We start from the raw sequence: 57,671 nt of genomic DNA, 5'->3' as shown, positions 1-57,671 counted from the left end.
TACCAGTTGATCAGACCGACCTGCTTACCCCCGCGCGAGACATGGAGGGTGACACTGCGGGTATCCACGCCGTTAGGGAGAGCTTTCTTGTCTTCTTCGGGGTTGCGATCCCACGATGTCTTAGACCTATTGACGCCCGCGTCAGCAACAGTCGACTCAGCAACCGTCACGTCTGATGGCTGAATATCCTCGTGGGCGCGTTCCACTGCGGTCACAATCCCCTCCACCGTCGCCTCGAAGGTCTTCGGGCGGAAGCCGCCGTGGGTGATGTCGACCATCAAGTGCTGGGAGGTTCCACCGGGCGCCACGTGGGTATGGGTCGCAGCCAGCACAACATTTTCCTGGGTGTACAGGTCGCCATATTTATCCTTCAGCCGGCGCAGCACCTCCAGATGAATGGACTGGAACATCAGACCGACGTCACAGGTGACGTGCACGAAGCGAGAGTCCTCGCGGTTGGCGTCAACGAAGATGAACGCCCGGGCGTACTGCCGGCGCTGAATGCCTAACGTTTTCTGCTCATCGACTGCGTATCCAAACATGCCGGCACCCCAGGGTTCGCCGGTCATATCCGCCAAACCGCGACCGACCTTAAAGCCTCCCGTGCCGGAACCTGAATCCTCCTGCGCACCAGCACCAGGGGCGCCGGCAGAAGCCCACACAACGGTGCCGGTGACGGCCGCCATCCCCCGGAAGAAGCTGCGGCGGCTGAAACTGTTCTCTAGGAAGTTGTTTGAACTGCTGGTCGTGGCCTGCTTAGTGTGCTCACACATATGTTTCTCGCTTCTGAAGAAGGACATTAATTCATAGATTGTTTTGACTATCGAAACATAAGGCTTAGATCGCGGGGAAATGTGATGGTTTTCATAAATTAAGTAAAAACTTAGCCTTCTCTTATTTCATTTGGGGGTAGAAAGTACTTGGGGTGAAAGTTCCTTCCCTGCACCCGGATTGTTAGAATCGGCCTGTTCAGCCCCCACAAACACGGGGCAAATTCAACAAGCAAGATGGGTGATTCACACAATGACGGACGAGCACGGGTCGACCTCCCCCGCACACGAAGGTCGCGCCCCGGGCACGCCACAGAGGCGTAAGCGTTCGCGCCGTCGCTCGCAGAAGCGCCGTCGCCCCCAGTTCGTCCGCACCATCCCGCCGATTTCCTACCCCGACCTGCCGGTCTCGGAGCGTCGCGAAGACATCAAGAAGGCCATCGAGAACAACCAGGTTGTCATCATTGCCGGCGAGACCGGCTCGGGTAAGACCACCCAGATCCCGAAGATGTGCCTTGAACTCGGCCGCGGTCGCACGCAGGTCATCGGCCACACCCAGCCTCGCCGTATCGCCGCCCGCAGTGTGGCAGAGCGCATCGCCGAGGAATTGGAAGAGGACAGTCCCGGCGGATCTTCCCTGGTCGGCTACAAGATCCGTTTCGATGACACGATCTCCAAGGAAACAGCCGTCAAACTGATGACCGATGGCGTGCTGCTCAACGAGATCCAGCGCGACCGCCTACTGCGCGACTACGACACGATCATCGTCGACGAGGCCCACGAGCGCAGCCTGAACATCGACTTCCTCCTCGGCTACCTCAAACAGCTCCTGCCGAAGCGCCCGGACCTGAAGGTCATCATCACCTCTGCAACGATCGATCCGGAAAGCTTTGAACAGCATTTTTGTGACGCCCACGGCTCCCCCGCCCCCATCATCGAAGTCTCTGGCCGCACTTACCCGGTGGAGATTCGCTATCGCCCGCTCGTTACGCAGCGCGAGAACCCAAAGACCGGCGAGGTCGTCGAGGTGGAAACAGACCCGCTGGACGGGCTGGTCGCTGCCTGTAAGGAGCTCATGCGCGCAGGTGACGGCGATATTCTGTGCTTCTTCTCGGGCGAACGCGAGATCCGCGACGCAGCCGAGGCACTGGAAGGCGAGTTCGCAGGCCCCGGAGGCGTGCACAAGGTCGACGTGCTGCCTTTGTTCGGTCGCCTCTCCAACGCCGAACAGCACCGCGTGTTCCGCACCGGTCCGCGCCGCCGCATTGTACTGGCCACCAACATCGCCGAAACCTCGCTGACCGTGCCCGGCATTCACTATGTCGTGGACACCGGCTACGCCCGCATTTCCCGTTACTCCCACCGCACCAAGGTGCAGCGCCTCCCGGTGGAGCCAATTAGCCAAGCCAGCGCGAAACAGCGCTCCGGCCGCTCGGGCCGTATCGCCGACGGCATCGCGATCCGCCTGTACTCCGAGGCGGACTTCGAGGCGCGCCCAGAGTTCACCGATCCGGAAATCCTGCGCACCCACCTGTCCAGCGTGATCCTGTCCATGGCCGCGTTGGGCTTGGGCGATATCCAGAAGTTCCCGTTCCTGCAAGCACCCGATAGCAAGTCGATCCGCGACGGTGTGGCATTGCTGCAGGAGCTCGGAGCGTTGGCGTCAGAAAAAGAAGCAACGCTTACCCCCATCGGCCGCGACATGGCGCGCATCCCTACCGATCCGCGACTGGCGCGCATGCTGGTGGCAGGGCACGCGAACAACCTGATTGAGCCGATCGCGGTCATCGTCTCGGCGCTGTCCATCCAGGACGTGCGCGAAAGGCCGTTGGAAAAGCAGCAGCAAGCAGATGAGATGCACGCGCGTTTCAAGGCGAACTCCGACTTCGTGAGCTTGCTGAAACTCTGGAACTACCTGCAACAACAGCGCCAGGAACTGTCGGCGAACAAGTTCAGAAAGCTGTGCCAGCGCGAGTTTATCCACTACGTCCGCGTGCGGGAATGGATGGATCTGGTGCGCCAGATGCTGTCCGTAGTGCAGGATTTGAGCTGGAAGGTCCCCAATATTCGCCACGTCCGCGAGCTCGTCTTCGAGCCCGAGTCGATCAACGAGGATCTGGTCCACAAATCCGTCCTCAGCGGCCTGTTGACGCATGTGGGTATGCGCGAGGGCAACTCCAAGCAGTTCACTGGCACCCGCGGGTCGCACTTTGTGGTGCACCCGTCCTCACACGTGTCGAAGAAGCCGCCGCAGTGGCTGATGGCCGCTGAACTGGTGGAAACGTCGCAGGTCTTTGCCCGCACCGTAGGCCCGATCGACCCCAGCTGGATCGAGGCCATTGCGCCCCACATGGTGAAGTACAACTATTCCGAGCCAGTGTGGTCTTCCTCCCGCGGTGCGGCGATGGTGCATGAAAAGGTGCTGCTGTTGGGCCTGCCGATCGTCGCGGATCGGATGGTCAATGCGTCAAAGGTGGATCGCCCCCTAGCCCGCGAGTTGTTCATCCGCCATGCGCTTGTCGAGGGTGATTGGAAGACCCGTCACCACTTCTTCGCCCACAACCAGAAACTTCTGGCCGAAGCTACGGAGCTGGAGGATAAGGCTCGCCGTCGCGATATCGTTGTCGACGACCAGGTGCTCTTCGATTTTTATGACGCCCGATTGCCAGAGAAAATCGTTTCCTCCCGACACTTTGATTCTTGGTGGAAGAAGGCTCGCCATAAGGATCCGCACCAGCTGGACTTCACCCTGGAAGCCCTGATCGATTCGCAGGAAGCCGCGCAGGCCGCCGACGACTTCCCCGATATTTGGCAGCAGGGCAGCCTGGAATTTGAGCTGAGCTACGTCTTCCTGCCGGGCGATCCGAATGACGGCATAACCATGCGCGTTCCGCTACCTTTGCTGGCCAATGTCTCTGAGCCCGAGACCCGCTGGCTGGTGGCCGGAATGCGCGAGGAGCTAGCGGTGGCGCTGATCCGTTCACTGCCAAAGCCACTGCGTACCAGTGTGGTTCCCGCCAGCCACTTCGCTTCTGCCGCGTTGCAGAAGATGGTGCCCTTTGATGGGGATTTCGACTTCGCACTGGCGGAGGCATTGCGTGAGCTGGGTGGCCAGGGCATTAGCGCCCAGGATTTCGATTGGTCTCGGGTGCCAGGGCACCTGCGGATGCAGTTCGCGGCGATCGACCGCAGGGGCAAAGTCATCGAGAAGTCGCGTGACCTGCAGTACCTGCAGAACAAGCTATCCGGGCAGGTCACCTCCGCGATCGCGCAGGCGGCGGCGCGGTCCAACCTGGCTAGCCCCAGTGACGCCGCCCAGCATTCCCCGGCCACCCGCAAGAGCAGCCAGGATAATAGGGGCAACAACGGCACGGCTCGTGCCGGGCGCGGGAAAACCGCCGGAACATCCACCGGCGTGCTGGCTACCGCGGAGGCGTGGACGGCCGATGGCATCGGTGTGCTCCCGGAGACTGTTGAGACCATTGTCGACGGGCAGACTCTGCACACGTACCCGGCCATTGTCGCAGGCACGTCGGCTGGCAAGTCAGCTAAGTCCGGAGTCACACTCAAGGCATTCCCTACCCGCCAAGCGGCTGATGCTCAGCAATTCACGACGGTACTGAACATGATGATCGACGCATGCACAGTATCCCCCAACCAGATGATCAAGGGGTTGCCACTGCGGCAACGGGTCGCCATGGAGCAGATCCCCGGAGGCGTGGACGGGCTGGTGAACGACGTGGTCGCGTTGGCCTGCCGGGACATGTTGATGAAGCTGGGCCCCATCATTCGGGATCCGGAGCGCTGCGAGGAGGTCGTGGCAGAAGCCCGCTCCCAGGGGCCTGGCCGGGTGCGCCAGTATGTGGTTGCTTTGGCGCCCGCGGTGCTGGCAGTGGCGGACATGACCGCAGAGCTGCAGGGGTGGTCCGGAGCGGCCATCGACGATATGCAGGGGCAATTGGACTTCTTCTTGGGCAAACACGCGATTGCACGCAATGGCATTGAGCACATGCGACATGTCCCCCGCTACGTGGAAGCGATGCGGGCGCGGTTGGAACTGATGAAGCTAGATCCAGATAAGGAGGAAGATCTGGACGATGAGGTTCAGGAGGCCTTCGAGCTGCTGGAGAAGACTAAGAAGCGCCTGCCGACTGCTCGCGCAGCATCACCGCAGATCAAGGAGGTGCGCTGGATGATCGAGGAATTACGTGTCAGCCTGTTCGCCCAGAACCTGGGCACCGCGCATTCTGTGTCCCTGCAGCGCATTCGCAAGAAGCTGGAAAAAATCCGCTAGCTTTCGGGATGCGAACCTTCGGAGCCGTCCTGCCGCTCTGCCAGGGCTTTGCGGTGTGCGCGTAGGGATTCGATTTCCTGCTCGAAGTCCTCGGCACAGTTGAAGGACTTGTACACGGAGGCGAAGCGCAGATACGCAACCTCGTCGAGGGTGCGCAGGGGATCCAGGATCGCCAGGCCAATTTGGTTGGCCGGCACTTGGGAGCCGTGTGCCACTCGTACTGCCTGCTCTACCTCGTGCGCTAGGCGTTTGAGCGCATCATCGGAGACATCGCGCCCTTGGCACGCTCGACGCACGCCCTTGATGACTTTCTCTCGGCTAAACTCCTCGGTCACTCCGTTGCGCTTAACCACCAACAGGACAGACCTTTCGATGGTGGTAAAACGCGTTTGGCATTGGCTACACTCCCGGCGGCGGCGAATGGACACGCCCATTTCGATGGAGCGCGAGTCAACTACGCGGGAGGAGTCCGAGCTACAAGAAGGGCACAACACGCCCCTAAGCCTAGTCTCCCCCTCCCTCGCACACAGAACCCGAACTAAAACCTACAAGCACACTCGCGTTCACCCGCGATAGCTTGGGCTAGGTTTGCGTTTTAGGGCGCAATGAGCGGGGCCAGCCCCAGTAGCATCGACGTTGCAGCCAAAGAAACAATGGTGGCTCCTGGAGAGTGCACAACTCTGTCAACACGAGCGTAGAAACGATCCATTCGTCCCTTCGGGCGATCGAACATGTATTCACTCCGGCCTGCGATACGATCCATACGATCGCGGGAAACCGGTCGAACAGTGGGCGCGTTGGAATACCCATAGGTGTTCGAATTAGGAGCACTGTCCAGCGCCCGCCAATCGGGCTTGCGAATCTGCGGGCGGCGCAGCGGAGTAGAACGATCGATGGGCAACACACGCCCAGACTTCAGCGACTGACGGGTGTTTTCTTGTCGTACAATCGAGGTGGTCACGTGGATTCTCCTTCTTAGATCCGCGCTTGCCACTAAGGGGTAACGCGCTTCGTATCTCTTACTGCGGTTCACAGTGAACCAGTCGCTCCGGACAGCGTTCGAAAATCTCTCCATCATTTCGCTCGCCTGTTCGAATTAAGAACCTGTGATGAAATTTAGCACGCATGTTCGAGACTGTCTAGTGGAATCCAAACTTTTTCGAACACATATGCTAGAACTCCGTTCGATTTCGGGTACTATTGGATTCGATCGTGAAACACCGCCGGAATGAGGTACCCCTGTGAGCACCGACGAATCCCCCACCACCCCGAGCGCAAGCGCTAACCCCCGCCGCAAACTGGGGCGCCCGCCAAAGTCGGAGGCCGACAAGCGAGCGGAGAAGCAGGCGGAGAAGGAGGGCAAGAAGCCAGCCCTCAGCACCCGTCAGCGCCGCATCCTCGAGGTCATCCGCGATTCGACGGTCATTCGTGGCTACCCACCAAGCATCCGAGAGATCGCGGACGCGGTGGGGCTGCATTCCACCTCCTCGGTTTCCTATCACCTCACGCAGCTGGAAAAGCGCGGCTATCTCCGTCGCGATGGCAAGCGCCCCCGCGCAGTGGACGTGCGCTCGTTTGATGGTGGCCAGCTGGTCAATCAGGGCAAAGCCCCTGCCGCGTCGTCTTCCCCCCGCACTCCGCAACCAACTGAGAACGAAGAGCTCATGCCGGAGGCCACCTACGTACCGGTGGTCGGGCAGATCGCCGCGGGCTCGCCGATCCTGGCCGAGCAAAACGTCGAAGCGCACTTCCCGCTCCCCCAGGAGCTCGTGGGCAACGGCGAACTCTTCCTGCTGCAGGTAGTTGGCGAGTCCATGCAGGACGCTGGCATCTTCAACGGCGACTGGGTCGTCGTACGCTCCCAGTCGGTTGCCGAGTTCGGCGATTTCGTTGCCGCGATGATCGACGGCGAAGCCACCGTCAAGGAGTTCCACAAGGACGGTGACGGCCTATGGCTGCTGCCTCATAACCCACTGTTCGAGCCCATTCCTGCGGAGGAAGCAACGATCTTGGGCAAGGTCGCGGCCGTCCTACGCAAGATCTAGGCTCCCCCCATTGGTTCTGACGCCACCGTCTACCGCCCGCAAACCACTAAAGTATCGCGTATGGAATCAGCAGAACGGCGCCGTCAGATAGCCTCCCTTACCGCCATTCATGGCAGGGTTACTGTCAATGAACTGGCGGAAAAGTTCGGCGTCACCGCAGAAACAATTCGCCGCGACCTCGCCGTCCTCGACGACGGTGGGGAGCTCTTCCGCGTGCACGGCGGCGCCGTTCCGGTACAGAACTTCCGAACGGACTTCACCACGCTCGCGGCCAGGTCGAAGGCCTCCCTCAACGCCAAAAGAGCCATCGCCAAGGCGGCGGTTTCCCTGCTGCCGGACACTGGCAGCACCGTATTCATCGACGCGGGAACCACCACCGGCATCTTCGCCGAGGTTATAGCCGAGGCGAACGCTACCAACGACCCGAAGCGCATGGCGCCGAAGCTCAACATCGTCACCAACTCGCTCTTCATCGCCACGACGCTGGCGGAATCCCCCCGCTGCGACGTGCAACTCATCGGCGGTCACGTCCGTGCGGCTTCGCAGGCGGTAGTTGGCGACTTAGCTACCCGTGACATTGGCGTGCTCCATGCGGACGTCGCCTTCATCGGCACTAACGCACTCACGATCGACCATGGGCTTTCCACCCCAGACGCGCAGGAAGGCGCTATCAAGCGCGCTATGGTGGCGAACTCCGACCGCGTAGTCGCGCTCTGCGATTCCACGAAGTTCGGCCTCGATTACCTTGTCAGCTTCGCCAGCATCCAAGACATTGGGGCGATCGTCACCGACCATGACGCGCCCGCCCCCTACGTCTCAGAGCTGCAGAATCTGGGCATCGAGGTCACCTTCCCGGCCTAACTACTCATGCCCCACCGAGCCTGCTCCGTCTACTCGGCGACGATGAACTCTTTGAGCTCTTTAGCCACCACCGTGGGCAAGCGTACGTCCAGGCGGGTGCCGGCGGCGTCGTACTCCTCGGCAATCACCGTGCCCAGCTCGTGCACCCTCGCCACCACATCGCCCCGCTCGAAAGGCACATGCAACGTCACGTGGGAGTCCAAAGAGTTCAGGAACAGTTCCAGCTGCGCCTCTAGCTCCGGGATGCCCTCGCCCGTTTTCGCCGACACAAACACAGCATCCGGCACCCGGTGGCGTAGCTCAGCCAGCACCAGCGGATCGGCCGCGTCGACCTTGTTGATCACCAAGATCTCCGGCGGCGCTGCCTGTCCGGATTCCTCCACAATCCCGCCGATGACCGTGTTGACGGCTTTGATCTGCTCCAGCGGGAATGGATCCGAACCGTCCACAACGTGCAGCACCACATCGGCGGCCAGCACCTCCTCCAGGGTGGAGCGGAAAGCCTCCACCAGCTGGGTCGGAAGGTGGCGGACGAAGCCAACCGTATCGCTGAACACCACGGCGCGACCATCGGCCAGCTGCGCGCGGCGAGAAGTCGGATCCAGGGTGGCGAAAAGTGCATCCTCCACCAGCACGCCCGCGCCAGTCAGCGCGTTAATCAGCGAGGACTTGCCCGCGTTCGTGTAACCGGCAATGGCGATCTGCGGAATGGCGGAAGCATCACGCCGCTCGCGCTTGACTTCGCGGGAGGTCTTCATTGCCGCGATCTCCTTGCGCAGCTTCGCCATATCGGAGCGCAGGCGGCGACGATCCGCCTCGATCTTCGTCTCACCCGGACCGCGCAGGCCCACGCCACCGTTAGAGCCTGCACGGCCACCAGCCTGGCGGGACAGCGCGCCACCCCAACCACGCACACGCGTAATCAGGTACTCCATCTGCGCCAGCGAAACTTGCGCCTTACCCTCCTTGGACTTCGCGTGCTGGGCGAAGATATCCAGGATCAGCATGGTGCGATCGATGACCTTGACATCCAGTGCCTTCTCCAGCGCAATCATCTGGCCGGGGCTTAGCTCACCGTCGCAGACCACCGTATCTGCCCCGGTTTCCTGCACCACTGACTTCAGCTCCTCGACCTTGCCGCGGCCGATGTAGGTGCCGGAGTCCGGCTTGTCGCGCCGCTGGTAGAGCATGTCCGCCACCTCGGAGCCCGCGGTTTCCGCCAGGGCCCGCAGTTCCTCCAGGCTCGCCTCGACCTGCGCGATCGTCCCGGTGGTCCACACGCCAACCAGCACGACCTTTTCCAGCCTCAGCTTGCGGTACTCAACGTCGTAGCCGTCGGACTGCTCGTCTGTGTAGGTATTTACTCCGCGGGACAACCGCCGGAGGCTAGAGCGCGCCTCCAAATCGAGCTCGCCGACCGTGGGCGGCGCAGGCGAATCATAAAGGTGTGTAGTGTGTTCGGTTTTATCCGTCTTTTCCGTCATTACGCTCTATTTTTACCTGTCAGAGGAGGTAAATAGGAAATTTGGTGTAGAGGACTAAAGTGGTGGGCATGATTCCTGAACTCCGCAGCATTGGTATGGATTTCCCCAAGTGGCAGGACGCCCTGGAGGCCACCTACTCTTCGGGTAGCCTCGCCGTCTCGGGCGAGGTTCGCGGCGGCCAGGTTCTGCAGTTCGACGACCCTTCCGGCGCCCGCCTGGTCGTACTCGCCGTCGAGCCCTTCGGCTCCTTCGCCAGCTTCACCGGCGGTGTGCCCGCCACGGCGCACTTGTCGATGTTGAACGACATCATCGGCGTGCTCGATGTTGTGGACGACAGCCCCATGCTGCAGATTGCCGGCCAGCAGGCACCGACAATCGCTTCCCTCACCGCCACCATCGCGCAAGGGCCTTTGCTTGTGGACGCCCCTTCGTTGGAGTACCACCAGTTCCACATTGGGGCTCTGGCCAGCTCCGTGCGTGTGTACGGGGACTCGACTGAGTTCGCCAAGGACGGCGGCCTCAAGGTCGGCGTGGTGGACTCGAGTGGCCTGCAGGACATCAACTCCCCTGCCACTACCCCGCACGCCACGGCCAACATCGCCGTGGAGGCCTCCGATTGGTCCAGCAAGGTTAACGCCCTGACCGGCCAGAAGTTCTGGACGGCAAGGGTGACCTCTCCCTTCGAGTTTACGGTAGTTCTACCCGAGGATGCGGTCGACGAGGAACTCGCACAGTCCGATGCTCCGTTGATCGTGGCCGGCACCGTGCAGTTCACCGCTAGTACCGTGGACGCCGCCGGCTGCGGCGGCGCCTGTGGCTCCGGCAGCTGCGGCTGCGGAGGCCACTAAAAAGGGTCGCTAAAGAACCGTCCGCCCCCAGGCCACGATGGCCGACGGCCCGCGCAAGACGGAACCTTGCGCGGAGATCTCCACCTGCACCTCGCCACCTGGAACGTGCACGGTGACGGTGCCTTCGGCCCGTTCGGCGTCCGCAAGAGCAGCCACAGCGGCGGCAACAGTGCCGGTGCCGCACGAGCGAGTCTCGCCCACCCCGCGCTCGTGGACGCGCATGTGCACCGCGCCCGCCTCATCCAGCGGCGTGAGAACCTCCAGGTTCACCCCCGCCGGGAAGAACTCCGGGTCGAACTGTATCTGCTGATCGATGGTCATTTCCTGGAGCTTGTCCGCGGTAAGACCCGGAATCACCGCGGCCAGGTGCGGGTTGCCCATGTCTACCCCAAGCCCTGCAACCTTCACGTCGCCGACCTGGGCGGTAGAAACTCCCAGCACCTGCGGGGCGCCCATCTCCACGCTGACTATGGCGTGCTCCTGATTCTCGCCGGTCACCTCGTGGACCTCCACCAGCTTGCGGCCTGCGCGGGTGCCGATGCCGAACTGCTCCCCTGCCTGCACTTTCCCCTGCGAACACAACACGTGTGCGAACGCGCGCACACCGTTACCGCACATCTCCGCCAGCGAGCCATCGGCGTTGCGGTAATCCATGAACCACTCGTCGCCCCGCACGCCCTCGCGCAGGTTTGGCAGCACCCCGGCGTTAACCAGAGCATCGGCAGTGGCAATGCGAATCACCCCGTCGCCGCCGATCCCGGCCCGCCTATCTGCCAGGACGCGCACGCGCTCTTCGGACAGCTGCACTTCCACGGCCTCGTCGAGCAACACCACGAAGTCGTTCTCCGTGCCGTGGGCCTTCATGAACTCGATCACTGTAGGGAACTCCTTCTAGTCGTTTAATCCCAGTGCTTCCGTCGCTACGCGCACCGGGTCGGGAGAGTCGGCGTCAATCCACACAATCCGCTTATCGCGCCGGAACCAGGAACGTTGCCGTCGAGCATAGCGACGGGTGCCGGTAATGGTGCGATCCACGGCGTCCTCGTACGTCAGCTCGCCGGCGAAATAGTCCAACACCTGCGCGTAGCCGATAGCCTGGCCAGCGGTGGATTCGCGGACCAAGCCTTCGCCGACCAGAGTCCGAACCTCGTCGACGAGTCCCTGGTCGAACATCTGGCGAACCCGCAGCTCGATGCGCGGGTTGAGCCATTCGGCGGGAGCGTTCAGCCCCAACAGGCGCATGTTCCACCGCGGTGTGGAGTCCTTCGGGGGCTGCGAGGCCGCGAAGGGTTTGCCGGTCAGTTCAATCACTTCGAGGGCGCGGACGGTGCGGCGGGGATCGTTGTCCTCGATGATCCGGGCGGCCTCGGGGTCGATCGTCGCCAGGTGCTGGTGCATGGCAGCCACGCCGCGTTCGTCGAGTTGGCGCTGCCACTTTGCGCGCACGGCCGGATCGGTCGGAGGGAAGTCCCACTCGTCGACCAACGCCTGGACGTACATCATGGAACCGCCGACGATGATGGGCACCTTGCCGCGGGAAAAAATTTTCTCCACGGTCTCGATCGCCCCATCGCGGTACTCCGCCACGCTGGCTGGCTTGGTGACCGGCCAGATATCCAGTTGGTGATGCGGGATGCCCTCCCTTTCGGATTCCGGAACCTTGGCCGTGCCGATATCCATGCCGCGGTACAGCTGCATAGAGTCGATATTGACGATTTCCCCGTCCAGCTGCTTGGCCAACGCCAAGGAGATTGCCGTCTTGCCGGACGCAGTGGGGCCGACGACGGCAATGGGGCGCGGACGGGTGGAGGAATTCATAGGAAACCAGTGTAGCCGCCCCAGTGCACCGCCCAAGATCCCCCACCAAGGTGCTGGCTGGTGTAATAATGACCTCATTGCCTGTGAAGGCGATTGGAACGTTTTGGTTTTAGGTAGGAGTATCCCCAATGACTGATCTCACGAATTCTCGTCCGGTTCCCAAGCCCGGTCCAAAGCCCGGCCCGAAGCCGGGACCGAAGGTGGTTCAGCCCGGGAGTGTCTCTATTCCCAAGAACGACCCCGCGCAGTTCGGCCGTGTAGATAACCAAGGAGTGGCCTGGGTGAGGACACCCGAGGGCGAGCGCCAGGTCGGCGAGTTTAAGGCCGGCACCCCGGAGGAGGGGCTGCAGCACTTCGGTGCGCGCTACGACGATCTGTGCACCGAGGTTCAGATGCTCGAGGCCCGCCTGACTAACAACCCGGAGCAGGCCCCGACCATTCGTCACGATGCCCAGGCACTGCTGGATTCGCTGAGCACCGCGGCGGTGATCGGCGATATCCCGGCGCTCGAGGCGCGACTGGAAAAGATTTCTCAGCGCACCCAGACCACCGAACAGGAGGTCGCGGAGGCCAAGAAACAGCGCCGGGCGTCCGCTCTGGAGAGCAAGGAGGAGCTGCTGGCGGAGGTCGAGTCGATCGCTGCGGCAGACCCCTCTACAGTGAATTGGAAGCGCTCCGGCGAGCGCATCCGCACCATCGTCGAACAGTGGCGCGCCATCAAGGGCGTGGATCGTGCAAAGGACGACGAGCTGTGGAAGCGTTTCTCCTCTGCCCGCTCCGAGTTCAACCGCAAGCGCCAGGCACACTTCGATGAACTCGACCGCAATCGCGAGCGCGCGCGACTAAGGAAGGAAGACCTTATCGCGGAGGCCGAGGCTCTGCAGGATTCCACGGATTGGGGTGCCACCAGCGCCAAGTACCGCGACCTGATGAGCCAGTGGAAGGCAGCCGGCCGCGCCCCTCGCAACGTGGACGACCAGCTGTGGGAACGCTTCCGCAAGGCACAGGACGTATTCTTCGCCGCGCGCAAGGCCACCAACGCGGAAAAGGACAAGGAGTTCGAGGCGAATGCGGAGGCCAAGCAGGCTCTGATCGACGAGTACTCCCCCAAGGTCGATCCGCAGGCCCACGGCGTGGACAAGGCCCGCAAGGTGCTTCACGAGCTACAGGAGAAGTGGGAGCAGATCGGCTTCGTCCCCCGTGGCCGAGTCCGCGAATTTGAGGACAAGATCAAGGCCATCGAGTCCCGCGTTGAGGAAGCTGCCGATGCCGAGTGGCGCCGCACCGACCCGGAGGCTCAGGCACGTGTCGCCCAGTTCCAGGCCAAGGTTGACCAGTTCACCCGCGAAGCCGAGTCGGCGGAGAAGGCCGGCAACGCCTCCAAGGCAGAGAAGCTGCGCGCACAGGCCGCCCAGTGGCAGGAATGGGCAGATGCCGCTGCGGCGGCGCTAGAAAGCTAGCTCTCGGAATCCTGCTCGGAATCCTGCTCGGCTTTCTGCTCCGCCTTGCGCTGGCGCCGAGCCTTCGCGCGGGCACGCCGGTCATCGACGATCTCGGCTACCTCGCATTCCTCAATGCCCGTGCGTAGGCGCTGCTGCGCCAGACGGGATTCCTCGTCCCGGTGCGCTTCCTCGCGCCGCGCGGCCGCCAGGGCTCGCTGCAGCGGGTTCTTCTGGAACACCACGGCCGACATGGCGATAAACAGCACCGTCAACCCAAGCAGGCTGAAGACCAGCGGGATCGCCGGCCCGTCGCCCGTGAGTGTCGGCGGGCGGGTCTGCCGCATCCACACGGCAAACACGTTGTACCACCAGGCCACGCCCGCAAAAGCCCAGGTCACCCAGGCCACCATCCAGGACTTGGAAACGATGGTGCCAATCGTCAGCAAGATGGCAGTCAGTCGGAGCCAGGAAAAGATCATCTCCGGCTTCGTCGTATCGTTGTTCTGCGCCACCGGCGTATCGAAGAGCACGTCGAAGCCGCGCACGTCGCCCGCGTGCGGCAGGAAAATAGTGATCAGCGGAACCAGCAACCCGAAGGCCAGCAGAGGCATGTAGCGCCCCAGCACCACCTGGCGCGCGACCTTGCGCTCGGCACCACCGAGGTCGTCCCGGTACTTCGCTAGCCGGTCCACCTGATCTGCACTGTTGTCTGTTTTTTCCTTACTCACAGCGTCTTCTTTACTCACAGCCACATCCTCCCGTGCTGCATCCGCCCGCCGTGGTCGGCTCGGGCTTCTTGATGCTGGGCATTCCGAGCCCGACGCCCACAGGCGCCGTCGTCGGAGTCTCCCCCAGCTCTGTCATGTCCCCAGCCCGGGTGCGCCTGTGGCTCGCAACTCCGCCGTCGGCGATGAGGAAGTGTGGCGCGGCGTCAGTAATAACGACCTCCACGACATCACCTGCGCGGATATCGCCCTCCGGTGTGAAGTGCACGAGGCGCCCGTCGCGGGCACGACCGGAGCGGCGTTGGGTGCGGTCGTTTTTGCGGCCATCCGCCTGCACCAGCAGCTCCTGGGAAGTGCCGATGAGCTTGCGGTTCTCCTCCTCGCTGATGCGCTCCTGCAGCGCCAGCAGGCGCTCGTAGCGATCCTGCACCACAGCCTTCGGCACCTGGTTTTCCATCTCCGCAGCGGGAGTACCAGGGCGCGGCGAGTATTGGAAGGTGTAGGCGCTAGAGAACCGGGCCTTCTCTACGACGTCCATGGTCGCTTGGAAGTCCTCCTCCGTCTCGCCCGGGAAGCCGACGATGATGTCCGTGGTGATCGCCGCGTGCGGGATGCGCTCGCGCACCTTGTCGAGGATCGCCAGGAACTTCTTGGAGCGGTAGGAACGCTTCATGTCCTTCAGCACCTTGTCCGAGCCGGACTGCAGTGGCATATGCAGCTGCGGGCAGACTGCGGGGGTTTCGGCCATCGCGTCGATTACGTCGTCGGTGAACTCGGCCGGGTGGGGGCTGGTGAAGCGCAGGCGTTCCAGGCCTTCGATCTCGCCGCAGGCGCCCAGCAGCTTGGAAAATGCCGTGCGGTCGCGCTCCAGGGTCTCGTCGGCGAAGTTCACGCCGTAGGCGTTGACGTTCTGCCCCAGCAGCGTCACCTCGCTCACGCCCTGTGCCACCAGCGCCTTGACCTCGGCCAGGATCTCGCCGGGGCGGCGGTCTTGTTCTTTGCCGCGCAGCGCCGGCACGATGCAGAAGGTGCACGTGTTGTTGCAGCCGACGGAGACGGACACCCAGCCGGCGTACGCGGATTCGCGCTTGGCTGGCAGCACGGAGGGGAACTCCTCCAGCGAGTCGAAGATCTCCACCTCTGCCTTGTGGTTGTGCGCGGAACGCTCCAACAGCGTTGGCAGCGACCCTAGGTTGTGCGTGCCGAACACCACGTCGACCCATGGTGCTTTGTCCACCACGGTCTGCTTGTCCTTCTGCGCCATGCAGCCACCGACAGCGATCTGCATGCCGGGGTGTTCGTCCTTGATGGCCTTCATCTGGCCGAGGGTGCCGTACAGGCGCTTATCTGCGTTTTCCCGTACCGCGCAGGTGTTGAAAACCACCACGTCCGGGGTCGCGCCCTCATCTACGGGGACGTATCCGGAGTCTTCGAGCAGCCCGGACAGTCGCTCGGAATCGTAGACGTTCATCTGGCAGCCGAAGGTGCGCACCTCGTAAGTACGCGCGGCACCGCTGGTCTCGCCCGTTTGCGTCTGAATCGTCTGTGTCACGTGGATTACCCTACCCCTTCCGTTGCTGCGTTTACGAAAGCGCGGTTGTTACCTAGTGACGCCCGCTACAGCTCCTCTAGTCGCGTGTCCAGCGCGCGGCGCGCGTGGCGCAGCGCTACGCCCTCCGGGAACCCGCGACGGGCGGCAACGCCCACCACACGTCGCAGAGCCTTGTCGTATTCTTTGCGATCGGCGGGTCGGGTCTTGATACTGGCTGCCTTCTTGGTCACAAGATCGTCGAGGATCCGTTCCTGGGACTCATCATCGACCTGCGCCAAGGCATCGTCGATCAGCGGGGAGGTGATCCCCTTCTGCTGCAGTTCGCGGCGCAATACAGCGACGGATTTCTTTTGGTTCTTTTCCCGCTGGCGCACCCATTCGTTGGCAAACTCGGCATCGTCCAACATTCCATTGGCTATGCAGCGGTTCAGAACCTCTTCCACGCCCTCCGGTTCACAGTCGGCCTCCAGCAGTCTGCGGCGCAGCTCCTCGGTGGATCGGGCACGGTGGTTGATCAGCCGCACCGCTTTGGCCTTAATCGGCGCGAGCCTCTCCTCCTGCGCCGTATCCACCAATCCCCCACCCTCACCGGGCGAGTAGTTGGCAATGGCCTGCCGGAGTGCCTCTATCGTTCCTTCGCGATCCCTATTCTTCACTGTCATCGTCGAAGTTCGGGCTCAGCTCAATGGGCTTATCCTCGTCCACTTGCCCCTCGGTGGCATCGTCAGCCTGCTCGTCCTTCATCTTGGCGTAGGGGCCGATCTTCAGCTCGCGGGCAATGCGATCCTCCAGTTCCGCGGAAAGATCCGGGTTGTTCTTGAGGAACTCGCGGGCCTTCTCCTTGCCCTGCCCCAGTTGGTCGCCGTCGTAGGTAAACCAGGAGCCGGACTTCTTAATCAGGCCGGTTTCCACACCCAGGTCGATGATGGAGCCCTCGCGCGAAATGCCCTCGCCGTAGAGGATGTCGAACTCCGCGATCTTAAACGGCGGGGAAACCTTGTTCTTCACAACCTTGATGCGCGTGCGGTTACCCACCACGTCCTGGCCGTCCTTCAGCGCCTGGATACGGCGAATATCGCAACGAACCGAAGCGTAGAACTTCAGCGCCTTACCGCCCGTCGTCGTCTCGGGCGAGCCGAACATCACGCCGATCTTCTCGCGCAGCTGGTTAATGAAGATGGCGGTGGTGCCCGTCTGGTACAGGGCACCGGTCATCTTGCGCAGCGCCTGGCTCATCAGACGCGCCTGCAGACCGACGTGGGAGTCGCCCATGTCGCCATCGATCTCCGCCTTGGGCGTCAGCGCCGCCACGGAGTCCACCACGATAATGTCGATGGCCCCAGAACGGATCAGCATGTCCGCGATCTCCAACGCCTGCTCGCCCGTATCCGGCTGAGAAACCAGTAGCGCATCCGTATCCACGCCCAGCGCGCGGGCGTACTCCGGATCCAGCGCGTGCTCGGCATCCACGAAGGCCGCAATACCGCCGTCCCGCTGCGCCTCCGCAATCGCGTGCAGCGCCACGGTGGTCTTACCGGAAGACTCCGGCCCGTAGATCTCCACCACACGACCGCGCGGAAAACCGCCGATGCCCAGCGCTGCGTTAATGGCGATATTGCCGGTGGAAATCGCCTGGATCGGCGGGCGGGTATCGTCGCCGAGGCGCATGATGGCACCCTTGCCAAAGTCCTTCTCGATCTGCGCCATAGCAAGCTCTAGAGCCTTGGAACGATCCTTCCCCGCCGCGGCGGCGGTCTGCTTCTTCTTCGGTGGCATAGAGTTGCTGCTCCTTACTTCTGCGTCGGCACCTGCTGTTTCCGTGCCCTGCTTATCTAACGTGCCTATATTCGTCATCTTTTTCGCACCCCCCGATCCCTTAGACCGAGGGCACCGCGAAAAGGTTCATTGACAGTTGTACTCGACCGCGCGGACAACCATGGCACCGACACACACCCTACACGAACCTTTGTTCGATTGTTTAACTGAATTCCTCAATCGCGCACAAGATGGGCGTCCATAAAGAAAGAACGGAGAGAACTAGATATCCTCGCCTAAGCGGCGCTCCTCCGGCACATCAAAGTCATCACACAGCGCCAGCCACACATCGCGCGGATCATACCCCTGTTCGATTAGCGCCGCGGGCGTGTCCCCCAAGGAACTCAGCACGTGGGTGTCCGCAATCCACGCGCGGAAACCATCGCCAAATTCACCTTCGGTTAGTCGATCAAACTCTGTCCTGCGCATGGTTTCCCAATCTACACCCCACCCCCGACCCAACCCCTCCTTGAACACTGTTCAAGTTCTACGGCGAATTGGTTTATCATTCTATTTATGTCAACCACAGAAACTACAGAGTTCAAAGCGGTGGACCTCGCGTACATCGCCGTTTTTGCAGCTCTCATCATCGTCCTCGGCGGCGTACAGTTCCCCGTCGGCGTTTCCGGAGTGCCCATCGTTCTCCAAAACATGGGCATCCTCCTAGCCTCCCTCATACTTGGCTTCTGGCGCGGCGGACTGGCCACTACCCTGTTCATTGCCGTAGGCTTCGTCGGCGTGCCCAACATGGCCGGTTGGAAGCCCGCCGCCGCAGCCGTAGCCGGCCCCACCGTGGGCTACATCGTCGGCTACGTCATCGCCGCCTTCGTCATCGGCCTCATCGCCCAGTACGCCCCACGCAACCTCAACGCCCGCGCCGCCGTGTTCTTCCTGGCAGGCATTGTCGGCGTGATCATCCAATACCTCTGCGGCACCGTTGGCCTGATGGTGCGCCTGGACTACAGCCTGGGCACTGCACTGGCCACCAACACGCCGTTCATCCCGGGCGACCTCATCAAGATCGTCCTCGCCGTCGCCATTGCCCTTGCCGTCACAAAGGCCGTTCCCGACCTGCTCCCCACGCTTCGCAAGCCCCAGAACGCCGACTCCCCCAAGGCCTAGAATGCCCGTCATCGAGTTCGACAATGTGGGCGTCACCTTCCCCAGCGCCGCAGGCCAACGCACCGTGCTCCACGACATCAACCTGACCTTGAGCGAACGGCGCATCGGCATCATCGGCTCCAACGGCTCCGGCAAATCCACCCTGGCGCGCCTCATCAACGGCCTTGCCGAACCAACGCGCGGCCAGGTGCGCGTCGCGGGCCTCGACGTGACCAAGCACGGTCGCCAGGTGCGCAAACAGGTGGGGTTTATCTTTAGTGACGCCGACAACCAAATCATCATGCCCACTGTCGCCGAAGACGTCGCGTTTTCCTTAAGAGGAACCACCAAGAAAGGCCCCGAGCGGCGGAAGAAGGTACAACGCGCGCTACAGAACATGGGCCTGGAACACCTGGCGGATGCCTCCCCGCATTTCCTCTCCGGCGGTGAAAAGCAGCTGCTAGCACTTGCTTCAGTCTTGGTTGCCGAGCCGGACCTAGTAATTGCCGACGAGCCGACCACCCTACTGGATCTGGGGAACCGGCGGATGATCGCCCGCACCCTGGCGGAACTGCCGCAGCAACTAATCGTGGTCTCCCACGACCTAGAACTCCTAGAGGACATGGACCGGGTGCTGTGGGTCAGCGACGGCCAGATTCACGACGACGGACCGGCGGAGTGCGTGATCAACGACTACGTTGACAGCTACCGGAGTTAGGGAGGCTCACGAATGAAGCAACCCCTGCACGTACATGTGCCGCTGTCCGTGTTTCACCCCGGGACCTCGGTATTCCACCGGGCACCAGCGGGCCTAAAAATTTTTTTACTGCTGGTTTTCCTCGTCGGAACTGCCCTGTGGACCAAGGTTCCGTGGCAGGCCGGAGTGGTCGTCGGGTTCACGGCGATCTGCTACCTGGCCGCGCGGATTCCCGTCCGCCTAACGCTGCAGCAGCTGCTGCCTCCTACCGTGTTGCTGGCCGCTTTTGCTGGATTGCTGTGGTGGCAGCGCGACCTGCCGACCGCCTTGACTTACTTCGGGGTGATCCTGTCGGCGGTCGCGATGGCCAGCCTACTCACACTGACCACGACAGTCGTGGCCTTGATGGACGCCGTAGAGGCCGGACTGCGGCCGCTCGGCAGGATCGGCTTGCCCGTGGAGACCATCAGCCTGCTCCTTGCGCTGACCATTCGCCTGATTCCACTGACCGCGCTGACGGTGAACGAGGTGCTGGACGCAAGAAAAGCACGGGGCGCATCGCGCTCCGTGCTTGCGTTCGGCGTGCCGGTTATTGTCCGCAGCCTGCTTCGCGCCCGCCACCTTGGCGAGGCGCTGAAATCCCGCGGAGTCGGAAACTAGTTCTCGTTGCGCAGCTGTCGCATGCGCTCGGCGACTGCATCCTGGCCGACATTACCGGCCTGCGGCTTCGCCTGCTCAATGGCCTCCTGCTGCTGGCTGCCGGAAAGCTGGTTGTTGCCACTGTTCATCTCCGCACGGATCTGCTCCAGTCGGGAGTGCCCCGCCATCTGAATACCGGCGCGCTCGACCTCTGCCATGCGTCCCTGGACGGAGTTCTGTGCCAGCTCAGACTGTCCGAGTGCGTTGGCGTAGCGACGCTCGATCTTCTCGCGCACCTGGTCCAGGTTCGGAGAACCGTTAGCAGTCACAGCATCCATGGACTGCAGGGATGCAGCGACCTTCTCCTGCATCTTCGCCTGCTCCAGCTGGCTCAGCAGCTTGGTGCGCTCGGCAGCCTTCTGCTGCAGCTGCATGGAATTGCGCTCCACCGCCTGCTTGGCCTGTGCTGCCTGCTGCAAGGCCTGGTCGTGCAGGCTCTTCATGTCCTCCACGGACTGCTCGGCGGTCACCAGCTGTGCGGCGAAAGCCTCCGCGGCATTCTCGTACTCCATCGCCTTCTGCTGGTCGCCCGCAGCGCGCGCCTTATCCGCCAGGTTAAGCGCCTGCTTGGTATTGGCCTGCAGCTTCTCTACGTCTTCCAGCTGGCGGTTCAGCTTCATCTCCAGCTGACGCTGGTTGCCAATCACCGCTGCGGCCTGCTGAGACAGAGCCTGGTGCTGCTTCTGCGCTTCCGCGATGGCCTGCTCGATCTGAATCTTCGGATCAGCGTTCTCTTCGATCTTGTTGTCGAAGAGCGCCATCAGGTACTTCCACGCCTTCACAAACGGATTGGCCATGCGCTAATACTCCTTTAATACGGCCCCGAGAACCGGGTTAAAAAATTTTTTCTACGCGAATGATTCTATCAATATTCAGCTGTACTGCGCCCCTTTACGGCCCCTTCACGCCCCCTCCACAGCTCCCTCCGCAACACTTATGCGCGAGCCCTGTCCCCCGCGGTCGCAGCCATGTTCGCTGCCAGCTCTGCAGCCGCCGCATCCAGAGCCATCATCGACGCAGCTTCCAGAATCACCGAGGCGACAGATACCGCCATCGCGTGACACACGCTAGCCAACAGCTCAGAGGAAACCTCCTTGCGACCCCGCTCGAGCTCCGAGAGGTACCCCGGGCTGACGTTCGCCAAAGACGCAAGCTGGCGCAGCGTAAAGCCGTTGTTTGTGCGGTATTCCTTCAGCGTGGCTCCCAGAGCCTCCCGCAGAAGTGGCTCGTCCGCCGGCATCCGCTCACTCGGACGCTCCACTGCAACCGTATCCATGACCATAGTATTGTGACTCATCAATCATCCCAACGTTCCAGGCGGCGAATTTGTTCCCGCCAGTCTACGCGCTAGCCAGTTCCAGCGCGCGCTTTACGCTGAACTGGCGAATTTCCGCCCGCAGCTGTGCGGAATCTAACCCGTCGAACTCGCCGCTGTCGCGCCTGCGGGCAAACTCCTCATAAAGGTTTTCCACTCTTATGGCACCCGTGCCGTCACACACCGCAACGAAAACCTCGCCCACCGGATGCCCGTCTTGCGGATCTGGCCCCGCCACGCCCGTCAGTGCTATGCCGACATCGGCGCCGCAGGCCTTTGCCGCCCCAGCTGCCATCTCTGCCGCTGTCTCCGCCGACACCGGCCCGTGCGCGCGCAGAGTCTCCTGACTGACCCCTGCCAGGTTGTGCTTGAGCTCTGTTGCATAGGTAATGACGCCGCCGCGGAGAACCGCCGAAGCCCCAGGCACTTCTGCAATTGTGGCCGCACACAGACCTGCGGTAAGGGATTCCGCCGTCGCCACGGTCAGACCCCGCCGGGTGAACTCCCGTACCAAGCGTTCGGCGGCGGGGTGAGCGGACACTTAGGCGTTTTCCTTGCGGGAATCCACAATGTACTGCACGCCCGTGACGACGGTCTGTACGACGGCCACGCCCATTACGATCATGGCGATGGTCTGCACGACCCCACCGAAAGGCAGTATGTAAAGGAACACCGCCAGGGTCTGCAGCACGGTCTTTAGCTTCCCGCCCTTGGATGCTGGCACCACATTACCTTGGCGCGCCAACACCATGCGCCAGACGGTGATTCCCAGCTCGCGCACAACGACGATGGCAGTGACCCACCACGGTAGCTCGCCGAGGATATTCAGGCTTACGAACGCGGAGATCATCAGCGCCTTGTCCGCGATGGGATCAGCCAACTTTCCGAAGTCGGTGATGACCTCATAGCGACGCGCCAGGTAGCCGTCCAGCTGGTCGGTGAACATCAACAGGCTAAACGCCAGCAGAGCCCACCAGCGGTGCGCACGGTCGGTATCGGACCCAGCCACGTCCCACTCCCCGGAAGTCAGGATCAGCCAGAGGAACACCGGGATCAAGGCGATGCGAATGCACGTGAGTACATTCGGCAGGCTCACGTTGTGGACGAACCTGCCAAACGACGATCGCGGTGTTGAAGTGTTCACGAGTATCTATCCTAGCGCGGAGCTCTATTCGTTTTCGGCCAGATTCTTCTTGCCCACCGTCAAGCTCAGAACTGTCGTGACAACGAGGATGCCAACGATCGTCAGCAGGGAGAATTCCACGGAAACCTCGGGCACAGACAGCCCCTGACCGCTGTTGATAAACGGCAGGTTGTTCTCATGCAGGGCGTGCAGGATCAGCTTCACACCGATAAACGCCAGGATGAGGAACAGCCCGTAAGACAGGTAGACCAGACGATCCAGCAGGCCATCCAGCAGGAAGTAGAGCTGCCGCAGTCCCAACAGTGCCAAGGCGTTGGTCGTAAACACAATGTATGGTTCGCTGGTAATGCCGTAGATGGCAGGGATGGAATCCAAGGCGAAGAGCACGTCGACGAAGCCGATGGCCACCAGGGCGATGAAAAGTGGCGTCAAAACCTTCTTGCCATTTTCCTTAAACCACAAACGGTCCGACTCGTAGTGATCCGAGACATGAATAAACTTGCGCACTGCTTTGATGACCATCATGTCCTGCGGGTCCTGCTCCTCCTGGCCGGAGATCTCGTCCCACAGAAGCTTCGCGGCGGTCCACAGCAGGAACAGGCCGAACAGGTAGAACACATCGGACCAGGCCTCAATGATGGCCGCGCCTAGGGCGATGAACACGCCACGCAGGATTAGCGCCAGCGCGATACCGATCAATAGCGCCTTTTGCTGGTACTTGCGTGGGATCTTAAAGGAGCTCAGGATCAGCGCGAAAACGAATAGATTGTCTACGCTCAAGGCCTTTTCGGTGATATAGCCGGCGAAGAACTCCATGCCGTGCTGGTGCGGGTTCCCCGGCTCACCCCAGGTCAGCCACAGGAAACCACCGAAGAGGCAGGCAAGAGCCACGTAGAACAGCGACCACAGCGCCGACTCCTTCATCGACGGCTCGTGAGGAGTCTTGACGTGGCTGTAAAAATCGAAGACAAAGAATCCGGCGACCACGACGATGGTGATCACCCAGGTTAAGGCGTTAACTTCCATGTAAACCTCCGGTCGTAGAAATGCGTCACTTGTAAGACCGGAGGTCTCCCCTGCCCGTTCCAACGACAGTCACGGGCCGACATGACCGGGAGGTTCGCCGGCTATCCGCACCTGCCGTGTTGACGATCAATGTCGAGGCGCCAAAAAATTTTCTGGCGTTAGGGTACTCCCCTCCAACTGGTGCTCACTCTACACGCCCGGGGCGTGAGCTCGGAGAGGCGGGGGCGGATAGAGGCACCTACACTGCTCCGCTCGGCGGATTGGCCGAGACTACGCGGGTGGTGTCGGAGTCTTCCTCCTTTACCTCCTTGGGCGCGTCCTCCGGGTTGGCGCCCTTGATCATCCACAGCATCGTTTCTAGCTCTTCCGGCTTGACCAGCACCTCACGCGCCTTCGACCCCTCAGACGGGCCAACCACGCCGCGGGTTTCCATGAGGTCCATCAGTCGGCCGGCCTTGGCAAAACCGATGCGCAGCTTGCGCTGCAGCATCGAGGTCGATCCGAACTGGCTAGTCACGACCAGCTCGACTGCCTGCAGCAGATCCTCCAGATCATCGCCGATGTCCGGATCGATGTCCTTCTTCGCCTCGGCAGCCTTGTCCTCGGTCACACCTTCGGTGTAGTCGGGCTCTGCCTGATCCTTCGCCGCCTCGACGACCGCACTGATCTCCTCGTCCGTCACGAAGGCACCCTGGATGCGCTGCGGCTTGCCCGCGCCCTGCGGGATGAACAGGCCGTCGCCCATGCCGATCAGCTTCTCCGCGCCGCCCTGGTCCAGGATCACGCGCGAGTCCGTCGACGAGCTGGTGGCGAAGGCCAGTCGCGAAGGCACGTTCGTCTTGATCAGGCCGGTGACCACGTCCACCGACGGGCGCTGCGTAGCCAGCACCAGGTGGATGCCGGCGGCACGGGCCTTCTGGGTGATGCGCACGATCGAGTCCTCGATCTCACGCGGGGCAGTCATCATCAGGTCGGCCAGCTCGTCGACCACGCAGACGATGTACGGGTACGGGCGGTATTCGCGCTCGGAGCCCAGCGGGGTGGTGATCTCGCCCGACTTCACCTTGCGGTTGAAGTCCTTGATGTGGCGCACGCGGCTGGCCTTCATGTCCATGTACCGCTGTTCCATCTCTTCCACCAGCCAGGTCAGCGCCGCTGCGGCCTTCTTCGGCTGCGTAATAATGGGCGTGATCAGGTGCGGGATGCCCTCGTAGGGGGTCAGCTCCACCATCTTCGGGTCGACCAGGATCAGGCGCACGTCGTCGGGGGTTGCACGGGTCAACAGGGAAACCAGCATCGAGTTGACGAATGCCGACTTACCGGAGCCCGTCGAACCTGCTACTAGCAGGTGCGGCATCTTCTGGATCGAGTGGGCCACGAAGTCGCCTTCGATATCCTTGCCCAGTCCGATAACCATGGGATCGTGGTCGGCCCGCACCTTCGGAGCCTCCAGCACATCGGCCAGACGCACCATCTCGCGGTCCGTGTTGGGCACCTCGATGCCTACGGCGGACTTGCCGGGGATCGGGGTCAGCAGACGCACGTTATCGGTAGCCACCGCGTAGGCCAGGTTGGACTGCAGGTTGGTGATCTTCGATACCTTCACGCCAGGCCCCAGTTCGACCTCGTAGCGGGTCACTGTCGGTCCGCGGCTAAAGCCCGTCACCTGTGCGTCGACGTTAAATTCCGCGAACACATCCGTGATCGCTTCGATCATCCGGTCGTTCGTCTCGCTACGGGTCTTCGGTGTGTCGCCCTTGATTAGCAATTCAGTTGACGGCAACGCGTAATCGCTGTCGCTGCCACTGTCGTTGTTGCTGTTTTTGTTCTGGACGCCCCGTCCCGCAGGCTCAGCCTCTTCCAATTCCGACTTGGGGGTCGAAGCTGGAATCTTGGCGGCATCAATTCCGGAGCGAGCGACGATGGCATTGCGTACCGAATCGCGCGAGTCGGCCACGGGATCCCGGCGGGCGGGCTTGGCCGGTGCGTCGAGATCCAACTCTGCATCCAGGTCGTCGTCTTCCAACAGATCCGCAACGTCATCGACCTGGGGCTCGGGCTTGGCTACAGGCTTAGGCGCCGGCTTTGCCTTCGGTCGGCGGCGCGGCTGGCGCTTCGGCTGCTCCAGGTCGTCCAGCACCAGAGTTTCGTTCTGGTCCGCGTCAGCGTCGGCCTCCACCGGGTAGTTATCCATCGGCGTGCGGTAGTTCGCGCGAGCCGCGCGGGTGATCTCGCGGTCTACGTGGCCATACCGGTCGTCGTCGATGTCCTCAGCATCGTCGTCATAGTCGTCATAAGCGGCGCCACCACGGCCACCTCCCACGCCGAGGAAGTCCACGGCGAGGTTGTAGATCTGCTTGACCGTCAGCCCCGTCAGCTGCAGGGCTCCATAGACGATCGCCAGCAGCAGGAGTGGTACAGCCAGGTAGGAGCTAAAGCCCACGGCCATCGGCGTGCCGATCGCCTGGCCGACGAGTCCGCCAGCGCTAGATTTACCGCCACTGGTCGTCGGCTGTCCGGCAAATATGTGGATCAACCCCAGCATGGAAAGCACGATCAACGCAGAGCCGAGCCACAGGCGGAGCGTGGAGCGCTGGGTGCGCTCGATGCCCACCATCAGCACCCAGGCGGCAAACGCCATAGCAACCGGTACCACGTAGCCGCCGGCGCCGATGATCCAGGTGAGAATGCCGGCGATCGCGTTGCCCACTGCTCCGCCCACGCCGAACCACAACGTTCCGGCCAGAATCAGGGCAACGGCGAACACGCCGATCGCTGCGCCATCGTAGGATCCACCGATGCGCGTTGGATAGCCCTCGGTGTCCCGGGAATCATCGGCGTTGAAGTCGGCGTCAAAACCATCGTCTTCGGTATCCGGGGTCCAGTTGTCGCTTGCTCGAGAACCGCGACGCTTGTCAACCTTCTTAACTTGACTTGTGCGCGATCCTCGCTGGTTACCCCGTTTGGAGATCACCTGCGTCTCCGCCTCCTCTACAACGTCTAGATCTTCATCGTCAAAAGTGTCAAAGTCGCTACCTCGGCCATGGGAGGCTAGGCGGCGGGTAAGGCCACCAATCCCCCGTGCGGCACCGCTGAACGCAGATCCTAGAGAGTGACCGACCACTCCGAAGGCACTGCCGGTCCTTTCGAAGCCCTCGTCCCCGGAATAGCCGGAGTAGCCAGAGCTAGAGCGGCCGACGTGGGCGTCCCGGTTGCGGGGCGCCGAGCTGCGTGAACGACTTGTGACAGACATGGTCACCACTCTAGTCGCAGCAACCACAGTAGTCACACGAGCAACACGCGCTTTGTTCTAAAAAGATGAGTTAAAAAACGTGGCGACCTATGCGGTCTACTGTAGCTGGATCCTCCGGGGTCAAGGTGACTTCGGCAACGCTATCGCGACCGTACAACCACAACAAGAGCTCCCCGGAGCCACCCTTCACCCGCACCTCGTCGGAGGAAGAATCAGCTCCGGCGCGGGCGACGGTCGGCGTGGCGGCATCCGTGCGCTCCAGGACTACGTGGATAGTCGAGGAACGCAGGAAGAACTTAGCCATCATCTTCACCGCATTCCACAGGTCATCCCGGGCAGACTGCGGTAAGTCGCGCGGCGTGCCCTCCCCTCCCCCGCGGCGCACGTCCTCGTGGTGGATGAAGTTCTCGGCGAGGTTGGCATACTTGTCTGCCAGGCGCATCGGGTTCCACGCAGGCGGACCGCTGCGGTACATCTCGACCAGCTCACCAAATGGCTTGGATTCATAGTCGTGGCTGACGGAATCCAGTCGGTTTGCGAGCCCCTTGAAGAAAAGCCCCGCTGCAGCGTCGGGGCGATACTCGCGGATAACGAGGTGAACGGCGAGGTCGCGAGTGGACCAGCCCTCGCAGAGCGTAGGTGCATCGGGTCCGGACTGCTGCAGCAGGTTAGCGAGCGCTTCGCGTTCGGACTGGGAGGTGCTCATGGTGCGATTGTCCATGGCACCCCAGCGTAGCGAAAAAGCGGCTCGCTAGATGGACTCGCGGGAGTCCTCTTCGTCGAGTTCCTCGACGATCTCGGAGCTCATCGGAACCACGGTCGGCACGATCATCGGCTTACGGTTCCACTTGTCGGAGATCAGCTTGCCCACCTTGCGGCGGATAACCTGCGCCATGCGGTACGGGTCATTCTCGCCCTCGCCGGCCAGGTCGATCATCACGTTGTCGACCTTCTCCTGGATTTCCTTTAGCATGTCGCGGGCATCGTCGGAGAAGCCCTTGGCCTGCACGCTCGGTGCCTCCAGTGGGCGACCAGTGCGGTTGTCGATCACGGTGGTGATGGAGATCAAACCACCTTCCGACATCGCGGTGCGGTCCTCCAGAACGCCACTGTCGATGTCACCCATGCGGGTGCCGTCGACGTAGAGGTTGCCGACGGTGATCTGGCCAACGACCTTCGCGTGACCCTTGTGTAGATCCACGACCACGCCGTTCTGCGCCAGCGGAATGTTGTTCGGGTTCACACCCGTGCTGATCGCCAGCTCCTTGTTGGCGCGCAGGTGGCGCCACTCGCCATGCACGGGCATGGCGTTGCGCGGGCGGACAGCGTTGTACAGGAACAAAAGCTCACCGGAGTAACCGTGGCCGGAAGTGTGCACCTTCGCATCGCGGCCGGTGATAACCGTCGCGCCGATCTGGGACAGCATGTTGATCACGCCGAACACAGCTTCCTCGTTACCTGGAACCAAGGAGGAAGACAGGATGATCAGGTCGCCATCACGGACGGTGATCTGGCGGTGCTCGCGGCGCGCCATGCGGGACAGAGCCGCCATCGGCTCGCCCTGGGTACCGGTGGTAATCAGAACGACCTTGTGCGGAGCCATCTTCGAGGCCTCGTCCATGGAGACGATGGTACCGCGTGGCACGTTCAGGTAGCCCATGCGCTCTGCGATCTCCATGTTGCGGATCATGGAGCGTCCGTTGAAGGCCACCTTGCGGTTGGCAGCCACCGCAGCGTCCACAGCGGACTGCACGCGGGAGACGTTCGAGGCAAAGGAGGCGATGATCACGCGCTGCTTTGCGTCGCGCACCAGGCGCTTCAGCGTCGGGGCGATGTCAGCCTCCGAGCCTGATATACCCGGGGTGGTCGCGTTGGTGGAATCACACAGGAACAGATCCACGCCCTCGTCGCCAAAGCGGGACAGCGCCGGCAGATCGGTCGGGCGACCGTCCAGCGGGGTCTGGTCCATCTTGATGTCGCCGGTGTGAACCAGCAGACCAGCGCCGGTCTTTAGGGCAATACCCAGGCAGTCCGGGATGGAATGGTTCACGGCGAAGAAGCGCAGGTCGAATGGGCCGCGGCTCTCGTGGGAGTTCTCATCCACCTCGATCAGCTTCGGACGCTGGCGGTGCTCCTGCGTCTTAGCCGCGATCAGGGCGCAGGTGAAGCGGGAGGCGATGATCGGAATGTCCGCGCGCTGCTTTAGTAGCCACGGGATTGCGCCGATGTGGTCCTCGTGGCCGTGGGTGATAACCAGAGCCTCGACGCGGTCCCACTTGTCCTCCAGGTAGCTGAAGTCCGGCAGGATCAGGTCCACGCCCGGCTCACCGGAGCTCGGGAAGAGCACACCACAGTCGATAATCAGCAGGCGACCGTCGTACTCGAAGACGGTCATGTTGCGGCCGATCTCGGAAATGCCACCCAGAGCGACGATGCGCAGGCTGCCCTTAGGCTGCTTTGGTGGCTTCGGCAGACGCTGTGTCAGGTCCGCACCCTGCATTGCCTTCAGCGCACCCTTGCGACGGTCGCCACCGCGGTTGTTGCGCCCCCGGCCGTTGTTGTTGCCGTTGTTGTTGCCGTTGTTGCCGTTGCCACCGCGACCCCGGCCACGGGAACGGCGGTTACGGTTGCGGTTGCCGCCACCGTTGTTCTTAGCGTTGTTGTTGCCGCCGTCGTTCTTGCCGTTGCCGTTGTCGTTGCCAGCATCGGCGCTGTTGTTAGCGCCGTCGTTATGAGCGACGCCACCGTCGTTGAAAACCGTCGCAGCCTCAGTGTTAGAGACAGCGGTGTTGTCCGATTGTGCTTCCGCTTCAGCGCTCGGCGGAGCTGCCTTCCGAGTTACCTTACGGCCTCGGGAACGTTGTTCAGTCATATTTTCCCTATACCCCTGCTGCCTGCAGGTCTTGAGCCAGCTGATCCATCTCAGCGGCTGTCGGTTCGATAATGGGAAGACGGGGCGCACCCGCGTCCTTCCCCTTAAGCTTCAAAGCTGCCTTTGCGAAAGTCACGCCTCCGAGCCGTGCCTGTGCCTTCTGCAGAGGTTGCAGTCGCACAGCGATGCTGCGAGCCGTGGCAAGATCCCCGGCGTCAAAAGCATCCCTCAGTTCCTTCAGCTGTCGGGCCGCTACGTGACCGATCACGGAAATAAAGCCCGTGGCACCAGCGGCCAACCACGGCAGGTTCAGCGGGTCATCGCCCGAGTACCATGCCAGGTCGGTGTTCTCGATCAGCTCCATGGCTGCGGCCAGGTCACCCTTGGCATCCTTCACGGCTGCGATCTGTGGATGCGCAGCCAGTCGGTGCAGGGTCTCCGGCTCTACCGGAACGACGGAACGGGAAGGGATGTCGTAGACGCAGACGGGAATATCCACGGCGTCCGCAACGGTCGTGAAGTGCTGATAGAGCCCCTCCTGGCTGGGACGGGAGTAGTAAGGAGTCACAACCAGCAGAGAATCAGCACCAGCGTCCTGCGAAGCGCGGGACAGTTCGACAGTGGCAGCGGTATCATTCGATCCGCTTCCGGCGATGAGCTTTACGCGATCACCGAGCTCGGATCGTACTGCTCTGAGCAGGTCAAGCTTCTCGGTCGCACCCGTAGTGGGAGACTCTCCGGTGGTTCCGGCCAAGACCAAAGAATCGCAGCCCTCTTCCACGAGGTGGCCGGCTAGAGCCACACCCGCATCCAAGTCGATGGAACCGTCCTTTTTAAAGGGGGTCACCATCGCAAGAGAGATAGTTCCGAAATGCGCGGATCCCCTTGTTGCTGCGTTACCTGTACTCATGACTTCCCAGACTACCTTCCTTCCCGAGAAACGCACGTATTTGGGTGCAATGTCCGATGCGTTGCGGTTTTAGTTTTAGGATTCACCCACATAGGGACTCGTCGCCATCTCCCCGCCATCGTGCAACTGCGTGATCGAAAAGTCCTCGAAGACGTTCGGCGCTACGGCCTGTAGCTTGCGCAGACAGGCCACTGCGATCCGGCGGATCTCCGGATCTGCATGCTCCGCTGCCCGCATGGCGATGAAGTGCCGCCAGCTGCGGAAGTTACCGCTCATGACGAAGCGGGTTTCGATGCAGTTCGGCAGGACTGCACGGGCGGCCTGGCGGGCCTGCTTGGTGCGCAGCACTGCATTAGGCTCTTCCGCGAAGTCCTCGCCCAAGCCGTCCAGGATCTCCCGGTAGGCGTCATAGGCAACGTCCGCAGCCTGGAGGAACAGTTTCTTCAGATCCTCGTTGTCCTCAATCGCTTCCGGAACCACGACCCGTGCTTCATCGGAAGGGACATAGCGCTGCGACAATTGGCTGAAGCTGAAGTGCCGGTGCCGCATGATCTCGTGGGAGCAGGAACGCGAAACGCCTCGCAGATACATGGAGGCGCTGGCGTGCTCCAGCAGCGTCGTGTGGCCGACATCCATGATGTGGCGCACATAGGCCGCGTTGGTCGCGGTGTGCGGATTGGGCTTGTCCCAGGTCTCGTAGCAGGCGCGACCTGCGAACTCGACCAGGGCGGCGCCGCCCGTGGCATCTGTCTGCCACTCCAGATCCTCCACCGATTGGAAGTCGGTGTGGCCGACCAGGTCGATCTGTAGGGGTGCAACGGTAGCCATGTGCTTAGGCCTTAGCACCGCCGTCCGTGCTGCCATCAAGGCCCAGGAACTTCTCCAGCCCAATGGTCAGGCCCGGGTTAGCGCCGATCTTTTCCACGCCGATCATGATGCCCGGCACAAAGGACTCTCGGTCGTAGGAATCCTGCTTCAGGGTCAGGGTCTGCCCCTTGGTGCCGAAGATGACCTGCTCGTGGGCAACCATTCCGGTCATGCGCACGGCATGCACCGGCACGCCCTGCACGTCAGCGCCGCGAGCCCCATCGAGGGACTGCGTGGTGGCGTCCGGCTGCTCGGCAAGACCGGCGGCCTTGCGAGCGCGCGCAATGCCCTCCGCGGTGTGCACCGCAGTTCCCGACGGTGCATCGACCTTGTTCGGGTGGTGCAGCTCCACTACCTCGGCGGACTCGAAGAAGGGCGCGGCGATCTCCGCGAACTTCATGGTCAGCACGGCGGAGATTGCGAAGTTTGGGGCGACCAGCACGCCGACCTCCGGGGAGGGCTGCAGCCAACCGCGGACGGTCTCGAAGCGTTCCTCAGTCCAGCCCGTGGTGCCCACGACCGCGTGGATGCCGTTCTTGATGCAGAATTCCAGGTTGCCCATGACGGCATCCGGCACGGTGAAGTCCACCACGACCTCTGCCTGGTTATCCACCAGCGCCTGCAAATCATCGCCGTGGTCGATGGCGGCGACCAGCTCGTGGTTCGAGTCTGCCTCAACGGCGGCAACCACTGCGCTGCCTACTCGGCCGCGAGCGCCCAAAACACCAATGCGAGTCATAAAGAAATCACTCTTTCCAGCTAGTTTGTGGCTAGTTTCTCGGCTAGTTCTGAACTAGTCCTCGTCCACCAGTACCAGGGAGATCTTGCCGCGGTTGTCGATGTCCGCGATCTCCACCTCGAGCTTGTCACCGACGGAGACCTCGTCCTCCACGCGCTCGATGCGGCGATCCCCACCCAGGTTGGAGATGTGGATCAGGCCATCCTTGCCCGGCAGCAGGGAAACGAAGGCACCAAAAGCGGTGGTCTTTACGACGGTTCCCAGGAAGCGGTCGCCCACCTTCGGCTGCTGCGGGTTCGCGATAGCGTTGATCTTCTCCTCCGCCTCGCGGGCAGCCTCTCCCCCGATCGCGGAGATGAATACCGTGCCATCATCCTCGATGGTGATGTTCGCACCGGTCTCCTCGGTGATCTGGTTGATGGTCTTGCCCTTTGGGCCGATGACCTCACCGATCTTGTTCTGCGGGATGTTGATGCTGGTGATGTGCGGAGCCAGATCGCTCATATCATCCGGAGAGTCAATGGCCTCCCCCATCAGCTGCAGGATCTCCAGGCGTGCGGTACGGGCCTGCTGCAAAGCCTCGGCCAGCACGTCAGACGGAATGCCGTCCAGCTTGGTATCCAGCTGCAATGCGGTGACGAAGTCGGCGGTGCCGGCCACCTTGAAGTCCATGTCGCCGAAGGCATCCTCCGCGCCCAGAATGTCCGTCAGGGTGACGTACTTGTCCTTGCCGGACTTGCCGACCTTGCCGGTAACCAGACCCATGGCGATACCCGCCACCGGCGCCTTCAGCGGCACGCCAGCGTTGTACAGGCTCAAGGTCGAGGCGCACACGGAGCCCATGGAGGTCGAGCCGTTGGAGCCCAGAGCCTCAGAGACCTGACGGATCGTGTACGGGAAGTCGTCACGGCTGGGAATGACGGGCGTCAATGCGCGCTCCGCGAGCGCACCGTGGCCGATCTCGCGGCGCTTCGGGGAGCCCACGCGGCCGGTCTCACCCGTGGAGTACGGCGGGAAGTTGTAGTGGTGGATGTAGCGCTTCGTGGTCTCCGGCCCCAGCGAATCGATCTGCTGCTCCATCTTCAGCATGTCCAGCGTGGTGACGCCCAGAATCTGGGTTTCGCCACGCTCGAACAGAGCAGAGCCGTGGGCGCGCGGGATCAGCTGCACGACAATGCCCAGGTCGCGGATGGTGGTGCTGTCGCGGCCGTCGATGCGGAAACCATCCTCCAGGATGCGGCGACGCACCACCGTCTTGGTGATCTCGTTGTGCGCCGCGCGGATCTCGGCCTCTCGCTCCGGGAACTCCGGCAGCAGCTGGTCGACGTTGGCCTGCATGTTCGCCGCCAGCGCCTCATCGCGCTCCTGCTTGTCGGCGATAGCCATGATGTCCTCCAGCGCGTCGAGCGCCTCCGCCTCTACCGAGGCGAAAACGTCCTCGCCATAGGGCGGGAACAGCTCGAATTCACGCGTTTCGGCGTCCACAGCCTTCGCCAGAGCGTCCTGCGCCTCACACAGAGTGGCGATGAACGGCTTGGCGGCCTCGATACCCTGCGCCACAACCTCCTCGGTCGGGGCGGGCGCGCCCTGGGCGATGCGCTCCACAACAGAATCGGTAGCGCCGGCCTCCACCATCATGACGGCAACGTTCGGCGCCCCGTTGTTGGAGCCCTTGCCGCGGCCACGTCCGCGACCCCGGGCGGGCTTCACCGGCTCAGTCACGCGACCGGCTACGACCAGTTCGAAGATGGCCTTCTCTTCCTGTTCGCGCGTCGGGAAAGCGACCCACTGCCCCTCCGGGTGCTTGTCATCGACTACCAGCGCCATGCGCACGCCACCGACTGGACCGGACACCGGCAGGCCGGACAGCTGCGTAGAGGCGGAGGCGCCGTTGATAGCCAGCGCGTCGTAGCGATCATTCGGATCCATCGACAGAACCGTGACAATGACCTGCACCTCGTTGCGCAGGCCACGGACGAAGGTCGGGCGCAGCGGGCGGTCGATCAGGCGGGCGGCCAGGATCGCATCGGTGCCCGGGCGACCCTCGCGGCGGAAAAAGCTACCCGGGATGCGGCCGACGGAGTACATGCGCTCCTCCACGTCGACCGTCAGCGGGAAGAAGTCAATGCCCTCACGGGGCTGGCGGGAGGCGGCGGTGGTGGACAGCAGCATCGTGTCCTCGTCCAGGTAGGCCGTCACTGCGCCGTCGGCCTGGCGGGCCAGCAACCCGGTCTCGAAGCGGATGGTGCGGGTACCAAAGTCGCCGTTGTCGATGGTGGCCTCTGCCTCCCACACCCCTGCATCCGGGTCGACGAGCTCTGCCTGAATGTTCTGCTTCTTCGTACTCATGATGAAGTTTCGCAATCGCCTTTCTGCGTTACCTTGCGTAGCACGCCACGGCACTCACTGTTGTTCGTCTGGTCTTCGGTGCCGACGCCGCCGTGGTGGCCTGTTGAATATTCAATTAGCTTTTTAGGTTTTAACCGGCACCAACACTAGCACGAAAAGCACAAACGCCCGCCACCTCGTCGCAGTAGCGACGTCAAAAGGTGGCGGGCGGAAGTTTCCCGAGGGGATAGCGCTTAGCGGCGCAGCCCCAGGCGCTCGATCAAGGAGCGGTAGCGGTCAACGTTGTTCTCTGCCAGGTACTTCAGCAGGCCCTTGCGGCGACCAACCAGCAGCAGCAGGCCACGGCGGGAGTGGTGGTCGTGCTTGTGGTACTTCAGGTGCTCGGTCAGCTGACGGATGCGAACGGTCAGCAGGGCGATCTGAGCCTCCGGGGAGCCGGTGTCGGTCTCGTGCAGGCCGAACTCCTTCAGAGTTTCGGTCTTCTTTTCCTTGGACAGTGCCATGGATTTTTCTCCTTGATAGTTATTTCAGTCTGCGCGAAAGGTTTTAACCAGCGACTACCGCAGACCACAGTCGCTCGACCTGGGGAGTTTAGCACGCACTCCCCGTAGATCCCAAAACTGGAATCCCAAACGCTATCCCAGCGCCTTGCGGGTTTCGGTGACGTCCCTACTGATGGCCTCGATCAGCTCGTCCAGGGAGCTATAGGTCTCCATCCCTCGCAGACGGTGGATGAACTCCACGGCGATATCCAGCCCGTACAGGTCGGCATCGTGGTCCAAGATGAAGCTCTCCACACTGCGCGGCTCGTGGCCGAAGGTGGGGTTGGTGCCCACGGAGATTGCCGCGGGCAGTCGCTCGCCCACCGGCATTGTTCCCACCTGTGCCCCCGCAGCAATTCCGTGCCCCGGCAGCACCGTCACATAGCCCGCGTACACGCCATCCGCGGGCAGCGCGTACTTCTCCGCAAAGTACAGGTTTGCCGTGGGGAATCCCAGCGCGCGACCGCCGCGCCCCGCGCCGTGCGTGACTTCCCCGGATACGCAGAAGCTGCGACCCAGGGCCGCGTTCGCCCCGTCCACATCGCCTGCGGCCAACGCCTGGCGGATCCAGGTCGAGCACACCACATGGTCGCCATCTTCCAGCAGCCCCAGTACGTCGACGCGCATGCCGCGGGCCTCACCCAGCTCCTGCAACGTCTGGGAAGTACCGGCGGCCTTGTGGCCGAAGGTGAAGTTATCCCCCACCACTACTGCCTTGGCATTCAGCAGCTTCACCAGCACAGTGTCCACGTACTCTTCGGGCGACCAGCTAGCGATCTCTTTGGTGAAGGACACGACGACCACGTGGTCGATGCCGTACTCATGCGCCAGCTCCGCGCGCCGCCGCACGGTAGACAGCAGTGGCGGCACGGCATCCGGGCGGAATACCACCGTCGGGTGCGGGTCGAAGGTGAACATCACGCTGGGCACTCCCCGCTCGCGCGCGAGCTCGACCGCTCGCTTCAGCAGTTCTTGATGTCCGCGGTGCACGCCGTCGAACACGCCGATGGTTACGACGGTTCCGCCGGCGGCCAGGTGTTCGGGAATTCTGTCCAGTCCGTACCAGATACTCACACGTTGCATGCTAGCCGATAGTGTGTGGGTATGAATCAACGCACTGGCACTTCAATCCTGGATCGTTCCGGGGTGGTTCTGGTGGATAAGCCCTCCGGCCCCACTTCCCACGACATGGTCGGCAAGCTTCGCCGGATCATGGGCACGCGCCGGGTGGGCCATTCGGGCACCTTAGATCCCATGGCTACGGGGCTGCTCGTTGTGGGCGTCGAAAGAGGCACAAAATTTTTGGCCCACGTCGTCGCGCACGATAAACGTTACGAGGCAACTGTGCGCCTGGGCGCCGCGACCCACACCGATGACGCGGAGGGTGAGGTGCTGTCCACCGCCGCGCCCGCAGACCTCGAAGCGCTGACCGAAGAGCGCATCCACGCAGCCTTTGATGCCCAGCGCGGCGACATCATGCAGCGCCCCACGTCCGTGTCCTCCATCAAGATCGATGGCAAGCGCGCCCACGAACTCGTCCGCGAAGGCCAGGAGGTCGTGCTACCGGAGCGGCCCGTCACCATCTTCTCGCTGGAGGTGCTCGATGTTGTTTTTGGTGTGGACGCCACCTCTTGCATCGACGTTCGTATCTCAGTGCACTGTTCTAGTGGGACCTATATCCGGGCGATTGCCCGGGACGTCGGCGAAGCCCTGGGCGTGGGCGGCCACCTGACGCAGCTCCGGCGCACGTCGGTGGGCCCTTTCGACGTCTCCGAGGCACGCACGCTGGAACAGCTCGAGAAGGCTCCGCAGCTGTCCCTCAACCTGGACGAAGCGATGGTGCGCTGTTTCGACGTGCGCGAGGTCAGCGAGTCGGAGGGGGTCGACCTGTCCCTGGGCAAATGGCTACAGCCCGTCGGCCGCAAGGGCGTGCACGCGGCGGTGACCCCGTCGGGTCGGGCGATCGCTCTGGTCGAAGAAAAGGGCAAGCGGGCCGCCAGCGTCTTCGTCGCGCGCCCCGCGGGAATGGACTAGTTGGCCGGAACGGCCGTGACGGTGATGACGTATCCGTTGCGGATGGTCCACCGCCCCTGAATGAAAGGCACCGGAACCGGACGCGCCAGCAGGTAGGAGGTAAAAGTGCCGTCGGCGCGGAGGTCGATGTCCGCCTGGTCGAAGTCCAGGAAGCGGTGGGTCAGCGGGAACCAGGCCTTGTAGGTGGCCTCCTTGGCGCTGAACAAGACGGTATCCAGCAGCTGCAGGTCCTCGGAGCGCATGGTGTTGCGGATCCGGCGCTGCTCTCCGGGACGCGCGATGGTGGAGAACACTCCTTCTGGCAACGGGCGGGCAACCTCCGCGTCTATGCCCACCGACTGCCAGCGGTGAGTCGGCGCCAGCAGGGCGGCCCGGAAGCCCTCCGTGTGCGTCAGGGATCCCGCGATGCCGTCTGGGAACAGAGGCATTCCGCGCGGGCCGCGCAGAATCGGAGGCTGGACGTCCATGAAGCTTTTCAGCGCCTGGTGCGCACACCAGCGGGAATCGCCGAAGTCGGCCTTGCGCCGATCCACGGCGGTGCCGACCAGCGCCTGCTCCTCCACAGGCAGAGACTGGAAGTACTGCAAGTCCGGCTGCTTGGTCGGCGCGCTATGCAACTCTGCGCAGGCCGCACCGTGAGGCAGTAATCCGCGCGGGATCGTCGACTGAGCCGCGCCGAAGCTTTCCACTACTGCCGCGTCCTGCATGGCGGTTGTTGTTGCTGTGGTTGTTGCTGGGTACATCATGCTGTCACCTCCTCTGCGTGTTTTGTCTCTACTCGGTAACAACTGGGTAGGGCCACAAATATTTTTCTAACCGGGGCGGAAGGCTCACCTTCCTCTCCCTTGGGTAACCGAGGGAGACCTCCGTATGCGTTACATTGCCGAGCGAGAATTCTACCGGAATATGCAAATGCCCATAAACCACTGCGTCTGCGCGGTAGCGCTGCGGCCACTGCTGAGTGTGCCGCGTGCCCGACCACAGGCCGATCTCCTGGTGCCGAACGTTCTGCATGGCCTCACGCACCAGCGGCCAGTGGTTGACCAGGATCGTCGGCCCGCGCACCGCCGATAGGCGGCGCACCGAGTAGCGCAGGCGATCGCGGCACCACATTGCTATGTCCTCATACGGGGCAATCGCCAGGTCATCCATCAGTACGATGCCTTTGTCGCGAGCGGCAGCCAGCGCGGCGGTGGGCGTCATTAAAGAATCACGCCACGAGTGGTCGTACAGGGTAAACAGCGGCACAATCGTGCGCCCCGCGAACGTCGGGTAGGGATCCTCCGGGGTGAGCACCCCGAGGCGCTGCGCGGCGGCGATGACGGCATCGTACTTCGCGCGACCGTGGACGGTATCGCTGGTACGGCTGAAGAGCTCATGGTTGCCGGGTGTGTAAATGACCTGTGCGAACCTACTTTGCAGCAGCCCAAGGGTGCGTTCGATAGAGTCCAGATCCTCGGCGATGTCCCCGGCGACGATCAGCCAGTCCCCCGCATTGGTAGGGCGGACGTGTTCGCGCACCAGATCCAGGTTGCCGGGGGCGCGCACATGCAAATCGCTGACGGCCCATAGCGTGCGAGGCATGCCGCACTCCCCCTTTCACCAGATCAAGTCACAATTGTTAACAAGCTTAACACTAGTCAACAATAGTTACTGACCTAGTTCATCCATTCATCCCCGGCGAAGCGCTGACAGACAAAGGCCAAACGGATCAAAATGAAGGCAAACAGGCCCCACCACACGCCGACCAAACCCCAGCCGAAGATCCAGGACAACCAGACCAAAGGTATGAACCCCGCCAACACGGAAGCGATCGTCGCGGTGCGCAAGAACGCGGCATCCGCGGCCCCGAGCAGCACCCCATCCAGGGCAAAGACCACGCCCCCGGCCAGCACCAGCAACACCAGCAGCCACCACGGGCCGCCGATCGTCGCCAGAACGTCGGCATCGGACGTGAAGATCCGCGGGATCGCGTGCGCACCCGCCGCCAGCGCACCGGCCAGCAACAGGCTGGCGCCGACCGAAAAGCGCAGCACGGACACGCCGACCTTGCGGGCCGTCGCATAGGACCCCGCGCCCAGCGCCGCACCCACCAACGCCTGAGCAGCGATGGCGACGGAATCCAGCACCAACGTCAGGAAGTTCCACAGCTGCAGCAGCACCTGATGGGCACCCAGCGGAGCCGGCCCCATGCGCCCGGCCACCGCCGCGGCGGAGATAAAGGCGACCTGAAAGCTGAGGCTGCGCAGGATCAGATCCCGCCCCATGACCAGCTGTGACTTAATCACGGTCCAGTTCGGCGCCAGGGACTTCCCGTCCCCCTCCGCCCGCCAGTACACAACCAGCGCCCCAAGGAAACACACGGCGGTGATGGACTCCCCCAACACATTCGCATACGCCGAACCGACAAGCCCGAAGTGTTTCACCGACAACGGCACGATCACCGCCATCGGAATCACCCCGGCAAGCGTGAACCACAGCGGCAGCTTTGTGTTCGACATGCCGCGCAACCAACCGTTCCCCGCCATGGTGCACAGCGCCGGGATGATCGACGCGCAGGTCACCCGCATCCACGTCGTCGCCTCGGAGACCACGGTGGCGTCACTAGAAAAGAACCCCATGATCGACGGCGCGAAGGCGAAAACAACCCCGGCCAGCAGCATTCCCACGGCCACGGCGACCCAGGTGGCCTGCACGCCCTCGTAGATCGCGGCGGAGCGGCGCCCGGCCCCATAGTGGCGGGCCGCACGGGCGGTCGTGCCATAGGAAAGGAACGTCAGCTGCGTAGTGACGGTGCTCAACACCGTCGCGCCGGCAGCCAGCGCCGCCAGATCTGTCGCGCCCAACCGTCCCACGACGGCCGTATCCAGCAGCAAATACAGCGGTGTGGCCGCCAGTACAACGAGAGCCGGCCAGGCCAGCCCCACAATTGTGCGGGCATCGGCCTGGCCGGTGTCAGAGTGCTTAGTCACTATGCCTTGTACGGGTCCTCGTCGCCTGCCGGACGTGCGCCGGCGGACTGCTCCTTCAGAGCCGCATCCTGGGCTTTCGCCCGGGCAAGCAGCTCCTCGAAGTGCGCGGAGGCCTCCGGCACCGTGTCTAGGCTAAAGCTCAGCGTCGGGGTGAAGCGCACGCTCAGCTGGTCGCCGACGATCTTGCGCAGCTGCCCCTTCGCCTTGGCCAGGGCGGCCTCAGCTGCGTCGGTGTCCGGCTCCGAGTCCACGGTCTTGCCGCGGACTGTGTAGAACACCGTTGCATCGTGCAGGTCGCCCGTCAGCCGCGTGTCCGTGATGGTCACGAACTCCAGGCGCGGATCTTTGATCTGCCGCTCGATGGCGGTAGCGACAATCTGCTGAATGCGCTTTGCCATGCGGGCAGCACGTGCGTGATCAACCATGAGCCTCTCCTATTTTTCTCTTGACGCCACCACGCCTTAGTCGCGCGGCACCTCAACCAGCTCGAAGACCTCGATGATGTCGTCAACCTGGATGTCCGGGTACGACAGCACCATACCGCACTCGTAGCCAGCGGTGACCTCGGTGACATCGTCCTTCTCGCGGCGCAGCGACTCGATGGTCGCCTTCTCCGCCACGACGTTTCCGTCGCGGATCAGGCGGATCTGAGCGTTGCGGCGCACCTTGCCGGTTTCCACCATGCAACCTGCGATGAGGCCCACAGAGGAAGCCTTGAAGATCTGGCGGATTTCCGCGGTACCGATCTCCTTCTCCTCGTAGATGGGCTTCAGCATGCCCTTCAGCGCAGCCTCGACCTCCTCGATCGCCTTGTAGATGATCGAGTAGTAGCGGATATCCACGCCCTCGGCGTTGGCAACCTCGGTTGCCTTGCCCTCGGCGCGGACGTTGAAGCCGATGATCACCGCGTCGGAGGCGGCGGCCAGGTTGACGTTGGTCTCCGTCACAGCACCGACACCACGGTCGATGATGTTCAGCTCGACCTCGTCGTCGACCTCGATCTTCAGCAGCGCGTCTTCCAGCGCCTCGACCGTACCGGCGTTGTCGCCCTTCAGGATCAGGTTCAGGGTGTTGGTTTCCTTCAACACCGCATCCAGATCCTCCAGGGAGACGCGCTTGCGGCTGCGTGCAGCCAGCGCGTTGCGGCGGCGAGCGTCACGACGATCCGCGATCTGGCGAGCCGTACGGTCCTCGTCGACAACCAACAGGTTATCTCCAGCACCGGACACGCTGGTCAGGCCCAGCACCTGGACCGGGCGGGACGGGCCAGCTTCCTGGACGTCGTTGCCGTGCTCGTCGATCATGCGGCGCACGCGACCGTAGGCGTCACCAACGACGATGGAATCACCGATGCGCAGGGTACCGCGCTGAACGATGATGGTGGCCACAGGTCCGCGACCACGGTCGAGGTGTGCTTCGATGGCCACACCCTGGGCGTCCATATCCGGGTTCGCGCGCAGATCCAGCGATGCATCGGCGGTCAGCAGGACGGACTCCAGCAACTGGTCGATGTTGGTGCCCTGCTTTGCAGAGATGTCCACGAACATCGTCTCGCCGCCGTACTCCTCCGGGATCAGGCCGTACTCGGTCAGCTGGCCACGGATCTTGTCCGGCTGTGCGCCTTCCTTATCGATCTTGTTCACCGCGACCACGACCGGGATGTCCGCAGCCTTGGCGTGGTTAATGGCCTCCACGGTCTGCGGCATCACGCCGTCGTCCGCAGCGACCACCAGGATCGCAATATCGGTGGACTTCGCACCACGGGCACGCATGGCGGTGAATGCCTCGTGACCAGGGGTATCCAAGAAGGTGACCAGTCGATCCTCGCCTTCCATGGTCACGGCGACCTGGTAAGCACCAATGTGCTGGGTAATACCGCCGGCCTCGCCGGAACCGACGTTGGCCTTACGGATCGTATCCAGCAGGCGGGTCTTACCGTGGTCGACGTGACCCATGACGGTAACCACCGGAGGACGCTGAGCCAGGTCTTCATCCTCGCCCTCGTCCTCACCGAACTGCAGGTCGAAAGACTCCAGCAGCTCGCGGTCCTCGTCCTCTGGGGAGACGACCTCGACCTTGTAGTCCATCTCTTCGCCCAGCAGCATCAGGGTCTCGTCAGACACGGACTGGGTAGCCGTGACCATCTCGCCCAGGTTGAACAGTGCCTGGACCAGTGCCGCTGCGTCCGCCTCGATCTTCTCGGCGAAGTCCATCAGGGATGCACCACGAGCCAGGCGAATCTTCGCGCCCTTGCCGTTAGGCAGCTTCACGCCGCCAACGACGCTCGGCGCCTGCATTGCCTCGTACTCGTTGCGCTTCTGACGCTTCGACTTGCGTCCCTTACGCGGTGCACCACCCGGACGACCGAATGCGCCGGCGGTGCCGCCGCGACGGCCGCCACGACCGCCGCGCGGGCCTCCCGGACCACCCGGGCCACCGGGGCCTCCCGGACCACCTGGTCCGCCGTGGCGACCACCACGACCGCGGCCACCACCGAAGTTGTCGGACTTCGACGGCATCTGCGCGGGGTTCGGGTGGCTCGGCATCATTGCCGGCGATGGACGACGGCCGCCGCCCTGCTTCGGGCTGGGCTTCTTGCCACCCGGACGAGCGCCCGGACGCGGCATGTCACCTGGAGCGGCCTGGCCACCACGCGGACGCGGAGCCGGACGCTCGGCAGGAGCGCCAGAGGAGAACGGGTTGTTAGCGACCCGCGGAGCACGACCGCCCGGCTTCGGGCCTGGCTTGCTACCCGGCTTGTTCCCCGGCTTCGGGCCCGGCTTTGCACCTGGCTTGGCTGCCGGTTTCGGAGCTGGCTTGGCTGCCGGCTTTGGGGCCTGCTTCGGCTTCGGAGCCTCGCCCGGCTTGACGGAGGAGGTCGGCTTCGTGCCTGCATTCGCGACCGGGTTGGTGTTCTTCACCGGCTTCGGACCAGGCTTCGGACCTGGCTTAGCTGCGGGCTTCGGACCCGGCTTTGCTGCAGGCTTCGGACCTGCCTGCGGGGTCGGCTGCGGGCTGGTCTTCGGGCCAGCGGCACTCTCGGCGGGGCTCTGCTCGCCCACCCCGTAGTGCTTCTTCATCTTCTTCACGACGGGCGGCTGCACCGTCGAGGAAGCGGTCTTAACGAACTCGCCCTGTTCCTTCAGCGTGGCGAGCAACTCCTTGCTCGTCACCCCGAGTTCCTTGGCCAACTCGTGTACGCGTAGCTTTCCGGCCACTACTCTCCTTCATGTCTTGCGGAGCCGTAGTGCGCTCTAGCATGCAGGCTTACCTGCAGCCGGGGCTACGTACGACTCCCGTACTTGTAGATACTCATCGCTGATGCTGCTTCATCGCGGTCTCATCAGGCTTCGTTGTTCTTCATGTCGACGTAAGTTCCTCGTCCTTTTTGTTGACGCCCACTTTCGCGGCCGTCACCTACTTCCACTGTCACTGGCAGTGTGACGATGTAGTCACGTACAGGGTCTGCATCCACGGTGGCGGATACCCTAAGCGCACGGCTGAAAGCCCTACGCTTCACGGCGATTTCCCATGCCTCCACGGTGGGAGTGATCCACGCGCCCCGCCCGGAAAGCTTCCTTTCCGGGTCCGGGACAACCTAAACCTTACCCTCGGTGCCTTCCGCAGCATGACGTGCAACGCAACGCAGCAGCTGATCTATTCCGATCACCTGCTTGGTAGCAATGCACGTCCGTTCGGGAAGGTTCTTACCCGTGGGACTCTCATGGGATACCACCTGTCCACTGTACCCCGCTCCCGGTGGAAACAGTTAACTGGGCGTGTCCTCCGCAGCCGCGTCCGTCTCCGAGCGAATATCGATCTTCCAGCCGGTCAGACGGGCAGCCAGGCGGGCGTTTTGACCTTCGCGGCCGATGGCCAGGCTCAGCTGGTAGTCCGGGACAACGGCACGGGCAACCTGCATCTCCGGGTCGGTGACCTTGACGCTGACGATCTTGGAAGGCGACAAGGCGTTGCCAACGAACGTCGCCGGATCATCGGAGTAGTCGATAATGTCGATCTTCTCCCCGCCCAGCTCGCTCATGATGTTGCTCACGCGCTGGCCACGTGGACCAATACAGGCTCCCTTGGCGTTCAGCCCCTTCACCGTGGAGCGCACGGCGATCTTGGTACGGTGGCCGGCTTCGCGGGCGACGGAGACGATCTCCACCGAACCATCCGCAACCTCGGGCACCTCGAGCGCAAACAGTCCCTTCACCAGTTCCGGGTGGGTGCGGGACAGGTTGATCTGCACCATGCGGTTGGCGTTGTTGATCACGTCGGTCACGAACGCCTTCACCCGCATGCCGTGTTCCAGCTTCTCCCCCGGAATGTGCTCAGCCGGCAGGATCTGACCGTCCTGACCGTTAGCCTCGGTACCCAGGTGAACGATGGTCACGCCGCGCTCATTGGCGCGTGCATCCGCGGAGACCACACCGGAGACCACGCGGTAGCGCAGCTCTGCATACTCGTCATAGCGGTTCTGCACGCGCGCGGAGTTGATGCGGAAGCGGATTGCCTCACGCACCGCGAGTGCGCCGTCGCGTCCAAAATTTTTCGGAGTGTCGTCGAGACGCCCGATGACGTTGCCATCTTCGTCCTTCTCGACCTGGTAGATGGTCACTTCGCCGCTGATGGGATCGATGTCCACATCGACCGGGCCGGTGAAACGACTGTTGGCGCGGTAGGCCTCCCGCAGACCCCGCTTAACCCCCTCCAGCAAGTCGTCAAAGGGTACCGACTCTTGCTTTTCGACTGCACGCAGTGCCGCCATGTCAATATTCACTTGTTTGCTCCTAGTCTTCTGCAGGGTCTTGCGCTTCCGGCACGTCATAAGCTTCGATCGCCAGTCCGACGAGCTCTGCTTCGGCGTTAGGCGCCGGAGAGAATTCCACTTCTACCACCGCTCCTGCGTGATCTGCGAATCGCATGCGCCGCACACGTGGAGACTTCTTGTGTGGTGTGATCAACACGACATCTTCGTCGCCCACCTGAGCAATGCGGTACACACCATCGGCCAGTCGCACCTGACGCCCAATGTTGCGCACCCAGTGGCGCCGCTCCGTCAGGGGGAAATCGACGCCCGGAGTGGATAGCTCCAAGGTGTATCCCGGCCCAAAGCTCATATCCCCCTTCGCTTCGGCGTCATCCAAGTGGGTGGACACCTCGCGGCTGAGTTCTTCCAACCGATCCAGATCCGGCCTTTCCGCGCGCGGATCGGCGGTATCCACCGCAATCCTGATCGCGGACTTCGCTCCGGCCTTGGTGATCTTGATGTCTTCGATCACCAATCCGAATTCTTCAACCAGCCCGCGTAGCGAGTCTGCCAACTGTTCCTTGTGGGGAAATGCCATGACCATGCAGTCTAGCAGCAGGCGGCTTCTAGTAGACTTCTAACACTGATGAATACGACCAGTTCCAGCTTCCCTCTCCCGCTCCTCTCCCGTCGCCGTTTTCTCAGCGCCGGGGCGCTTGTAGGCGCCGGGCTTACCCTTGCCTCCTGCGACAAAGGGCTGGCATTCGGTGGTCAGCCAGCACCGACGGAGCAACTGATGGAACTGGCGGCGGCGGTGAAAAACCAACAACAGAAGATGGCCTCCGCCAAGTTCGAGAAGTGGCATGCATTCCTTGGCCAGCAGCACGACCTGTTGGCCAAGGAAGTTCGGCGTCAATGCGGCAGCGACAAGGACGGCAACCCGCCGCAACAATGCGGCGACGAGGCGGACGAGGCAACGTCGGGCTCAGAAAAAATTTTTTTGGACAAGCTCTACCCCGCTGCGCTCAGCAACGACGGCAAGGAGCTTTCCGCAGATCAACGGGCACAATTGGGGGCGCAGAACTCCCTCATCGCGGGTCTGTGGGGCGCATACAGCGCGGCCAAGGAATCCGATTACAGCCTTCCCGAGTTCTCCCGCGGCGTGGGGAATGCGGAGGACTTCCAGGTTCTACTGCCGCTGACCTATGGGGCGATCTACGCCTCGGGAGTGGCCCTGGCGAAGGTGCCTGCCGCGGACGGCCAGACACGGTCGCAGATTCAAGATGTGGCCAACCAGCTGCGAGTTCTGCGTGATCAGTCCATCGACGTTCTGCGCAGTCATGGCGCCGATGTGCCCTCCCCGGAGTCCGGCTATAGCCAAGGCGACGCGGACGAGAAAACGGACGCTGCGGCGTACCTCTACCCCACGCTGACCCCCATCAGCGTTCAGCTGCGTCGCATTACCGAACACGCCAACGACGATCGCGCCGTCCAATTCGCGGCGGGCTGGGTGCGGGCCAACTCTCACGCGGAGGCTACCCTAGAGCGCCTCCAGGGGAAGGATCCCCTGGACACGCCCCTGCGCGGGCAGGCGAACTAGGAGTTCAGCACCCGCTTCGCCTCAGTGAGCGCGTTGGCGTAGTCAACCTCGTAGGTCTCCTTCGTCATCCGATTGCGCAGCTCCACCTTGCCGTCGGCAAAACCTCGGCCGACCACGATGACCAGCGGCATGCCCAGCAGCTCGGAATCCTTGAACTTCACGCCCGGAGATACCTTCGGGCGGTCGTCGAAAAGAACCTCCAGGCCGTCGTTGGACAGCGTCTCCACCAGCTCCACGGCAGCTTCACCCGCGGCGGCGTCCTTGTTGGCGATGACCACGTGCACGTCGAAAGGAGCCACGGAGGCGGGCCAGCGCAGCCCGGATTCGTCCAGCATCTGCTCGGCGATAACGCCCACCAGGCGCGATACGCCCACGCCGTAGGAGCCCATCGTCGGAATCGACTGGCGCCCAGCCTCGTCCAGGATCTTCACGTCGAAGGCCTCGGTGTACTTGCGGCCCAGCTGGAAGATGTGTCCGATCTCGATGCCGCGGGCCAGGGTCAGGGTGCCCTTGCCGTCCGGCGACGGATCGCCTTCCAACACCTCGGCGGCTTCGATCACGCCATCCGGGGTGAAGTCGCGTCCGGCGACCATACCCACGACGTGGCGGTTCTTCGCGTCCGCGCCAGTGATCCAGGAGGTTCCCTCGACCACGCGCGGGTCGGCCAGCACGCGCACGCCGTTGTCCGCCAGACCCTTCGGTCCGACGTAGCCCTTGACCAGGAACGGGTGCTTCTTGAAGTCCGCCTCGTCGGCCAGCTCCACCTGTGCGGGCTCCATGGCCGCCTCCAGGCGCTTCATGTCGACTTCGCGGTTGCCCGGCACCAGCACACCGGTCAGGGATTCGCCCCGGGGCTTGCCTTCCTTATCCAGGGTCGGATCGTTGACCTTCACCACGATGCACTTCAGCGTGTCCGCGGCCTCCACGGCACGGCCATCGACCGTGATGCCCTCACTGTTGGCCCACTCCACCAGCGCTTCGATGGTTTCGCTATCCGGGGTGTCGTATTCCTTCGCCTCCGGCTGGCCTTCGATCGGCTGTGTCGGCGGAACCTGCGTCACCACGGCCTCGACGTTTGCCGCGTAGTCGCTCTCGGTCGAACGCACGAATGTGTCCTCGCCGTTGGCCGCGACAGCCAGGAACTCCTCGGACGCGGAACCGCCCATAGCGCCGGAGGTCGCGGAGCAGATAGCGTACTCGATGCCCAGTCGGTCGAAAATGTTCTGGTAGGCCTTGCGGTGCAGCTGGTAGGACTCGTCCAGCCCCTCGTCGTTCATATTGAAGGAGTAGGAATCCTTCATCACGAACTCGCGGCCACGCAGGATGCCGGCGCGCGGACGCTCCTCGTCGCGGTACTTCGTCTGGATCTGGTACAGGATGACCGGGAAGTCCTTGTAGGAGTTGTACTCAGACTTCACGACGGAGGCGAACATCTCCTCGTGCGTCGGTCCCAGCAGGTAGTCGGCGCCCTTCCGGTCCTTCAGCCTAAACAGTGCGTCGCCGTACTCCACCCAGCGTCCGGTAGTGTCGTAGGGCTCGCGAGGCAGCAGCGCTGGGAAGGATAGTTCCTGCGCGCCGATGGCGTTCATTTCCTCGCGGACGATCTTTTCAATGTTGCGCAGAACCCGCAGGCCTAGCGGCAACCACGAGTACACGCCGGGGGCCACGCGGCGGATGTATCCCGCGCGTACCAGCAGCTTGTGGCTGGGCACCTCTGCATCCGCGGGGTCGTCGCGAAGGGTGCGCAAGAAGAGTTGTGACATCCGAGTAATCATGAATCTTGACTTTACCTTTTCGCCTTGTGACTTGTGTCGTTCGGTAGGGGTTTTAGCTAGTCTGTGGGAATGCTGATCGTGCTTCCCCCATCCGAGACCAAGGCCCCCGGCGGTTCCCTGCCTGCCGGTGCGCCGCTGCACTTCCCGGAACTCGACCCCATCCGCGAGGACATCGCCCGCGACCTGGTGGCCTTGTGCATCGACGATCCGGATGCCGCCATGCAGGTCCTGGGCCTGTCCGAGAAGCTACGCAGCGAGGTCGAGGCCAACCAAGTCCTCCACACCGCCCCGACGTTGCCTGCCCTGCACCGTTACACGGGCGTGCTCTACGATGCGCTAGATGTGTCTTCTCTTTCGGACGCCACTACGCACCACCTAGCCATCGGTTCAGCACTGTATGGCCTAGTCATGGGCGGGGACCCGATCCCCCATTACCGCCTGTCAGGCGGCACCAAACTGACCCCCGGCACCACCATGAAGAAGCGCTGGGGCTCCGCCATCACCGAGGCACTCCAGCGGGCGGAGGCGGAGCACGGCTTGGTGGTCGACTTGCGATCCGGTGCTTATCAGCAGCTCGGCAAGCTCAAGACTGCCGTGACTGTGCGGGTGGAATCCGTGCGCCCGGACGGCAGTCGCAAGGTCGTCAGCCACTTCAACAAGCACTACAAGGGTCTGCTGGCCCGCGCGTTGGCGCAGAACCCCACCGGCACCACTGCCGCCGAGGTCGCGGACATCGCCCGCGCCGCCGGATTCACGGTGGAGCTAAACTCCGCCGAGCTCACCCTGGTCGTCTAGAGTCCCGCGACGTCCCCGATGACGTACACCACGGGCGAGGTCACCCTGTAGACTTCGAATGTTTCCGCCAGCGTGCCCAGCGTGCAGCGGAAGGAGCGCTGCTGCTCCGTGGTGCCCTCCTGAATGATCGCCACCGGGGTGTCTGCGCTCAGCCCTCCGGACTGCAGCTCCGCGGCGATAGCGGCGACGTTGCGCACGCCCATGATCACGCATAGCGTGGCCCCCGATGCTGCTAAAGCCCGCCAATCCACCAGGCTGCGCGGGTCGTTGGGCTCCACGTGGCCGGAGACCACGGTGAACGCGTGCACCATTCCCCTCTGGGTCACTGGCACCCCAACTGCCGCGGGAACGCTCACCGCGCTGGTCACGCCGGGGATAACCTCGCAGGGCACGCCATTTGCAGCACACGCCTGCACTTCCTCAAACCCCCGCCCGAACACAAACGGATCCCCGCCTTTCAGCCGGGCGACGTTCTTCCCCGCCCGGGCGTGTTCGATCAGCAGCTCGTTGGTCCGCTCCTGGCTGACCTGCTTCGAGTAAGGCAGTTTGGCCACATCGATGACCTCCTTGGCCTCCACGTCGCACAGCTTGTGTAGCTCGCTCGTCGGCCCCAGGTGATCCGTCAGGATCACGTCGGCCGCCTGCAGCGCGCGCATGCCCCGCACCGTAATCAGATCCCATGCGCCCGGTCCGCCGCCGATCAGCACTACTTTGCCTGTCTTACTCATGGGTTCTCAGCCTACCCCTACAATGGTCAGCACCATGAATACCTTCGCCGAAGAATTCCCGGAACTCGCGCTCCCCGCCACCGGCGAGGTTTTCCCAGACCCGCAGGTGCTGGTCCTCAACGAACCCCTCGCCACCGAGCTGGGCCTGGACCCCGAATGGCTCCGCAGCCCCGCGGGCATAGACTTCCTGACCGGCCAGGGCGATGGTGTCGCGCTGGGCTACGCCGGCCACCAGTTCGGCCAGTTCAACTCGCGCATGGGCGACGGCCGCGCCCTACTGCTGTCCGAGCACACGGATCCCCACGGCAAGAACTGGGACATCCACGCCAAAGGCACCGGTCGCACGCCCTTCTCCCGAGGCGGCGATGGGCACTACCCCCTCGACGCCGCCCTCAAGGAGTTCGCCTTCGCCGAGTCTCTCCACGCACTCGGCGTCCCCACCGCCCGCTCCCTAGCCGTCCTGACCACGGGCGGCACCGTTCCCCGCAGGCGCCTCCACCCGGGCGCGATCGGAGTGCGCGTCGCCAGTTCCCACATCCGCATCGGCACTTTTCAATACGCCGCGCTGATGGGCCCGTCCGTCACCGACCGCCTCACCCGTTACGCCCTGGCCCGCCACTTCCCCGCTGGCTCCTCACCCTTCGATCTTTTTGACGCCACAGTCGCCCGCCAAGCCGAACTCGTCGCCCACTGGATGCGCTTCGGCTTTATCCACGGTGTGATGAACACCGACAACGTGGCGATTTCCGGCGAGACGATCGACTTCGGCCCGTGCGCGTTCATGGACTATTTCGCCACGGACACGGTGTATAGCTCCATCGACACCCGCGGCCGCTACGCCTACGCCCAGCAGCCCGCCGTGATGATGTGGAACCTCGCGCGCCTGGCTGAGGCGCTCGTGCCGCTGGTCGATGAGGGCGTCAAAAAATTTACAGAACGGCTACAGCGCTACCAGCCGCAATACGGCGCGGCGTGGGACAAAGCGATGGCAGCAGCGTTGGGGGCGGAGGGTTGCGCGGAGCAGCTCTTGGGTTTGCTGGAGGTCGCGGCGCCCGATTACAACGCGCTGCTGGCGGGACTCACCCGGGGCGAGGTCCCGCCGGGCCTCGAAGGAATTCCTGGCGCCGCGGAGTGGACCGAGCGCTGGTCGGCGCTGGATCCGCAGCCCCGCAATCCGATCTATCTGCCGCGGAACCACGGCCTACAGGCGGCGCTTGTGGAGGCCGAACAGGGAGACATCGGCCGCTACCTGCTAACCATCGAGGCGCTGCGCAATCCCTACGAGTGGGACGACAAATACGAAAAACTCGGCCTCCATGCGGCAGTACCGCGCGCGGAGGCCGAGTTCACGACGTATTGCGGAACCTAGACCAGCTTCAGAGCCTTCTGGGAGCGATCCCACTGCTCGTTAAACAGGTTGGAGTCCTTGGACAGGCGGGTGCCGTAGGAAGGAATCATTTCCTTCAGCTTCGGAGCCCAGTCGGCGATGCGGTTGCCGAAGCAGCGCTCCAGGACCTCGAGCATTGCGGACGGGGCGATGGACGCACCCGGGGAGGCACCCATCAGGCCGGCGATGGTGCCGTCGTTGGAGTTGATTAGCGCGGTGCCGAACTCCAGGGAGCCGAACTTCGGGGCGCCGATCGGCTTGATGACCTGCACGCGCTGGCCAGCGGTGACCAGCTCCCAATCCTCGGCACGGGCTTCCGGCATGTACTCGCGCAGGGATTCCACGCGGGCTGCCTGGTCCTTCAGCACCTCCTCGATGAGGTACTTCGTCAGGCCCATCTCCTGCACACCAACACCCAGGTAGGACGGGATGTTGCCCAGGCGCAGGGACTTGACCAGATCCAGGTAGCTGCCCTTCTTCAGGAACTTCGGGGTCCAGCCGGCGTAGGGGCCGAACAGCAGGCCCTTCTTGCCGTCGATCACGCGGGTATCCAGGTGCGGGACGGACATCGGCGGGGCACCGACGGAAGCCTTGCCGTAGACCTTCGCCTGGTGCTGCTCCACCAGCTCCTGGTTGGTGCAGCGCAGCCACTGACCGGAGACCGGGAAGCCACCGTAGCCCTTGATCTCCGGGATGCCGGACTTCTGCAGCAGCGGCAGAGCCATACCGCCTGCGCCGATGAAGACGAAGTTGGCAGTGATCACGGAGGTATCGCCCGTGTGCAGGTTCTTGGTGGTGATCTTCCACTTCGAGCCGTCGCGGTCGATGTTCTTGACCTCATTGCCGTAGCGAACCTCAACGCCCTTCGCGGTCACGGCATCCAGGTACTGGCGGGTCAGGGCGCCGTAGTTGATGTCCGTTCCGTCGTCGAACCAGGAGATCGCGACCGGGTTATTGAAGTCACGACCGCGAGCCATCAGCGGCAGGAACTCGGCGAACTTCTCGTCGGAGTCGCTGTACTGCATGTTCGGGAACAGCGGGTGATCCTTCAGCGCCTCGTAGCGGGCCTTCAGGTAGTCGACCTGATCCATGCCCTGGGCAAAGGAGACGTGCGGCACCTTGTTGATGAACTCGGACGGGTCGCCCAGCACGTTCTGCTCCACCAGGTAGCTCCAGAACTGGCGGGAGACCTGGAACTTCTCGTTCACACCGACGGCCTTGGAAATGTCGATCTTTCCGTTGACCTCGGGGGTGTAGTTCAGCTCGCACAGTGCGGAGTGACCGGTGCCTGCGTTGTTCCACGGATCGGAGGATTCCGCACCCGGGGTGTCCAGACGCTCGATGATCACCTGGCTCCAGTCTGGCTGCAGCTCCTTGAGCATGACGGACAGGGTGCTGGAAATAACACCAGCGCCGACTAGTGCTACATCCACAGAATCTTTGTTTGCCACTATGTATTCATTCCTTCGGAGGAAAAGTCAGATCTTTATTGCTTCACATTTACTCTACGCCTGTAGCTCTATGTTTCAACGCTATTTCGCCCTATGTGGCGCTAGCATGAGGGCATGTCTATCAGTCCCGCGCTCCCTTCTTCCGCCGCCGACCTCGATTTTTTGCCCGATGAACTGGGCGAAGGCTTCGGCCACTGCTTCCTCGAGCTGGGCGACGATCCGGACGGCGAGTCCCCCATTCGTTGCACTCTGGTGCGTTACTGCCCCACCGCGCCGGACGATTCCTTTTTCGCCCGGCCCGCCATGCTTTTCGTCCACGGAATGACGGACTATTTCTTCCAGGACCACGTCGCCCGCCATTTCCACGACCGCGGCTATGCCGTCTATGGCCTCGACCTTCGCAAGTGCGGTCGTTCCTGGCGCGAGGGCCAGACCTGGCACCACGTCAGCGACCAGTCTCTCTACGACGTCGACCTCACCACCGCCACGGCGTTGCTCGCCGCCGCCCACGGTGCGGTGGTTCCTGTGGGGCACTCGACCGGCGGGTTGGACGTTACGATGTGGGCTCATCGCCTTTTTGACGCCAACTCCCCCCTCCACAATTCCATCGCCGCCATCGTTTTGAACTCGCCGTGGTTTGGCCTGCAGTTCAACCCGGCCGTTCGCTTCGTCATCAATCGAGTGTTGCCGATCGTCCACAAACTGAAGCCCAACATGCTGCTGCCCGGCGGAATCAACCCGGTCTATGGTCGATCCCTGCACGTCACCGAAGCTGGCGAGTGGAGCTACAACCTACGCCTCAAGCCTCTGGAGCCGCGCCCCAAGTATCTGCAGTGGCTCCTGGGCGTGGCCCGCGAGATCCGCCGCCTGCACTCCGGCAAGGGAGACACGGGCGTGCCCACGCTGATCCTCACCAGCCACACCCACCACTTCTCCAAGCGCCTCTCCCGCCAGTCCTACAACGCCGACCTGATCCTCATGCCCAGCCAGATGTGGCAGCAGGCTTCCAACGCCTCCTCGCTGTCCACCACCATCGTCATCGAGGGCGCCCTGCACGACGTTTTCCTGTCCCGCCCCAAGGTCCGCGACAACGCCCTCGCCGCCACCGACGAGTGGCTTAGCGACGTTTTCAAAGAAAGGAAGGTCCACCGTGCCTGATTTCGACCTCATCATCGTCGGCACCGGCTCTGGCAATTCCTTGCCCAGCCCCGCCAACGAGCATCAGAAGATCGCCATCGTGGAGAAGGGCACGTTCGGCGGAACCTGCATCAACGTGGGCTGCATCCCGACCAAGATGTTCGTCCACACCGCCGACGTCGCCCGCAGCTTCTCCGAGGCCTCTCGTCTGAGCCTCACCGGCGAGCTCAAAGAAGTCGATTGGAAGGGCATCCAGCGCCGCGTCTTCGCAGATCGCATCGATCCCATCAGCGAAAGCGGCGCCGCCTACCGCGCGGGTGACGAGACCCCGAACATCACCCTCTTCGAAGGCACTGCCCGCTTCGTCGGCCCCCGCACCCTCCAGATCGACGACGGCCCCACCATCACCGGCACCAACATCGTGCTCGCCACCGGCGGCCGCCCGCGCATCCGCCCCGCCCTCGCCGACGTGCGCTATCGCACCAACGAGGACATCATGCGCCTCGATGAACTGCCCGAGTCCCTCATCGTCGTCGGCGGTGGCATCGTCGCCGTGGAGTTCGCCGCGATGTTCTCTGGCCTCGGCACGCAGGTCACGCTCATCAACCGCTCGGACAAGCTGTTGCGGAAGTTGGACGCCGACATCTCCGAAGCCTTCACTACCCAGGCCAAGCAGCAGTGGACCAATCACCTGGGGCGTACCATCACCGCCGCACAAGAAACCGCCGACGGGCAGATCTGCCTCACCCTCGACGATGAAACGACCGTCACTGGCCAGGAGGTGTTGGTCGCGATGGGGCGGGTCAACAATTCGGACACGTTGGACTGTGAAAAGGGTGGCGTCAATACCAAAGAAAACGGCCGAATTGAGGTCGACGAATACGGTCGCACCAGCGCCGACGGCGTGTGGGCGCTAGGCGATGCGTGCAACGACTTCGAGCTCAAGCACGTCGCCAACGCCGAGGCACGCGTGGTGGCGCATAACCTGGCGCACCCCGATGACCTGCGGAAGTTTAACCACGACGTGGTGCCCAGCGGTGTGTTCGCGCACCCGCAGATCGGCGTGGTCGGCATGACCGAACAGGAGGCCCGCGAGACCGGCCGCCCCATTACTGTGAAGATCCAGAAGTACGGCGACGTGGCCTACGGCTGGGCGATGGAAGATACCACCGGGTTCTGCAAGGTCATCGCCGACCGTAACACCGGCGAGATTCTCGGCGCGCACATCATCGGCCCGGAAGCCAGCTCGCTGATTCAGTGCTTCGTCACCGCCATGGCCTTCGGCATCAATGCCCGGGATTTCGCCGAAAAGCAGTATTGGCCCCACCCTGCTCTGACAGAATTGGTCGAGAACGCCCTGCTGGGGTTAGATCTCGAAAACTAACGAAGGAGCCTTTTCGCCATGCTTGCAGTAGTCACCGGAGCAGCCTCAGGTATCGGCCGGGAGGTGGCACTGCAACTGGCCGAACGTGGCTATGCAGTGGCCATCAGCGACCGCGACGAGGAAGGCCTGGCCACCACTGCCAACGACATCACCTCCCGCGGCGGCACCGTCGCTGACCAGCGCACCGTCGACGTCACCGACGTGGAAGCGGTGAAGGCGTGGGCGGACGACGTGGTCGCTACCCACGGTGCCCCGGATCAGGTGCACCACGTGGCCGGCATCGCCATCTGGGGTGATGTGCGCCAGATGCCCCACGAAAAGTGGCAGCGCGTGATCGATGTGAACCTGATGGGGTCCGTGCACATGGTCGAAGCCTTCGCGCCGAAGCTCATGGAGAGCCAGCCGGTTCGCCGTCGCCGCCGCGACCGCCGGAAGTTCGTGTTCGTCTCCTCCGCCGCGGGCATTATCGGCCTGCCGTGGCACGCGGCATATTCTGCTTCTAAGGGTGGCGTGCTCGGCATGTGCGAGGTGCTGCGCTTCGACCTAGCCCCTTACGGCGTGGATGTGCACGCCGTCGCCCCGGGCGCGGTGGACACTCCCCTGGTTCGCACCATCGACATCCACGGCGTGGACCGCTCCAAGAAGCGCATCCAGAAGGCAACGGCCCTGTTCCAGGGCCACGCCGTCACCCCTGCCAAGGCCGCTCAAAAAATTTTGAAGGGCGTGGATAAAGGCAAGTACCTCATCAACACCAGCCCCGACATTCCTGTTGCCCGCTGGGCGCAGGTCAACGCCCCCTGGGCCTACAAGGGCGTGATGAAGGCGCTTAACGCTGGGTTCAGGTGGGCGTCAAAGTAAGAAGGGCAACGAGATTGAAGCGAGCAGCACGAGCGCAACAAAAGCGAGGAACGCCTTGCCCTGCCAGTGGGCGTAGTTGAAGTCCACCCCCACCCCGTGGCGCTTGTCGACCATCACGGCCGGGTCGTCCGGGTTGTGGTAAAACATGCCCCACTTGTAGTGCTCGTCGTTGTCCCGGCCCTCGCCGCTCGTGTTCGCTAGCGCGGACTGCTTCCTCGCCAGCGCCACGACCATGGCCAGACAAACCGCAAACACGAGCACGAGCGAACCGATTATGGCCGGAGCCACCCAGTCCGTGTGCAGCACGGTCACAACCTGCAGGCTAGCGAGCATGATGGCCCCCGCAACGTTCATCACCGCCAGCCACATCGCCGCATGACGCCGAACAATCTTCTGCGAAACCTTCCCCCGCAGCGACGTATCCGCTCGGGCCGGCACGCTAACGCGCAACAATGCGACCGTAATCAGCGCAAAAAGCAGCACCATTCCCACACCAAAGAACGTCGGGAAGAACACCGAACCCACAGATTTGCTATCCCAGCTATCCGGTTCGAAACCACTGCCGAAGTGAGTGGCGAAGCGCTCGGGAATATCACCCCACCGCGCGGCCACGTACCCGGCCGCGACGGCGAGCACAGCCAGCGCTGCCCAGGTGAAGGCCCATGCACGTTGCGGAGATGTGTCCTCTACCGGCGTGATCTCCCCGACCACCACCGTACGCACGCCGTCGAACCAGCCTTCCCGCTGCTTGGCCTCGCGTATTGGCTTCCCGGCCTGGTTGAGATTCCACATAAGGAAGCCCACCGGTACGAGGGGCAGCATTGCGCCAACCACTGGCACCACAGCGGCCGGTATCGCCAGCAGCGCAGAAACCACAGCCGCCGCAACCTGGCGTTTAAGGAACTTACCCTCTTGTCGCCGCACAACATCGTCGCCCCAATGCGCCTCCGGCACGCGCACGCCCAACCGTACGCCCGGCGACGACAGCTTCGGCGTGTACACCAGGATCAGCCCTACAAGCAGTGCTGTCACGCAGAACACTCCTGCAAGGAATGGATCGAATGCAATCATGATGGTTCTCCTATTCCCACTTCACCGCGAGGTCTTCAACCGTCGCGCAAATGTCATCTGTCTTGAAGCCTTGCGCGAGCGCCCGCCACACAGTGGCTCGGAGGTCCTCGCGCAGCCGTTCGCGTTGTTGCGCGCTTGGCCGCTTGGGCCGGGTAATCACGGTGCCCGATCGCGCCGCCGTGAGCACTAGCCCGTCTTCTTGTAGCTGGTCGTATGCCTTCTTGACTGTTGCGGGATTGACGCCATATTCCACCGCCAACCGCCTCACCGAAGGCAAGGGTTGTCCGTCTTGCAGTTCGCCGGAGATAATCCCCGCCACGATTCCGTCGTGGATCTGTTGAGCGATCGGCACGGGCGAGTCGGGCTCCACGATGAGATACATGGGACGAGAACCTCCTTCAGAATCTGTACTACCGACAGTAGCACAACCTGTATCACTACAAGCAATACAAAGGAATCTGCTAGCCCGCTGTTGTTATGTCCATAGGGTTTTTGGACATGGAGTCCGGTGTCTTCTTGGACAAGGAGTCCATGGAGTTCTTGGACACTTCTAGCGGC

At 62.8% G+C, this 57,671-nt stretch carries 52 protein-coding genes and 1 pseudogene (1 of these 53 running past the window's edge); 15 read left to right on the top strand and 38 right to left on the bottom strand.

Features of this window, described 5'->3' with window-relative positions; genetic code table 11:
- Positions 1–773, bottom strand: partial view of a neutral/alkaline non-lysosomal ceramidase N-terminal domain-containing protein gene (locus tag CRD15_RS08385; RefSeq protein ID WP_187402349.1) — the 5' end (the start) only. 1,306 nt of this gene lie to the left of the window's left edge; the window shows 773 of its 2,079 coding nt (coding positions 1–773); its start codon is at positions 771–773; the stop codon falls past the left edge of the window.
- A 250-nt stretch (positions 774–1,023) separates the two neighbouring features.
- On the opposite strand from CRD15_RS08385, the gene hrpA reads away from it, so the two are divergent.
- Complete coding sequence (hrpA, locus tag CRD15_RS08380) at positions 1,024–5,064, top strand: ATP-dependent RNA helicase HrpA (RefSeq protein WP_187402413.1); 4,041 nt, start codon at positions 1,024–1,026, stop codon at positions 5,062–5,064.
- Here hrpA and nrdR read toward each other — a convergent pair.
- Both nrdR and CRD15_RS08370 read right to left on the bottom strand, forming a co-directional pair.
- Entirely contained in the window at positions 5,061–5,558 is a 498-nt protein-coding gene (nrdR, locus tag CRD15_RS08375) for a transcriptional regulator NrdR (RefSeq protein WP_051891505.1), read from the bottom strand. The two genes, hrpA and nrdR, sit on opposite strands and share 4 nt — an antisense overlap.
- A gap of 101 nt (positions 5,559–5,659) precedes the next feature.
- Entirely contained in the window at positions 5,660–6,025 is a 366-nt protein-coding gene (locus CRD15_RS08370; protein WP_187402348.1) for a hypothetical protein, read from the bottom strand.
- 280 nt (positions 6,026–6,305) lie between these two features.
- Between CRD15_RS08370 and lexA the strand changes: the two genes are divergently transcribed.
- On the top strand, positions 6,306–7,109 hold the full coding sequence (gene lexA / locus CRD15_RS08365; RefSeq protein WP_034972859.1) for a transcriptional repressor LexA: 804 nt from the start codon (positions 6,306–6,308) through the stop codon (positions 7,107–7,109).
- A gap of 60 nt (positions 7,110–7,169) precedes the next feature.
- Positions 7,170–7,970, top strand: a complete 801-nt coding sequence (locus tag CRD15_RS08360; protein WP_034991676.1) for a DeoR/GlpR family DNA-binding transcription regulator — start codon at positions 7,170–7,172, stop codon at positions 7,968–7,970.
- Between the two features lie 29 nt (positions 7,971–7,999).
- Here CRD15_RS08360 and hflX read toward each other — a convergent pair whose 3' ends face one another.
- The gene (gene hflX, locus CRD15_RS08355; RefSeq protein ID WP_187402347.1) at positions 8,000–9,454 is read right to left on the bottom strand and encodes a GTPase HflX; all 1,455 of its coding nucleotides are present in this window, start codon (positions 9,452–9,454) and stop codon (positions 8,000–8,002) included.
- A gap of 68 nt (positions 9,455–9,522) precedes the next feature.
- Here hflX and CRD15_RS08350 point away from each other — a divergent pair, with 68 nt between their 5' ends.
- Complete coding sequence (locus CRD15_RS08350) at positions 9,523–10,302, top strand: hypothetical protein (protein ID WP_034972863.1); 780 nt, start codon at positions 9,523–9,525, stop codon at positions 10,300–10,302.
- 9 nt (positions 10,303–10,311) lie between these two features.
- On the opposite strand, the gene dapF is transcribed toward CRD15_RS08350, so the two are convergent.
- Together dapF and miaA are read right to left on the bottom strand one after the other, a co-directional pair.
- Positions 10,312–11,178: a diaminopimelate epimerase gene (gene dapF / locus CRD15_RS08345; RefSeq protein WP_370546966.1), complete on the bottom strand. Its 867-nt coding sequence runs from the start codon at positions 11,176–11,178 to the stop codon at positions 10,312–10,314.
- Between the two features lie 15 nt (positions 11,179–11,193).
- A complete protein-coding gene (gene miaA / locus CRD15_RS08340) occupies positions 11,194–12,120 on the bottom strand; it encodes a tRNA (adenosine(37)-N6)-dimethylallyltransferase MiaA (RefSeq protein WP_187402346.1) in 927 nt (308 codons plus the stop codon).
- A 128-nt stretch (positions 12,121–12,248) separates the two neighbouring features.
- On the opposite strand from miaA, the gene CRD15_RS08335 reads away from it, so the two are divergent.
- The gene (locus CRD15_RS08335) at positions 12,249–13,580 is read left to right on the top strand and encodes a DUF349 domain-containing protein (protein WP_187402345.1); all 1,332 of its coding nucleotides are present in this window, start codon (positions 12,249–12,251) and stop codon (positions 13,578–13,580) included.
- Here the strand turns inward: CRD15_RS08335 and CRD15_RS08330 are convergent.
- The 5 genes from CRD15_RS08330 to CRD15_RS08310 form a co-directional block, all read right to left on the bottom strand.
- Entirely contained in the window at positions 13,577–14,290 is a 714-nt protein-coding gene (locus tag CRD15_RS08330) for a hypothetical protein (RefSeq protein WP_255463813.1), read from the bottom strand. The two genes, CRD15_RS08335 and CRD15_RS08330, sit on opposite strands and share 4 nt — an antisense overlap.
- Before the next feature lie 10 nt (positions 14,291–14,300).
- Entirely contained in the window at positions 14,301–15,839 is a 1,539-nt protein-coding gene (gene miaB / locus CRD15_RS08325; protein WP_187402343.1) for a tRNA (N6-isopentenyl adenosine(37)-C2)-methylthiotransferase MiaB, read from the bottom strand.
- 65 nt (positions 15,840–15,904) lie between these two features.
- Positions 15,905–16,501 (bottom strand): recombination regulator RecX, encoded by a 597-nt coding sequence (gene recX / locus CRD15_RS08320; protein ID WP_187402342.1) that lies wholly within the window; start codon positions 16,499–16,501, stop codon positions 15,905–15,907.
- A complete protein-coding gene (gene recA, locus CRD15_RS08315) occupies positions 16,485–17,615 on the bottom strand; it encodes a recombinase RecA (protein WP_034970647.1) in 1,131 nt (376 codons plus the stop codon). The genes recX and recA overlap by 17 nt, the downstream gene beginning before the upstream one ends.
- 261 nt (positions 17,616–17,876) lie before the next feature.
- Positions 17,877–18,083 (bottom strand): DUF3046 domain-containing protein, encoded by a 207-nt coding sequence (locus tag CRD15_RS08310; protein WP_034970741.1) that lies wholly within the window; start codon positions 18,081–18,083, stop codon positions 17,877–17,879.
- A gap of 87 nt (positions 18,084–18,170) precedes the next feature.
- Here CRD15_RS08310 and CRD15_RS08305 point away from each other — a divergent pair, with 87 nt between their 5' ends.
- The 3 genes from CRD15_RS08305 to CRD15_RS08295 are packed head-to-tail and all read left to right on the top strand — an operon-like array spanning position 18,171 to position 20,112.
- Positions 18,171–18,776, top strand: a complete 606-nt coding sequence (locus CRD15_RS08305; protein ID WP_222866534.1) for a biotin transporter BioY — start codon at positions 18,171–18,173, stop codon at positions 18,774–18,776.
- Between the two features lies 1 nt (position 18,777).
- Positions 18,778–19,473 carry an energy-coupling factor ABC transporter ATP-binding protein gene (locus tag CRD15_RS08300; RefSeq protein ID WP_187402341.1) on the top strand — a complete coding sequence of 232 codons (696 nt, stop codon included), beginning with the start codon at positions 18,778–18,780 and terminating at the stop codon, positions 19,471–19,473.
- A gap of 12 nt (positions 19,474–19,485) precedes the next feature.
- Entirely contained in the window at positions 19,486–20,112 is a 627-nt protein-coding gene (locus tag CRD15_RS08295; protein WP_187402340.1) for an energy-coupling factor transporter transmembrane protein EcfT, read from the top strand.
- Here CRD15_RS08295 and CRD15_RS08290 read toward each other — a convergent pair.
- The 14 genes from CRD15_RS08290 to CRD15_RS08225 all read right to left on the bottom strand — a co-directional run bounded on the left by CRD15_RS08290 (position 20,109) and on the right by CRD15_RS08225 (position 36,242).
- Positions 20,109–20,948 carry a PspA/IM30 family protein gene (locus CRD15_RS08290; protein WP_187402339.1) on the bottom strand — a complete coding sequence of 280 codons (840 nt, stop codon included), beginning with the start codon at positions 20,946–20,948 and terminating at the stop codon, positions 20,109–20,111. The two genes, CRD15_RS08295 and CRD15_RS08290, sit on opposite strands and share 4 nt — an antisense overlap.
- A 137-nt stretch (positions 20,949–21,085) precedes the next feature.
- A complete protein-coding gene (locus CRD15_RS08285) occupies positions 21,086–21,433 on the bottom strand; it encodes a helix-turn-helix domain-containing protein (protein WP_034970740.1) in 348 nt (115 codons plus the stop codon).
- A 58-nt stretch (positions 21,434–21,491) separates the two neighbouring features.
- Positions 21,492–22,007, bottom strand: a complete 516-nt coding sequence (locus CRD15_RS08280) for a CinA family protein (RefSeq protein ID WP_187402338.1) — start codon at positions 22,005–22,007, stop codon at positions 21,492–21,494.
- A complete protein-coding gene (gene pgsA, locus CRD15_RS08275; RefSeq protein WP_034982053.1) occupies positions 22,008–22,610 on the bottom strand; it encodes a CDP-diacylglycerol--glycerol-3-phosphate 3-phosphatidyltransferase in 603 nt (200 codons plus the stop codon).
- Positions 22,611–22,634: 24 nt separating this feature from the next.
- On the bottom strand, positions 22,635–23,636 hold the full coding sequence (locus tag CRD15_RS08270; RefSeq protein WP_034982054.1) for a TerC family protein: 1,002 nt from the start codon (positions 23,634–23,636) through the stop codon (positions 22,635–22,637).
- A 238-nt stretch (positions 23,637–23,874) separates the two neighbouring features.
- Positions 23,875–26,889 (bottom strand): DNA translocase FtsK, encoded by a 3,015-nt coding sequence (locus CRD15_RS08265; protein ID WP_034976010.1) that lies wholly within the window; start codon positions 26,887–26,889, stop codon positions 23,875–23,877.
- Between the two features lie 70 nt (positions 26,890–26,959).
- Positions 26,960–27,595: a TIGR03085 family metal-binding protein gene (locus CRD15_RS08260; protein ID WP_034976162.1), complete on the bottom strand. Its 636-nt coding sequence runs from the start codon at positions 27,593–27,595 to the stop codon at positions 26,960–26,962.
- A 45-nt stretch (positions 27,596–27,640) separates the two neighbouring features.
- Positions 27,641–29,761, bottom strand: coding sequence for a ribonuclease J (locus CRD15_RS08255; protein ID WP_187402337.1), 2,121 nt, complete (start codon positions 29,759–29,761; stop codon positions 27,641–27,643).
- A 7-nt stretch (positions 29,762–29,768) separates the two neighbouring features.
- Complete coding sequence (gene dapA / locus CRD15_RS08250) at positions 29,769–30,671, bottom strand: 4-hydroxy-tetrahydrodipicolinate synthase (protein ID WP_034970625.1); 903 nt, start codon at positions 30,669–30,671, stop codon at positions 29,769–29,771.
- A gap of 75 nt (positions 30,672–30,746) precedes the next feature.
- Entirely contained in the window at positions 30,747–31,499 is a 753-nt protein-coding gene (gene thyX / locus CRD15_RS08245) for an FAD-dependent thymidylate synthase (protein ID WP_034972900.1), read from the bottom strand.
- A 4-nt stretch (positions 31,500–31,503) separates the two neighbouring features.
- Positions 31,504–32,277, bottom strand: a complete 774-nt coding sequence (gene dapB / locus CRD15_RS08240) for a 4-hydroxy-tetrahydrodipicolinate reductase (RefSeq protein WP_034972902.1) — start codon at positions 32,275–32,277, stop codon at positions 31,504–31,506.
- Between the two features lie 54 nt (positions 32,278–32,331).
- Positions 32,332–34,626, bottom strand: a complete 2,295-nt coding sequence (locus CRD15_RS08235) for a polyribonucleotide nucleotidyltransferase (protein ID WP_034972904.1) — start codon at positions 34,624–34,626, stop codon at positions 32,332–32,334.
- Positions 34,627–34,859: 233 nt separating this feature from the next.
- On the bottom strand, positions 34,860–35,129 hold the full coding sequence (gene rpsO, locus CRD15_RS08230; RefSeq protein ID WP_034970619.1) for a 30S ribosomal protein S15: 270 nt from the start codon (positions 35,127–35,129) through the stop codon (positions 34,860–34,862).
- Between the two features lie 132 nt (positions 35,130–35,261).
- Positions 35,262–36,242, bottom strand: coding sequence for a bifunctional riboflavin kinase/FAD synthetase (locus CRD15_RS08225; RefSeq protein WP_187402336.1), 981 nt, complete (start codon positions 36,240–36,242; stop codon positions 35,262–35,264).
- Between the two features lie 30 nt (positions 36,243–36,272).
- On the opposite strand from CRD15_RS08225, the gene truB reads away from it, so the two are divergent.
- Entirely contained in the window at positions 36,273–37,202 is a 930-nt protein-coding gene (gene truB / locus CRD15_RS08220) for a tRNA pseudouridine(55) synthase TruB (protein WP_035008263.1), read from the top strand.
- On the opposite strand, the gene CRD15_RS08215 is transcribed toward truB, so the two are convergent.
- The 8 genes and pseudogenes from CRD15_RS08215 to rimP all read right to left on the bottom strand — a co-directional run bounded on the left by CRD15_RS08215 (position 37,199) and on the right by rimP (position 45,531).
- A complete protein-coding gene (locus CRD15_RS08215) occupies positions 37,199–37,909 on the bottom strand; it encodes a 4'-phosphopantetheinyl transferase superfamily protein (RefSeq protein ID WP_155269868.1) in 711 nt (236 codons plus the stop codon). The two genes, truB and CRD15_RS08215, sit on opposite strands and share 4 nt — an antisense overlap.
- A gap of 67 nt (positions 37,910–37,976) precedes the next feature.
- Positions 37,977–38,786 (bottom strand): metallophosphoesterase, encoded by an 810-nt coding sequence (locus CRD15_RS08210; protein WP_187402335.1) that lies wholly within the window; start codon positions 38,784–38,786, stop codon positions 37,977–37,979.
- Positions 38,787–38,860: 74 nt separating this feature from the next.
- On the bottom strand, positions 38,861–40,174 hold the full coding sequence (locus CRD15_RS08205; protein ID WP_034982064.1) for an MATE family efflux transporter: 1,314 nt from the start codon (positions 40,172–40,174) through the stop codon (positions 38,861–38,863).
- Positions 40,174–40,599 carry a 30S ribosome-binding factor RbfA gene (gene rbfA / locus CRD15_RS08200; protein ID WP_034970610.1) on the bottom strand — a complete coding sequence of 142 codons (426 nt, stop codon included), beginning with the start codon at positions 40,597–40,599 and terminating at the stop codon, positions 40,174–40,176. Before rbfA ends, CRD15_RS08205 begins: the two co-directional genes overlap by 1 nt.
- A gap of 36 nt (positions 40,600–40,635) precedes the next feature.
- Positions 40,636–43,392, bottom strand: coding sequence for a translation initiation factor IF-2 (gene infB / locus CRD15_RS08195; RefSeq protein WP_034970609.1), 2,757 nt, complete (start codon positions 43,390–43,392; stop codon positions 40,636–40,638).
- Between the two features lie 125 nt (positions 43,393–43,517).
- Positions 43,518–43,760 (bottom strand): annotated as a pseudogene (locus tag CRD15_RS08190) (YlxR family protein); the annotation flags it as partial.
- Between the two features lie 183 nt (positions 43,761–43,943).
- Positions 43,944–44,957: a transcription termination factor NusA gene (gene nusA, locus CRD15_RS08185; RefSeq protein ID WP_034972918.1), complete on the bottom strand. Its 1,014-nt coding sequence runs from the start codon at positions 44,955–44,957 to the stop codon at positions 43,944–43,946.
- Positions 44,958–44,967: 10 nt separating this feature from the next.
- A complete protein-coding gene (gene rimP, locus CRD15_RS08180) occupies positions 44,968–45,531 on the bottom strand; it encodes a ribosome maturation factor RimP (RefSeq protein WP_034970606.1) in 564 nt (187 codons plus the stop codon).
- A gap of 42 nt (positions 45,532–45,573) precedes the next feature.
- Here rimP and CRD15_RS08175 point away from each other — a divergent pair, with 42 nt between their 5' ends.
- The gene (locus CRD15_RS08175; RefSeq protein ID WP_043012556.1) at positions 45,574–46,527 is read left to right on the top strand and encodes a hypothetical protein; all 954 of its coding nucleotides are present in this window, start codon (positions 45,574–45,576) and stop codon (positions 46,525–46,527) included.
- Here CRD15_RS08175 and CRD15_RS08170 read toward each other — a convergent pair.
- Positions 46,524–48,302, bottom strand: a complete 1,779-nt coding sequence (locus CRD15_RS08170) for a proline--tRNA ligase (protein WP_034991632.1) — start codon at positions 48,300–48,302, stop codon at positions 46,524–46,526. The genes CRD15_RS08175 and CRD15_RS08170 overlap by 4 nt on opposite strands.
- A 69-nt stretch (positions 48,303–48,371) precedes the next feature.
- Between CRD15_RS08170 and yaaA the strand changes: the two genes are divergently transcribed.
- A complete protein-coding gene (yaaA, locus tag CRD15_RS08165; protein WP_043012557.1) occupies positions 48,372–49,097 on the top strand; it encodes a peroxide stress protein YaaA in 726 nt (241 codons plus the stop codon).
- On the opposite strand, the gene cobA is transcribed toward yaaA, so the two are convergent.
- Positions 49,094–49,825 (bottom strand): uroporphyrinogen-III C-methyltransferase, encoded by a 732-nt coding sequence (gene cobA, locus CRD15_RS08160; RefSeq protein WP_187402334.1) that lies wholly within the window; start codon positions 49,823–49,825, stop codon positions 49,094–49,096. The genes yaaA and cobA overlap by 4 nt on opposite strands.
- On the opposite strand from cobA, the gene CRD15_RS08155 reads away from it, so the two are divergent.
- Positions 49,824–51,194, top strand: coding sequence for a protein adenylyltransferase SelO family protein (locus tag CRD15_RS08155; RefSeq protein ID WP_187402333.1), 1,371 nt, complete (start codon positions 49,824–49,826; stop codon positions 51,192–51,194). The genes cobA and CRD15_RS08155 overlap by 2 nt on opposite strands.
- Here CRD15_RS08155 and mqo read toward each other — a convergent pair.
- Entirely contained in the window at positions 51,191–52,663 is a 1,473-nt protein-coding gene (mqo, locus tag CRD15_RS08150) for a malate dehydrogenase (quinone) (RefSeq protein WP_080716033.1), read from the bottom strand. The genes CRD15_RS08155 and mqo overlap by 4 nt on opposite strands.
- Positions 52,664–52,777: 114 nt before the next feature.
- Here mqo and CRD15_RS08145 point away from each other — a divergent pair, with 114 nt between their 5' ends.
- Genes CRD15_RS08145 through CRD15_RS08135 form a run of 3 tightly spaced genes read left to right on the top strand, consistent with a single transcriptional unit; the run spans position 52,778 to position 56,042 of the window.
- Positions 52,778–53,821 (top strand): alpha/beta hydrolase, encoded by a 1,044-nt coding sequence (locus CRD15_RS08145; protein ID WP_187402332.1) that lies wholly within the window; start codon positions 52,778–52,780, stop codon positions 53,819–53,821.
- Entirely contained in the window at positions 53,814–55,184 is a 1,371-nt protein-coding gene (mtr, locus tag CRD15_RS08140; RefSeq protein WP_187402331.1) for a mycothione reductase, read from the top strand. The genes CRD15_RS08145 and mtr overlap by 8 nt, the downstream gene beginning before the upstream one ends.
- A gap of 18 nt (positions 55,185–55,202) precedes the next feature.
- Entirely contained in the window at positions 55,203–56,042 is an 840-nt protein-coding gene (locus tag CRD15_RS08135) for an SDR family oxidoreductase (RefSeq protein WP_187402330.1), read from the top strand.
- Here the strand turns inward: CRD15_RS08135 and CRD15_RS08130 are convergent.
- On the bottom strand, positions 56,034–57,113 hold the full coding sequence (locus CRD15_RS08130) for a DUF1648 domain-containing protein (protein ID WP_187402329.1): 1,080 nt from the start codon (positions 57,111–57,113) through the stop codon (positions 56,034–56,036). The two genes, CRD15_RS08135 and CRD15_RS08130, sit on opposite strands and share 9 nt — an antisense overlap.
- A gap of 10 nt (positions 57,114–57,123) precedes the next feature.
- Positions 57,124–57,495, bottom strand: coding sequence for a GntR family transcriptional regulator (locus CRD15_RS08125; protein ID WP_187402328.1), 372 nt, complete (start codon positions 57,493–57,495; stop codon positions 57,124–57,126).
- Positions 57,496–57,671: the final 176 nt, after the last annotated feature.

This window comes from Corynebacterium sp. LK28, assembly GCF_014335105.1.
In the GTDB taxonomy this organism is placed as follows: domain Bacteria; phylum Actinomycetota; class Actinomycetes; order Mycobacteriales; family Mycobacteriaceae; genus Corynebacterium; species Corynebacterium macclintockiae.
This window is presented reverse-complemented; position numbering and strand designations above follow the sequence as displayed.

Bases quoted from the DNA above. Each gene is read 5' to 3' on its own strand.
- CRD15_RS08260 (WP_034976162.1), bottom strand. From the start codon at position 27,595: ATGAGCACCTCCCAGTCCGAACGCGAAGCGCTCGCTAACCTGCTGCAG.
- CRD15_RS08135 (WP_187402330.1), top strand. From the start codon at position 55,203: ATGCTTGCAGTAGTCACCGGAGCAGCCTCAGGTATCGGCCGGGAGGTG.
- CRD15_RS08130 (WP_187402329.1), bottom strand. From the start codon at position 57,113: ATGATTGCATTCGATCCATTCCTTGCAGGAGTGTTCTGCGTGACAGCA.
- dapA (WP_034970625.1), bottom strand. From the start codon at position 30,671: ATGAGTACAGGTAACGCAGCAACAAGGGGATCCGCGCATTTCGGAACT.
- cobA (WP_187402334.1), bottom strand. From the start codon at position 49,825: ATGAGTAAGACAGGCAAAGTAGTGCTGATCGGCGGCGGACCGGGCGCA.
- CRD15_RS08265 (WP_034976010.1), bottom strand. From the start codon at position 26,889: ATGTCTGTCACAAGTCGTTCACGCAGCTCGGCGCCCCGCAACCGGGAC.
- CRD15_RS08335 (WP_187402345.1), top strand. From the start codon at position 12,249: ATGACTGATCTCACGAATTCTCGTCCGGTTCCCAAGCCCGGTCCAAAG.
- CRD15_RS08305 (WP_222866534.1), top strand. From the start codon at position 18,171: ATGTCAACCACAGAAACTACAGAGTTCAAAGCGGTGGACCTCGCGTAC.
- CRD15_RS08285 (WP_034970740.1), bottom strand. From the start codon at position 21,433: ATGGTCATGGATACGGTTGCAGTGGAGCGTCCGAGTGAGCGGATGCCG.
- CRD15_RS08350 (WP_034972863.1), top strand. From the start codon at position 9,523: ATGATTCCTGAACTCCGCAGCATTGGTATGGATTTCCCCAAGTGGCAG.
- CRD15_RS08155 (WP_187402333.1), top strand. From the start codon at position 49,824: ATGGGTTCTCAGCCTACCCCTACAATGGTCAGCACCATGAATACCTTC.
- rbfA (WP_034970610.1), bottom strand. From the start codon at position 40,599: ATGGTTGATCACGCACGTGCTGCCCGCATGGCAAAGCGCATTCAGCAG.
- CRD15_RS08235 (WP_034972904.1), bottom strand. From the start codon at position 34,626: ATGAGTACGAAGAAGCAGAACATTCAGGCAGAGCTCGTCGACCCGGAT.
- CRD15_RS08175 (WP_043012556.1), top strand. From the start codon at position 45,574: ATGAATACGACCAGTTCCAGCTTCCCTCTCCCGCTCCTCTCCCGTCGC.
- thyX (WP_034972900.1), bottom strand. From the start codon at position 31,499: ATGGCTACCGTTGCACCCCTACAGATCGACCTGGTCGGCCACACCGAC.
- rpsO (WP_034970619.1), bottom strand. From the start codon at position 35,129: ATGGCACTGTCCAAGGAAAAGAAGACCGAAACTCTGAAGGAGTTCGGC.
- hrpA (WP_187402413.1), top strand. From the start codon at position 1,024: ATGACGGACGAGCACGGGTCGACCTCCCCCGCACACGAAGGTCGCGCC.
- CRD15_RS08210 (WP_187402335.1), bottom strand. From the start codon at position 38,786: ATGCCTCGCACGCTATGGGCCGTCAGCGATTTGCATGTGCGCGCCCCC.
- yaaA (WP_043012557.1), top strand. From the start codon at position 48,372: ATGCTGATCGTGCTTCCCCCATCCGAGACCAAGGCCCCCGGCGGTTCC.
- CRD15_RS08300 (WP_187402341.1), top strand. From the start codon at position 18,778: ATGCCCGTCATCGAGTTCGACAATGTGGGCGTCACCTTCCCCAGCGCC.
- CRD15_RS08290 (WP_187402339.1), bottom strand. From the start codon at position 20,948: ATGGCCAATCCGTTTGTGAAGGCGTGGAAGTACCTGATGGCGCTCTTC.
- CRD15_RS08310 (WP_034970741.1), bottom strand. From the start codon at position 18,083: ATGCGCAGGACAGAGTTTGATCGACTAACCGAAGGTGAATTTGGCGAT.
- CRD15_RS08270 (WP_034982054.1), bottom strand. From the start codon at position 23,636: ATGGAAGTTAACGCCTTAACCTGGGTGATCACCATCGTCGTGGTCGCC.
- CRD15_RS08125 (WP_187402328.1), bottom strand. From the start codon at position 57,495: ATGTATCTCATCGTGGAGCCCGACTCGCCCGTGCCGATCGCTCAACAG.
- CRD15_RS08255 (WP_187402337.1), bottom strand. From the start codon at position 29,761: ATGACTGAACAACGTTCCCGAGGCCGTAAGGTAACTCGGAAGGCAGCT.
- CRD15_RS08295 (WP_187402340.1), top strand. From the start codon at position 19,486: ATGAAGCAACCCCTGCACGTACATGTGCCGCTGTCCGTGTTTCACCCC.
- recX (WP_187402342.1), bottom strand. From the start codon at position 16,501: ATGACAGTGAAGAATAGGGATCGCGAAGGAACGATAGAGGCACTCCGG.
- CRD15_RS08215 (WP_155269868.1), bottom strand. From the start codon at position 37,909: ATGCAGGACGCGGCAGTAGTGGAAAGCTTCGGCGCGGCTCAGTCGACG.
- truB (WP_035008263.1), top strand. From the start codon at position 36,273: ATGAATCAACGCACTGGCACTTCAATCCTGGATCGTTCCGGGGTGGTT.
- miaA (WP_187402346.1), bottom strand. From the start codon at position 12,120: ATGAATTCCTCCACCCGTCCGCGCCCCATTGCCGTCGTCGGCCCCACT.
- rimP (WP_034970606.1), bottom strand. From the start codon at position 45,531: ATGGTCATGGCATTTCCCCACAAGGAACAGTTGGCAGACTCGCTACGC.
- recA (WP_034970647.1), bottom strand. From the start codon at position 17,615: ATGCCACCGAAGAAGAAGCAGACCGCCGCCGCGGCGGGGAAGGATCGT.
- hflX (WP_187402347.1), bottom strand. From the start codon at position 9,454: ATGACGGAAAAGACGGATAAAACCGAACACACTACACACCTTTATGAT.
- CRD15_RS08360 (WP_034991676.1), top strand. From the start codon at position 7,170: ATGGAATCAGCAGAACGGCGCCGTCAGATAGCCTCCCTTACCGCCATT.
- CRD15_RS08170 (WP_034991632.1), bottom strand. From the start codon at position 48,302: ATGATTACTCGGATGTCACAACTCTTCTTGCGCACCCTTCGCGACGAC.
- CRD15_RS08145 (WP_187402332.1), top strand. From the start codon at position 52,778: ATGTCTATCAGTCCCGCGCTCCCTTCTTCCGCCGCCGACCTCGATTTT.
- dapB (WP_034972902.1), bottom strand. From the start codon at position 32,277: ATGACTCGCATTGGTGTTTTGGGCGCTCGCGGCCGAGTAGGCAGCGCA.